The organism is uncultured Eudoraea sp., from assembly GCF_947260015.1.
Classification (GTDB): Bacteria; Bacteroidota; Bacteroidia; order Flavobacteriales; family Flavobacteriaceae; genus Eudoraea.
In genome coordinates this window covers 36,626-79,375 of sequence record NZ_CAMYOM010000020.1, presented here as the reverse complement: position 1 = coordinate 79,375, position 42,750 = coordinate 36,626, and the positions used below count along the sequence as shown (strand labels likewise).

37 protein-coding genes are annotated in these 42,750 nt (G+C 37.4%); 18 read left to right on the top strand and 19 right to left on the bottom strand.

Annotated elements, in window-relative coordinates; translation table 11 throughout:
* The 4 genes from Q0X66_RS10030 to Q0X66_RS10015 form a co-directional block, all read left to right on the top strand.
* Window positions 1-579 (top strand): hypothetical protein (locus Q0X66_RS10030; protein WP_297705907.1); only part of this gene is annotated, 579 nt, incomplete at its 5' end.
* 16 nt (window positions 580-595) lie between these two features.
* On the top strand, window positions 596-1,228 hold the full coding sequence (locus Q0X66_RS10025; RefSeq protein ID WP_297705905.1) for a hypothetical protein: 633 nt from the start codon (window positions 596-598) through the stop codon (window positions 1,226-1,228).
* Window positions 1,229-1,597: 369 nt separating this feature from the next.
* A complete protein-coding gene (locus Q0X66_RS10020) occupies window positions 1,598-2,584 on the top strand; it encodes a ribonucleotide-diphosphate reductase subunit beta (protein WP_297705903.1) in 987 nt (328 codons plus the stop codon).
* A gap of 118 nt (window positions 2,585-2,702) precedes the next feature.
* Window positions 2,703-5,180, top strand: a complete 2,478-nt coding sequence (locus Q0X66_RS10015) for a ribonucleoside-diphosphate reductase subunit alpha (RefSeq protein ID WP_297705901.1) — start codon at window positions 2,703-2,705, stop codon at window positions 5,178-5,180.
* Between the two features lie 598 nt (window positions 5,181-5,778).
* Here the strand turns inward: Q0X66_RS10015 and Q0X66_RS10010 are convergent.
* From Q0X66_RS10010 to Q0X66_RS10000, 3 genes are read right to left on the bottom strand one after another with little or no spacing between them, the layout of a single operon-like run.
* Complete coding sequence (locus Q0X66_RS10010) at window positions 5,779-6,651, bottom strand: TIM barrel protein (protein ID WP_297705916.1); 873 nt, start codon at window positions 6,649-6,651, stop codon at window positions 5,779-5,781.
* 57 nt (window positions 6,652-6,708) lie between these two features.
* A complete protein-coding gene (locus Q0X66_RS10005; protein WP_297705899.1) occupies window positions 6,709-7,356 on the bottom strand; it encodes a gluconate 2-dehydrogenase subunit 3 family protein in 648 nt (215 codons plus the stop codon).
* Window positions 7,356-9,074 carry a GMC family oxidoreductase gene (locus Q0X66_RS10000; RefSeq protein WP_297705897.1) on the bottom strand — a complete coding sequence of 573 codons (1,719 nt, stop codon included), beginning with the start codon at window positions 9,072-9,074 and terminating at the stop codon, window positions 7,356-7,358. Before Q0X66_RS10000 ends, Q0X66_RS10005 begins: the two co-directional genes overlap by 1 nt.
* Before the next feature lie 225 nt (window positions 9,075-9,299).
* Here Q0X66_RS10000 and Q0X66_RS09995 point away from each other — a divergent pair, with 225 nt between their 5' ends.
* From Q0X66_RS09995 to Q0X66_RS09980, 4 genes are all read left to right on the top strand, one after another.
* A complete protein-coding gene (locus Q0X66_RS09995; RefSeq protein ID WP_297705895.1) occupies window positions 9,300-10,304 on the top strand; it encodes a TIM barrel protein in 1,005 nt (334 codons plus the stop codon).
* A 16-nt stretch (window positions 10,305-10,320) separates the two neighbouring features.
* The gene (locus Q0X66_RS09990) at window positions 10,321-10,764 is read left to right on the top strand and encodes a DinB family protein (RefSeq protein ID WP_297705892.1); all 444 of its coding nucleotides are present in this window, start codon (window positions 10,321-10,323) and stop codon (window positions 10,762-10,764) included.
* 11 nt (window positions 10,765-10,775) lie between these two features.
* The gene (locus tag Q0X66_RS09985; protein ID WP_297705890.1) at window positions 10,776-12,005 is read left to right on the top strand and encodes a nucleoside permease; all 1,230 of its coding nucleotides are present in this window, start codon (window positions 10,776-10,778) and stop codon (window positions 12,003-12,005) included.
* 123 nt (window positions 12,006-12,128) lie between these two features.
* Window positions 12,129-13,265, top strand: a complete 1,137-nt coding sequence (locus Q0X66_RS09980; RefSeq protein ID WP_297705888.1) for a Gfo/Idh/MocA family oxidoreductase — start codon at window positions 12,129-12,131, stop codon at window positions 13,263-13,265.
* Between the two features lie 58 nt (window positions 13,266-13,323).
* Here Q0X66_RS09980 and Q0X66_RS09975 read toward each other — a convergent pair whose 3' ends face one another.
* Together Q0X66_RS09975 and Q0X66_RS09970 are read right to left on the bottom strand one after the other, a co-directional pair.
* Window positions 13,324-13,788, bottom strand: a complete 465-nt coding sequence (locus Q0X66_RS09975) for an ASCH domain-containing protein (RefSeq protein ID WP_297705886.1) — start codon at window positions 13,786-13,788, stop codon at window positions 13,324-13,326.
* Between the two features lie 18 nt (window positions 13,789-13,806).
* Complete coding sequence (locus Q0X66_RS09970) at window positions 13,807-15,510, bottom strand: GMC family oxidoreductase (RefSeq protein WP_297705884.1); 1,704 nt, start codon at window positions 15,508-15,510, stop codon at window positions 13,807-13,809.
* Between the two features lie 150 nt (window positions 15,511-15,660).
* Here Q0X66_RS09970 and Q0X66_RS09965 point away from each other — a divergent pair, with 150 nt between their 5' ends.
* The 6 genes from Q0X66_RS09965 (at window position 15,661) to nadD (ending at window position 21,081) form a co-directional block, all read left to right on the top strand.
* On the top strand, window positions 15,661-16,713 hold the full coding sequence (locus Q0X66_RS09965) for a sugar phosphate isomerase/epimerase (RefSeq protein WP_297705882.1): 1,053 nt from the start codon (window positions 15,661-15,663) through the stop codon (window positions 16,711-16,713).
* Between the two features lie 12 nt (window positions 16,714-16,725).
* Window positions 16,726-17,493 carry a DUF1080 domain-containing protein gene (locus Q0X66_RS09960; protein WP_297705880.1) on the top strand — a complete coding sequence of 256 codons (768 nt, stop codon included), beginning with the start codon at window positions 16,726-16,728 and terminating at the stop codon, window positions 17,491-17,493.
* Between the two features lie 70 nt (window positions 17,494-17,563).
* Complete coding sequence (locus tag Q0X66_RS09955; RefSeq protein WP_297705878.1) at window positions 17,564-18,868, top strand: DUF1080 domain-containing protein; 1,305 nt, start codon at window positions 17,564-17,566, stop codon at window positions 18,866-18,868.
* A gap of 106 nt (window positions 18,869-18,974) precedes the next feature.
* Entirely contained in the window at window positions 18,975-19,832 is an 858-nt protein-coding gene (locus tag Q0X66_RS09950) for a YicC/YloC family endoribonuclease (RefSeq protein WP_297705876.1), read from the top strand.
* A complete protein-coding gene (gmk, locus tag Q0X66_RS09945) occupies window positions 19,829-20,413 on the top strand; it encodes a guanylate kinase (protein WP_297705874.1) in 585 nt (194 codons plus the stop codon). Before Q0X66_RS09950 ends, gmk begins: the two co-directional genes overlap by 4 nt.
* Window positions 20,414-20,496: 83 nt before the next feature.
* Complete coding sequence (gene nadD, locus Q0X66_RS09940) at window positions 20,497-21,081, top strand: nicotinate (nicotinamide) nucleotide adenylyltransferase (RefSeq protein WP_297705872.1); 585 nt, start codon at window positions 20,497-20,499, stop codon at window positions 21,079-21,081.
* Between the two features lie 95 nt (window positions 21,082-21,176).
* Here nadD and Q0X66_RS09935 read toward each other — a convergent pair whose 3' ends face one another.
* Both Q0X66_RS09935 and Q0X66_RS09930 read right to left on the bottom strand, forming a co-directional pair.
* Window positions 21,177-21,683 carry a nicotinate-nucleotide adenylyltransferase gene (locus Q0X66_RS09935; protein WP_297705870.1) on the bottom strand — a complete coding sequence of 169 codons (507 nt, stop codon included), beginning with the start codon at window positions 21,681-21,683 and terminating at the stop codon, window positions 21,177-21,179.
* 97 nt (window positions 21,684-21,780) lie between these two features.
* Window positions 21,781-22,755, bottom strand: coding sequence for a CAP domain-containing protein (locus tag Q0X66_RS09930; RefSeq protein ID WP_297705868.1), 975 nt, complete (start codon window positions 22,753-22,755; stop codon window positions 21,781-21,783).
* Between the two features lie 733 nt (window positions 22,756-23,488).
* Here Q0X66_RS09930 and Q0X66_RS09925 point away from each other — a divergent pair.
* Window positions 23,489-25,276 carry a Na/Pi cotransporter family protein gene (locus Q0X66_RS09925; protein WP_297705866.1) on the top strand — a complete coding sequence of 596 codons (1,788 nt, stop codon included), beginning with the start codon at window positions 23,489-23,491 and terminating at the stop codon, window positions 25,274-25,276.
* A gap of 86 nt (window positions 25,277-25,362) precedes the next feature.
* Here the strand turns inward: Q0X66_RS09925 and Q0X66_RS09920 are convergent, their stop codons facing one another.
* Both Q0X66_RS09920 and Q0X66_RS09915 read right to left on the bottom strand, forming a co-directional pair.
* On the bottom strand, window positions 25,363-27,633 hold the full coding sequence (locus Q0X66_RS09920) for an inorganic phosphate transporter (RefSeq protein WP_297705864.1): 2,271 nt from the start codon (window positions 27,631-27,633) through the stop codon (window positions 25,363-25,365).
* Window positions 27,634-27,709: 76 nt separating this feature from the next.
* Window positions 27,710-28,915, bottom strand: a complete 1,206-nt coding sequence (locus tag Q0X66_RS09915; RefSeq protein ID WP_297705862.1) for a porin — start codon at window positions 28,913-28,915, stop codon at window positions 27,710-27,712.
* A gap of 383 nt (window positions 28,916-29,298) precedes the next feature.
* On the opposite strand from Q0X66_RS09915, the gene Q0X66_RS09910 reads away from it, so the two are divergent.
* Complete coding sequence (locus tag Q0X66_RS09910; RefSeq protein ID WP_297705860.1) at window positions 29,299-29,658, top strand: nicotinic acid mononucleotide adenyltransferase; 360 nt, start codon at window positions 29,299-29,301, stop codon at window positions 29,656-29,658.
* Between the two features lie 74 nt (window positions 29,659-29,732).
* On the opposite strand, the gene Q0X66_RS09905 is transcribed toward Q0X66_RS09910, so the two are convergent.
* The 4 genes from Q0X66_RS09905 to Q0X66_RS09890 form a co-directional block, all read right to left on the bottom strand.
* Complete coding sequence (locus Q0X66_RS09905; RefSeq protein WP_297705858.1) at window positions 29,733-30,134, bottom strand: carboxypeptidase-like regulatory domain-containing protein; 402 nt, start codon at window positions 30,132-30,134, stop codon at window positions 29,733-29,735.
* 287 nt (window positions 30,135-30,421) lie between these two features.
* On the bottom strand, window positions 30,422-31,612 hold the full coding sequence (locus Q0X66_RS09900) for a multidrug transporter (protein WP_297705856.1): 1,191 nt from the start codon (window positions 31,610-31,612) through the stop codon (window positions 30,422-30,424).
* A 21-nt stretch (window positions 31,613-31,633) separates the two neighbouring features.
* Window positions 31,634-33,724, bottom strand: coding sequence for a TonB-dependent receptor (locus Q0X66_RS09895; RefSeq protein ID WP_297705854.1), 2,091 nt, complete (start codon window positions 33,722-33,724; stop codon window positions 31,634-31,636).
* Between the two features lie 22 nt (window positions 33,725-33,746).
* Window positions 33,747-34,439: a carboxypeptidase-like regulatory domain-containing protein gene (locus tag Q0X66_RS09890; protein ID WP_297705852.1), complete on the bottom strand. Its 693-nt coding sequence runs from the start codon at window positions 34,437-34,439 to the stop codon at window positions 33,747-33,749.
* Between the two features lie 210 nt (window positions 34,440-34,649).
* On the opposite strand from Q0X66_RS09890, the gene dgt reads away from it, so the two are divergent.
* Window positions 34,650-35,993, top strand: a complete 1,344-nt coding sequence (gene dgt / locus Q0X66_RS09885; protein ID WP_297705850.1) for a dGTP triphosphohydrolase — start codon at window positions 34,650-34,652, stop codon at window positions 35,991-35,993.
* Here dgt and Q0X66_RS09880 read toward each other — a convergent pair.
* Window positions 35,990-37,087, bottom strand: coding sequence for a DUF3078 domain-containing protein (locus tag Q0X66_RS09880; protein WP_297705848.1), 1,098 nt, complete (start codon window positions 37,085-37,087; stop codon window positions 35,990-35,992). The two genes, dgt and Q0X66_RS09880, sit on opposite strands and share 4 nt — an antisense overlap.
* 4 nt (window positions 37,088-37,091) lie before the next feature.
* Window positions 37,092-38,858, bottom strand: coding sequence for a 1-deoxy-D-xylulose-5-phosphate synthase (locus Q0X66_RS09875; RefSeq protein ID WP_297705846.1), 1,767 nt, complete (start codon window positions 38,856-38,858; stop codon window positions 37,092-37,094).
* A gap of 74 nt (window positions 38,859-38,932) precedes the next feature.
* On the opposite strand from Q0X66_RS09875, the gene Q0X66_RS09870 reads away from it, so the two are divergent.
* On the top strand, window positions 38,933-39,382 hold the full coding sequence (locus Q0X66_RS09870) for a nucleoside deaminase (protein WP_297705914.1): 450 nt from the start codon (window positions 38,933-38,935) through the stop codon (window positions 39,380-39,382).
* Window positions 39,383-39,441: 59 nt separating this feature from the next.
* Here Q0X66_RS09870 and Q0X66_RS09865 read toward each other — a convergent pair whose 3' ends face one another.
* The 4 genes from Q0X66_RS09865 to Q0X66_RS09850 all read right to left on the bottom strand — a co-directional run.
* Entirely contained in the window at window positions 39,442-39,636 is a 195-nt protein-coding gene (locus tag Q0X66_RS09865) for a cold-shock protein (protein ID WP_297705843.1), read from the bottom strand.
* A 90-nt stretch (window positions 39,637-39,726) separates the two neighbouring features.
* Window positions 39,727-39,990: a hypothetical protein gene (locus tag Q0X66_RS09860; protein WP_297705841.1), complete on the bottom strand. Its 264-nt coding sequence runs from the start codon at window positions 39,988-39,990 to the stop codon at window positions 39,727-39,729.
* On the bottom strand, window positions 39,980-41,776 hold the full coding sequence (locus Q0X66_RS09855) for a chloride channel protein (RefSeq protein ID WP_297705839.1): 1,797 nt from the start codon (window positions 41,774-41,776) through the stop codon (window positions 39,980-39,982). The genes Q0X66_RS09860 and Q0X66_RS09855 overlap by 11 nt, the downstream gene beginning before the upstream one ends.
* 56 nt (window positions 41,777-41,832) lie before the next feature.
* Window positions 41,833-42,750, bottom strand: a 918-nt coding sequence (locus tag Q0X66_RS09850) for an amino acid--tRNA ligase-related protein (RefSeq protein WP_297705837.1), incomplete at its 5' end; no start/stop codon positions are given.

The following is a 42,750-nucleotide window of genomic DNA, read 5'->3' as shown; positions in this document are numbered from 1 at the left end:
CCTGGGTATAATAAAAAGATCGGTACTGTAAAAGCCGATGGTAGTTTTACATTAGAACTACCTACTAAAGTTGCGGTCTCTGGCACCATAAAAGGAAACAGGTGGCTTAGTTGTGGATATTTTGGCGACAAGGGAAAGATTGACTACAGCAATATTAATAATGGTGTTAAGGTAGGATACATCCATATAGAGACAAATGATCAGCTTATTGGGCGACTTTATATTGCGTCCGCGATTGAGTTAATTGATGGATGGAATCCACTGCAGTATCATTATCATAATATTCCCGGTTATCGACTAGAATGGTTCTATGCAAATGGAGAAATTTCGGCTAAAGGCTCGTGTGTTAAAGAAAACAGGTATGGAGAAGGAAAGGACTTTGATATAACCACGGTATACGATGCACAGTTCAAACGGGGATGGAACTTGGTAAAAAGAGAGTATAATGGTCCCAGAATTAATATTGATTGGGGAGATGGGCAGCACAATAAGCATTCCTATTATAAAGAAGAAAAAATTACTGTGGTTAATGAATTTCCCGGCGATGCCAAATGGGTTTTCTACGATCAGTCTTATTAATTAAAAATACAACAAAATGACACCTCAAAGAATAAAAGCGAGTAACCTTGTATTTTTAGCCATGATGGCAACAGTCATTGTTATGTTTGTTACAGCCTTAGCTTCATGCAAGGGAGAGACAAAATTTAATACGGATAAAGCTTATGATGGTAAAATTGAAACCTATTCAAATGCATTAAATGGTAAAGTGGAAGCTGTTATTGATGATACTAAACTTTTGATTACCGAGTTTAATACCAAAAACAGTACTTCTGTTGTCTTTTTAAAAGATGGGCTGCAGTTTAAGATCCTGGATAATAACAATAGATCGGTATTAGTGAACATGTATGCACCCGGGCTTCTGGACAGGACTCCTTTTACTATTAACAGGATTATTGAATCGCTCTCTGCCGAAGAAGCAAGTAAAAGTAATACCAAAGGGAAATTGGAAATATTGCTGCCCGGAAAAAAAGCTTCAATGGAAGATATAAAAATGCTATATAAAGGGAGTATGACCTTAACAGAAGCTTCGGACCAAAAAATTGTAGTGGCCTTTAAGGGCTCAGGGGTAAATGGGGACACTGAAGTTAGTAAGCGGGATGAAAATCAATTCCCTATGGAAGGTATAATTGAAATCAACAATTTTGAGATTTATGATATGCGAAATTAAATCGTGTAAAAATTATGTAAAGCCATTTTAGGATGATTAAAAACCGATTCTTAACTTGAAATAGCTTACCATCAGGGTTTTAAATCATTAATGATTTAATTTTATATTAAATAAACCAAGAAGTATGTTTTATTATACTTTTTGGTTTAATTTTTCCTGGCCAATAATGACATGTTTTTTTACAAAAACTTACTTTTCTAAAAAGGCAGCAAACATCACTGGCGAAGCTAGATTTCAACATACGGTGTTAAAAACTTTGGGCAGTATTTAATAAAACCTCCTTTACAATTTGATAACATTTTTGAATCTTTGTTTGCCCCAACACTTAGAAAATCCATCCTATCATTAACTCTTAAAAAAATAAAAAACATGACTGCAGCCTTTGAGCCAATTTTACAGGAAAACGACGATCGATTTGTGATATTTCCCATACAACACCATGATTTATGGGAATGGTACAAAAAATGTGAGGCCTGTTTTTGGACTGCTGAGGAGATAGATCTTCATGAAGACTTAACAGATTGGAACAATAAGCTTAGTGATGATGAAAAGTATTTCGTGAAGCATATCCTGGCATTTTTTGCAGCTTCGGACGGAATAGTAAATGAAAACCTTGCGGAGAATTTTGTGAATGAAGTGCAATATTCGGAAGCTAAATTCTTTTATGGATTTCAGATTATGATGGAAAATATCCATTCTGAAACCTATTCCTTATTGATAGATACCTATGTTAAAGATGAAAAGGAAAAGGGAATATTGTTCAGAGCAATTGAAAATTTTCCGGCTATCAAGAAAAAGGCAGACTGGGCTTTAAAATGGATCGATTCTCCAAGCTTTGCAGAGAGATTAATTGCTTTCGCGGCCGTTGAAGGCATCTTTTTTTCCGGGGCTTTTTGTTCTATATTTTGGTTAAAGAAGAGAGGGTTAATGCCGGGTCTTACATTTTCTAATGAACTAATATCGAGAGATGAGGGAATGCATTGTGATTATGCTGTACATCTTCACAATAAACACCTTGTTAATAAAGTTCCAAAAAAACGAATCACAGAAATACTTGTAGATGCTTTGAATATTGAACGGGAGTTTATTACTGAATCACTTCCTGTTAGCCTTATTGGCATGAATGCAAAACTCATGACGCAGTATTTGGAATTTGTCACCGATAGGTTATTGGTTGAATTAGAATGTGATAAGGTTTACAACTCTACTAATCCGTTTGATTTTATGGATATGATTTCTCTGCAGGGGAAAACCAATTTCTTTGAGAAGCGTGTTTCCGAATACCAAAAGGCAGGTGTCCTTAACAAAGATAAAAACGTAGATGCGCAAAAAATCAGTTTCGATTCTGATTTCTAAAGTATAGAACAAAGTATTATACCCTATTTCTATAGGGGGTTTTTATATCATCGTTTAGATTTTTTCGCTTATATCAGCATTCAATAACCAGTATAGCACTTAAAACAACTAGAACCACATGTATGTATTAAAAAGAGACGGAAGAAAAGAGCCGATGATGTTCGATAAGATCACGGCCAGAGTACGCAAGCTTTGTTATGGTCTTAACGACCTGGTAGATCCTGTAAAAGTTGCCATGAGGGTAATTGAAGGTCTATATGATGGTGTAACCACATCCGAACTGGATAATCTGGCAGCGGAAATTGCAGCCACCTTAACTACAGCACACCCTGATTATGCCAAATTGGCTGCACGAATTTCTGTCTCTAACTTACATAAGAACACAAAAAAGTCTTTTTATGAAACAATGAAGGATTTATATGAATATGTAAATCCTAGAACCGGAAAAAAAGCCCCATTATTATCTGATGAGGTCTTTAAGGTTATCTCTGAAAATGCTGATGAGTTAGATTCCACTATAATTTATAACAGGGATTTTGGGTATGATTATTTTGGATTTAAAACCCTGGAACGCTCTTACCTCTTAAAATTAAACGGGAAAATAGCAGAAAGACCACAGCATATGCTAATGCGTGTGGCCGTTGGTATTCATCTTAATGATTTGGAATCGGCAATAGAGACTTATGAGCTCATGTCTAAGAAGTTCTTTACACATGCAACTCCAACATTATTTAATTCAGGTACTCCTAAACCACAAATGTCATCATGTTTCTTACTGGCAATGAAAGACGACAGTATAGATGGTATTTATGATACGCTAAAGCAAACCGCTAGAATTTCTCAATCTGCGGGTGGTATAGGGTTGTCAATACACAATATACGGGCAACAGGATCTTATATTGCCGGAACAAATGGTACATCTAATGGAATTGTACCCATGTTGCAAGTGTTTAACGATACAGCCCGTTATGTTGACCAGGGGGGTGGAAAGCGTAAGGGGAGTTTTGCGATATATGTAGAACCCTGGCACGCGGATATTTTTGATTTTTTAGACCTTAAAAAGAATCACGGAAAAGAAGAAATGAGGGCAAGAGACCTTTTCTATGCTATGTGGATCCCCGATCTTTTTATGAAAAGAGTGGAAGCCGATGCGGAATGGACATTAATGTGTCCGAATGAATGTCCCGGCTTATTCACAAATCACAGTGAGGATTTTGAAACATTATACACTGGTTATGAGGCGGCAGGAAAGGGGAGAAAAACTATCAGGGCACGTGAATTATGGGAGAAAATACTGGAATCGCAGATAGAAACCGGAACCCCGTATATGTTGTATAAAGATGCAGCAAACAGGAAAAGTAATCAGAAGAATCTTGGAACAATCCGTTCTTCAAATTTATGCACAGAAATATTGGAATACACTTCGCCTGATGAAGTAGCGGTATGTAACCTCGCGTCTATTGCATTGCCAATGTTTATAAAAAATGGAGAATTTGACCATAATGAACTCTTTAAAGTTACTAAACGAGTAACCAAAAACCTCAATAGAGTAATTGATCGAAACTATTACCCGGTTGAAGAGGCAAGAAATTCAAATATGCGACACAGGCCCATAGGTTTGGGTGTACAAGGTTTGGCAGACGCTTTTATAATGTTGCGCTTACCTTTTACAAGTGATAAAGCCAAGCAACTGAATCAGGATATTTTTGAAACTCTTTATTATGCAGCCGTTACTGCTTCAATGGAGCAGGCAATAGAGGAGGGAGCGTATTCAACATATAAGGGATCGCCTATTTCCCAGGGTCAATTTCAACACAACCTTTGGGGCATCAAGGACGATGAATTATCCGGCAGATGGGATTGGGGCAAATTGAGGAAGAAAATAGAAAAGCACGGGGTACGTAATTCTCTTTTAGTTGCGCCAATGCCCACAGCTTCTACTTCACAGATCTTGGGTAATAATGAGTGTTTTGAACCCTATACATCTAATATTTATACTCGCAGAGTACTTTCTGGTGAATTTATTGTGGTGAATAAACATCTGTTGGAGGACCTTGTTAAACTGGGATTATGGAATGAGAATCTCAAACAGGAATTGATGCGTGCCAATGGTTCCATCCAACATATTGATAATATTCCTGAGGATATTAAAGAGCTTTATAAAACCGTTTGGGAATTGAGTATGAAAGACATTATTGATATGTCCAGGCAACGAGGCTATTTCATAGACCAAAGCCAATCTTTAAATCTCTTTATGGAGAATGCCAATTATGGAAAACTTACTTCCATGCATTTTTATGCCTGGAAGAGTGGTCTTAAAACAGGAATGTATTACCTGCGCACTAAGGCTGCGGTAGATGCTATTAAGTTTACTCTGGATAATACCAAGAAAAAAGAGATCCCAATTAGCGTAGCTGCGGAGGCGGAAGTTGCCGCTGCAACGCCAGAAGCCGCTGTGGTATTATCGGTTGAAACCACACCTGTTAAGCAACAGGAAACAGATGTAGAACCATTGTCACAAGCCGAAATGAAAGAATTGATCGCGCGTTCCAAGGAAGGACTTGCAGATGACGATTGTCTGATGTGCGGTTCATGAACGTAACCTATACTGAAATGCAATTGGCTGACTATACTATATCGTTTCAGTTATAGTGTAAATAGTTTTTATTGATTAAAAGACACCTCGGGTAGGTCTACCCCATTTCCAGGACCTATCAGCAGGTGTTTTTTTATGGATAGTGCTTTCAGGTTCAACTTTGTTGCTGGGAAAGTAAAACATCCGTTACTTAACGTCCAGAATTAGACTAAAAGAATACCAGATTTAATTGAAATATGAGTTTTAATTTTTGAGGTAAGTCGCCCTTCAAAGCCTATTTAATAATACCTTATTAAGGCTTTTGGTCCTATTTTTTAAAAATAGGTCTCACAACATTGTACGAAATAAGAATCAATGCTGTGTAAATCAATAAAAGGATAAAATAGTTGTCCATTGTCAGGGGAATATTAAAACTTCTAACATTCTTATATACGCATTAAAATGATATTCAGATTACCAAATTGTAAATAAAACACATAAAAAATGTTAAAATCAGCAATTTAATTAGCAAAAAGGCAACCAAGTTCCAAATTCAATTGAATAAAGAGACTTACCCCTGGTGTATAACTTATGGAAATATTAAAAAAAGCAGGAAAGTTTAAATAAAAGCATCCACCGTTTTATAGGCATTTATTACAGCTAATTCGCCTTCTTTACCCGGTAAAGAATTCCCGTGTTCCATCCCCATAACACCATTATAACCTTTTTCATGAATGAACTTAAAAATATTTTTATAATTTATTTCTCCCGTGGTAGGTTCATTTCTGCCTGGGTTATCCCCAATTTGAAAATAGGCAATTTCATCCCAGCAGGCCTCAATATTCGGAATTAGGTTACCTTCCTGGATTTGTTGATGATAAATATCAAAAAGTATTTTGCATGAAGGAGAATTAACCGCCTTACAAATTTCATAAGCCTGAGGAGAACCTGTAAGAAATAAACCGGGATGGTTTCTGAAATTCAATGGCTCCAGAACCATAGTTAAATTATGTGGTTCCAATAAGGCACTGGCTTGTTTTAAAGATTCAATGACATGAGCGGTTTGGAATCCCATTGATAAGTGCAGGTCTACATGTCCCGGAACAACTGTTAACCATTTGGCATTTACGCGCTTGGCTATAATAATGGCTTTCTTTATATAGTCCAGAAACTCTTCCCGTTTCTTTGTATCTCCCGATGCGAGATTTGGTTCCGTCCAATAAATTTTATGTGCTACAAAAACACCCATTTCAATGCCCCGGGCTACCATGGTCTTTGCAATTTCTTCCTGTAAAGCAACAGAACGCTGCATCATTTCATTGTCCTCAAAAGCAGTAAAACCTTGGTCTGCCATGAAATTAAGTTGCGCAATTGGGTCTTCACCGGCACTATGTTTAAACATTCCAAGATGCGGTGCATATTTCAAATGAAAGGCATGCTTTAAAGGTGCTTTAGAAATAGAACCTAAAGCAGAAAACCCTGTCAGGGACAGGGTACTTGCGGCACAAGCTGATTTATTTATAAAACTTCTTCTTTTCAATTAAATAAGTTATAAGGACCAATCTTTGCCCCCTGTTAGTTCATTAAGATCACCACATCCAATATATTCTCCGGGTACCGGTAGATATGCGAGCACTTCCTCTCCAATGTATTCCGAAGTTTTATAACCCCAAATTGTCATATCGCGTAGATTCTTTGAAAAGGAATAGCTGACTACTTCATCAGCCGTGGCCGTATTTTCTCCTTTAGCTATTGCTGAAGTATTTTTAATAGTCAGTTCCGCATTCTTTATTTCATCTTCTTCTTTGACTTGCAAGGCAGCTGCGAAGACGGGTTCCAGGTCTTCAGAAGTTAAATCATCTGCTTTCTTTTTGCCGGAATCCTGTAAGGCCGTCTCAATGAATTTTTCAAAGTATACTTTGATCATTGCCTTTTGTACATCTTCCAAAACCTCATTGTTAAAACGATCTATGAATACATGTACGTTCATTTCAGTAGCCGAAGGCGTATCTGTTTTGGGGAGAATGATATCTACCAGCTTGTAAAGTACGTTGCCCTGTTCTTTGGTATAAAAATCAGGTTTCCAGTCAACTGTATTTACATCATTACACCCTTGAACAAGGCTTAACAATGTAGGGGTGGCTACTGTATATCCCAGGGCAAGTCCCATATTTTTTAATGCTACTCTTCTATCCATTATAATAATCCTTTTTTAAGTTGTTCGGCAGCATGGTCCGCTGCACGAGCTGTGAATGCCATATAGGTCAACGAGGGGTTTACGCAGGCTGCGGAGGTCATAAATGCCCCATCTGTCACATATACATTTTTGACGTCATGTAGCTGATTGTATCCATTAAGTACGGAGGTTTTGGGATCTCTTCCCATCCGTGCAGTCCCCATTTCGTGGATGCCTAACCCAAGGGCCCCTGGCCTGTCATAAGCTTCAACATCTCTAAGTCCGGATTTTGTCAGCATTTCAAATGCCTGTTCTTTCATGTCTTCCCGCATCTTCCATTCATTTTCTTTAAACTCAGCATCAAATGTTACCGTTGGTAATCCCCATCCATCTAATTTGTCATAGTCTAATGTCATCCGGTTATCTTCATAGGGCAATACTTCGCCAAAACCACTCATCCCAAAGGTCCAGCCACCTGGTTTTAAGATAGCCTCTTTAAGATCTTTTCCATGCGATAATTCGGAAACGGCATCTTCCCAATTACCCCTGCTGCCACTTCCCTGATATCCATATCCGCGTATAAATTCTTTCATATTAGTATCCCCGCCAATATTCCGGAAGCGCGGCACATAGATACCATTAGGTTTTCTTCCCTTGTAAAATTTGTCTTTATAACCGTCATATTTTCCTGAGGCCCCTGCTCCCAGATGATGGTCCATAATATTGCGGCCCAATTGATCAGAATCATTCCCCATTCCATTGGGGAACCGATCGGATTTTGATTGCATCAATATTGATGCAGATGCCATGGCGGAGGCACATAGGAAGATCACCTTTGCCTTAAATTCAAAAGTTTCTTTGGTAACCCTGTCTATTACTTTTACCCCGGTTGCTTTTTTGGTATCGGGATCGTACATAACCTCATGGACAATAGAATCGGGTCTGAGTGTCAAATTCCCGGTCGCTTCTGCTGCCGGCAAGGTAGAAGAGTTACTGCTAAAATAAGCACCGAATGGGCATCCACGGATACATCTGTTTCTAAATTGACATCGGGTTCTGCCATCCCCGTCAAATTGTTTAGCACTGTTAATATGGGCCACTCGACCTGCAGTGATCACCCGGCCCCCAAAATTATCGGCCACCTTTTCACGGACATGTTGTTCTATACAGTTCAGTTCCATCATAGGCTCAAACTCACTGTCTGGCAATTGTGGAAGTCCTAAACTTTCCCCTGACACCCCTATATAAGTTTCAACTTTACTATACCAAGGTGCTATATCTTTATATCGGACCGGCCAGTCTACGGCTACCCCATCTTTTTTATTGGCTTCAAAATCCAAATCGCTCAAGCGGTAGCTATGGCGCCCCCAAAGCAACGATCTGCCACCCACGTGGTAGCCACGCATCCAGTCGAATCGTTTTGTTTCATTATACGGGTGCTCTAAGTCATTGACGAACCAAAAATTATGTGCAGCTTTTACAGTATAGCCTGTACGTGCTTGTTTTAACTGCTTGGCTGCTTCTTCCGGGGGTAGTTCACCGTTATTCGGAAAGTCCCAGGTATCCATATTTGCGGTGGGATAATCCTCACGATGCCTTACCATTCGTCCTCGTTCCAGAACCAGAGTCTTTAGTCCTTTCTCACACAATTCTTTTGCTGCCCAACCACCGCTAATACCGGTGCCTACAACAATTGCATCATACGAGTCCTGTTCTTCATTGTAATAAAATTTCCCCATGTAGTACTATTGTTTATTTACTAAAAGTATCAAATATAAAATTAATTTTCTACATTTAAAGGCATATTAACTTATGAAGTCTGCTTTAAAACAATATGTAAACTGAGAATATAATAAAAGCTTGTGCAATAAGGGTTTAGCAACAATTATGACGATTCAAACCATTGAATTTCATATTAAAAATATTAGTATACAAACTATTAACTAACGAAAATAAAAGGACTTATGAAAAGAAGAATATTCATTAGAAATAGCACCCAGGCAGGAATAGGTTTTTCTCTGCTTGGAATTTATTCCTGCAAGGATGAAAAGAAAGCTGTAAAAGAAGAAGATACTGTTGAAAAAGAAGCCCTTATGTCTGCGGCCCCATTTATTAAATTATCTCTGGCACAATGGTCTATTCATAATATGATCAATGATGATGGTGTTGATCCTTATACTTTTGCCGCAAAAGCAAAGAATTGGGGATTTGAAGGACTGGAGTATGTAAGCCAGCTTTATGACAAAGAGTTGGAGCCTGCTAATTTTTCAGAGGAAGCCATGCAATCTTTTGTGGATAAGTCTAATGCAGAAGCAGAAAAGCACGGTTTAAAGAATATCTTGATAATGATCGATGACCAAGGAGACCTGGCAACTTCTGACCCTGAAGAACGAAAAAAAGCTGCTGAAAATCATTACAAATGGGTTGATGCTGCGGCCTCTATGGGTTGCCATTCAATTAGAGTAAATCTTGAAGGGAGTTCGGATCCAATTGAATGGAAAGCCAATTCTATTGACGGGCTTACCCAGCTTTCGACTTATGCAAGCACTAAAAATATAAATATACTCGTTGAAAATCATGGAGGACTTTCATCAAATGCTGCTATGCTCTCTGAAGTGATGGCCCAGGTTAACATGTCAAATTGTGGCACCTTACCTGATTTTGGTAATTTCTGTATAAGAAAAAAAGATCCTGATGATGACGATGCCGGCTGTGAAGAGAATTACGATAGTTATAAAGGTGTAAAGGAGCTAATGGTGCATGCCAAAGCAGTAAGCGCTAAATCACACGATTTTGACGCAAATGGAAATGAGACTGAAATTGATTATGTTCGTATGCTGCAAATTGTTAAAGATGCCGGCTATACGGGTTATGTTGGTGTTGAATACGAGGGTACTGAATTAACCGAAGAAGAGGGGATTATAGCCACAAGAGATTTATTGCTTAAAGCATCTAAAGAAGTTACCTAACCTCTCATTATATCCTATGAAAGTTTTTTTTAATCAACTTTTTGATTACAATTTTTATTGCAATAAAAAGCTTATCGAGGAGTGCATTAAACTCGATAAGGTTCCGGAGAAAAGCATGATGTTATTCAGTCATATCCTTAATGCGCACAATATATGGAACGCAAGAATTCTTGGAAAACCAGCAGATTATAAAGTTTGGCAGAATCACCCTATTAAAAATTGGGGGGATATTCATTATGAAAATCAGCGAAGTTCTTTTGAAATAACCACGAATGCTGCAGATTTTGAAATAAGGATAGACTTTGATAATGAAGAAGGAAGGCTATTCACAAGTACCTTACAGGATATGTTATTTCATATTATAAACCATTCTACACATCACAGGTCCCAGATAGCAATGAATTTTAGGGATAATGAACTGGAACCTCTCTCATTAGACTATATTTTTTATAAACGCTAGCGTAAAACTTCATGAATAAAAAGATTCAGGTTCAACTTTCTGTTATGATGTTCTTGGAGTTTTTTATTTGGGGTAGTTGGTATGTCACTATGGGGATTTATTTACCTAATAGCTTGGAGGCAAGCGACCCTGAAATCGCCATGGCTTATTCTACACAATCCTGGGGGGCAATTATTGCTCCATTTATTATCGGACTCATTGCAGATCGATATTTTAATGCAGAAAAGATTTTGGGAGTACTACATCTTCTTGGGGCAATTTTAATGGTGCAGTTGGCTTATGCTACAAGTTTTAGTGGGTTTTACCCTTATATTTTAGGTTACATGATATTGTATATGCCCACCTTAGCCCTGGTTAATTCTGTTTCCTTTAATCAGATGGATAATCCGGCAAAACAGTTCTCCTTTGTTCGCGTTTTTGGCACCGCAGGCTGGATCGTTGCTGGTTTAACCATTAGTTATATCTTTCATTGGGACTCTTTGGAAGGTTTAACCAAAGGCTATCTTAGAAATACATTCTTAATGACTGCTGTAGCATCGGGCATATTAGGGATTTTTAGTTTTACCCTGCCAAAAACACCTCCTTCAATAATAGGAAAAAGAAAAATTAGAATAGCAGATATTGTTGGATTGGAAGCCTTAAAACTTTTGAAGAACAGAAATTTTTTAGTGTTTTTTCTGGCTTCTGTATTTATATGTATTCCTTTGGCATTTTACTATCAGCATGCAGGTCAATTCCTGGGAGAAATTGGGGTCTCGAACCCGGCTGGTAAAATGACAATAGGTCAAATATCGGAGATTCTGTTTATGCTCCTTTTACCATTCTTTTTTAAGAGGTTTGGCTTTAAAAATACATTGATTGTAGCCATGTTGGCTTGGACGGTACGCTATATCTGTTTTGCGTATGGAAGTACCGGCGAATTTTCATTTCTTCTCCTTCTTGGGATAGCCTTACATGGGATTTGTTATGATTTCTTTTTTGTATCCGGGCAGATATATACTGATAGCAAAGCCGGAACAAAATATAAAAGTGCAGCCCAGGGATTGATTACCCTTGCAACATATGGAGTTGGTATGTTAATCGGATTCTGGATAGCGGGAAGAATAACGGATTATTATACTCTGGAAGATGTCTCACATAATTGGAAAATGATCTGGATGTTTCCTGCGGCATTTGCACTAGGGGTTTCTGTATTGTTTGCGTTATTGTTTAAAAACGAGAGAATTGCATATAAATCTTAGATATTTTATATAAATTGACACGACTCTTTTGGTTCATGCAAGAGATTATGAATCAGGAGAAAATGGAATGTTTTGTAAAGATTTTATAGTAAATATGGATATTGGAAAAATAAATAAAATAAAATGGCAAAAAAAATTAGATTAGGAGTAATAGGTGGAGGAGGAGATTCTCTTATTGGGGTATTGCACAGAGTAGCTTCGCATATAAATGATAATTATCAAATAGTGGGTGGAGTTTTTAATCCCGATTTTGAATTGAACATGGAATTTGCAAAAGAAATTGATGTTCCAACAAATAGGATCTATAACGATTTTGACACCCTTATTGTGGAGGAATTAAAGCTACCTGAAGAAGAAAGAATGCAGGTATGTTCAATTCTTACGCCAAATTTCCTGCATTTCCCAATGGCTAAGAAACTGTTGGAAAATGGGTTTAATGTGATCTGTGAAAAACCAATGACGACTACTTTGGAAGAAGCAAAAATTTTACAGGAGATTCATAAAAAATCAGGGACGATTTTTGCTGTTACACATACATATACGGGCTACCCAATGGTGCGTCAAATGCGTGAGATGATTAAGGAAGGTGCTTTAGGCAAGATTCATAAAGTAGACGCCAGATACTATCAGGGATGGATAAATACAATAATCCACGACAAAGAAAAACGCTCATCTGTCTGGAGGCTGGATCCAAAAAAGGCAGGAATAAGTTCATGTATGGGAGACATAGGGGTACATGCTTTTAATCTTATTGAGTATACTACAGGTCTAAGAGTAAACTCCTTGTTGTCTGATTTCAATTACCTCTATGAAGACAACCAAATGGATGTAGACGGTACCGTATTATTGCACATGGGAGAACATATTAAAGGTGTCATTAGGGGAAGTCAGGTGGCCACTGGTGAAGAAAATGGATTGGCAATTAGAATTTATGGTGAGAAAGCTGCTTTTATATGGGAACAGGAAAGACCTAATTTTCTCTTTAAGTTGAGTGATACAGAACCAACACAAATATATAAACCGGGGCATGGATATAATTCTAAGCTATCACTTGATGGAACTAAATTACCGCCAGGACATCCCGAAGGGATTTTCGATTCTATGGCTAATATTTATTTAGGAGTAGCCCGGGCTATTCGTGGAGAAGATTACAATGATGGAGAATTCCCTACTATGTTAGATGGTGTTCGGGGGCTTAACTTTATTGAAGCTACCGTGGAATCTAATAAAAAGGGCAATGTTTGGGTGAATATGGAATAAAGAAAATGACAATATCTAAAAAAGACTCCGGAATTCGGGGTCTTTTTTAGTTAGTAATTTAACGTTCAAAAACCTTTTCAAAATATTCACAGACAACGATCATGCTTTCCCTTGGGACTCGTCCATATACTTCTAGTTCTCTGGTATATTGATCCCAGTGTTTATTTTTCCAGTATGCTAAAGAAGAATCGCCTTCCCCTTCAATTTTAGAATAAGATTCCCTAATACTAAAGAATGGTTTAAGCCTAACAGCTACCGTTCTTAAAATACATTTGGCATCTCCTTTCCAATCTGTTAGTACAGTGAAATCTCCAATCTTGGGAAGCGATTCCTTTCTATTTTGAAGCCCTAATAAGGAATGAGAAGTAGCTCTTTTTTTCCCTGACAAAATTAAATTAAGAGTTTCCTTTACTTCTTTTTCATTTTCACCAATTTGGGTTACTTTGGGTTCATGTGAAAATGCGTATTCAAGGTGATTATCTAAATAGTCTCCCCATAAATTTCTAGCTGATGCATTTTTCATACAATATACACTTTTGGTTTAGGAAAATTTTCCTGTATTAATCTCTTTTGCCGCATGATGTGATGCCCTGGCCGTAAAAGCCATATAAGTTAGCGACGGATTAACACAACTGGCAGATGTCATAAACGCGCCATCTGTTACATATATATTAGGCACGTCATGAACCTGATTGTATTGGTTCACCACAGAAGTCCTCGGATTCCAACCCATCCGTGCTCCACCCATTTCATGAATGCCAAGACCTGGACCCGTAATTTCGTCAAAGGGTTTAATGTCTTTGAAACCTGCGGCAGCAAACATTTCTGTAATTTGTCTGATAATATCTTCTCGCATTTTATATTCATTTTCTTTAAATTCAACATCAAAGTCTAACTGAGGTAATCCCCATTGGTCTTTTTCTGTTGCACTAAGCATAACTCTATTGTCATGATAGGGTAACATTTCGCCAAATCCTGTAGCACCAATTTGCCAGTTACCTGGTTTTAATACTGCTTCTTTTAAGGCTTTTCCATAATTTAGTTCTGCTACTGAAGCGGTCCAATCCTTTCTACTTGCACTACCCTGATAACCGAAGCCTCTCAGGTAGTCTTTCTTTGAAGTCTTCGCATCTGTATTTACAAATCGTGGAATATAAAACCCGTTCGGGCGCCTCCCTTTATAATATTTGTCCAGATGTCCTTCTACCCTGGCAGAAGCACCTAATTTATAATGATGATCCATAATATTTCTGCCCAATTGGTCATGCTCATTACCAATGCCATTTGGAAAACGTTCTGATTTGGATTGCAGAAGGATTCCCACCGAGGCCATTGCAGAAGCACATAAGAATATCACCTTTGCCTCAAATTCATATTTTTCATGGGTCTCTTTATCAATAACCCGCACCCCTGTTGCTCTTTTGGTATTATCATCATAGATAACTTCATAAACGATAGAATTTGGACGTAATGTCATGTTTCCTGTTCGCTCCGCAGCGGGTAGTGTAGAAGAATTACTACTGAAATATCCTCCGAAAGGACATCCACGCCAACATCTATTTCTAAACTGACAGGCAGTTCTACCTTCTATATTACCTTCCTTATCCGTAATATTTGCCACACGCCCAATGGTGAGCAACCGGTTATCATCGAACTCCTCAGATAATGCATTTTTTAGATCTTTCTCCGGGCACATAAGATCCATTGGTGGAAGAAATTTACCATCCGGGAGTTGACTTAAACCCAATTTTTCTCCACTAACACCTATATATTCTTCTACTTTATCATACCAGGGAGCGATATCCTTATAGCGTACTGGCCAGTCTACCCCAATGTTTTCATTTAGATTGGCTTCGAAGTCAAGATCACTCCAGCGGTAACTCTGACGCCCCCATGTTAATGATCGTCCTCCTACATGGTAACCACGAATCCAGTCGAAACGTTTTGTCTCTACGTAAGGGTGCTCCAAATCATTCACGAAGAAATGTTTTGTATCTGGGTTAGGCGCCCAATTTACCCTTTTTTGCTTGTGATATTTTTTCTTGTCCTCCCTGGAAAGTTTATTTCTGTTAGGAAGATCCCATATGTCCATATTCATTGTGGGATAATCTTCAATATGTTTTACCATACGCCCTCTTTCGAGGACCAGAGTTTTTAGACCGTTTTCACATAATTCCTTGGCAGCCCATCCTCCACTTATACCGGTGCCTACAACTATGGCGTCATATTTCTCCTTCTGATTCATGCTATATTTTTATTTTAATACTGATGTAATTGCTATATTTAACACTTCCCAAGTGAAGAAATAAAAGTATAATTTTTACCCATTAAATATAGGATTTAATTTTTGAAACTTAATAAAATGCAAATTTGATTAACCAATCAGAACCCTACCATGAAAACAATTAAAGGACCCGCAGTTTTTTTAGCCCAATTTGTAGATAGTAAAGCCCCGTTTAATTCGCTCGATGGTATGTGCAAATGGGCATCTGACTTAGGGTATAAAGGGATTCAAATACCCACCTGGGAAAACTTTTTAATTGATTTGGACAAGGCTGCTGAAAGTCAGACCTATTGCGATGAATTAAAGGGGACCATTAATTCGTACGGATTAGAGATTACTGAACTATCTACTCACTTACAAGGGCAGTTGGTGGCTGTAAACCCGGCATATGACCTTATGTTCGATAATTTTGCTCCTGATGCTGTAAGGAACAATCCTAAAGCGCGTACGGAATGGGCAATAGATGTTGTTAAAAAGGCGGCTACAGCAAGCAGAAGATTAGGATTAAGTGTACATGCCACATTTTCCGGAGCGTTATTATGGCACACATGGCATCCATGGCCTCAACGGCCACCCGGATTGGTTGAAATGGGCTTTGAAGAACTGGCAAAAAGATGGTTGCCAATATTGAATCATTATGACGAGGAAGGGGTTGATGTATGTTATGAAATTCACCCTGGAGAAGACCTCCACGACGGGGATACTTTTGAGCGGTTCCTGGAGGCTACAGGAAATCATAAGCGGGTAAATATACTTTATGACCCAAGCCATTTTGTTTTGCAGCAATTAGATTATATTACTTATATAGACCATTATCATGAATTTATTAAATCTTTTCATGTTAAGGATTCGGAGTTTAATCCAACTGGCAAAAAAGGAGCTTTTGGGGGCTATAATGACTGGGGAGAACGAGCCGGTCGTTACCGGTCTTTAGGCGATGGGCAGATCGATTTTAAATCTATTTTCTCCAAATTAACACAATACGGATGTGATGTATGGGCAGTAATGGAGTGGGAGTGTTGCATAAAAAGTCCCGAACAGGGAGCGCGCGAAGGAGCGATCTTTATTCAGGATCATATCATAGAGGCAACTCAGAAAACTTTTGATGATTTTGCCGGAGGTGCCATTGACAAAGAAATGCTCAAGAAAATCTTAGGAATTTAAAAGAATACGAACATGAAGGAATTTATGATTCTTTTAGTCGCAATTATGGTGATTATTGTTAGTTGTAAAGGAAAAGAAGAAAAATTAGACAACGAAACAACTGCGGAAGAATTGGCAAGTGAAGATGGTCAGAATATGGATCAGGATGAATGGACCGTACTGTTCGATGGCACCTCTTTTGATGGCTGGCATGTGTATCCCGGCAGTGAAGTTCCTGCTGCATGGCAAATAGAAGATGGAGCTATGCGGTTTCGACCAGATGACGTCAGAGTTGATGGCAACAGGTTTAATCTGGTGACAGACAAAGAGTACACAGATTTTGTTTTATCTCTGGAATGGATGGTTACAGAGGGGGCAAACAGTGGCATTATGTGGGGGGTTGTTGAAGATCCTAAATACATTGAACCCTTTTATACAGGACCTGAAATACAAGTGTTAGACAATATTAATCACCCCGATGCAAAAAATGGCAGAACGCACCAGGCGGGAGCGTTATACGATATGATTGCACCTTCTGAGGATGTGGTAAAACCTATTGGGGAATGGAATACCTTTGAGATTACAATTAATCATAAAACCAATGAAGGCATTATAGTCCTTAATGGTAGAATGGTCGTAGAATTTCCTGTTATTGGGGAAGGATGGGCAACAATGGTAGCCAATTCAAAATTTGCGGATTGGGAAGCTTTTGGAAAGCACAAAACCGGGAAAATTGCCCTCCAGGATCATGGTGAAAAAATCAGCATAGGATATAGAAATATTAAAATAAAAGAACTTTAGCAGAATGCTCTTAATATAGTCCTATAGCTTAACTAAGTTTTAGAGCAATTCCTGTTAACAATTAATACTTATGAAACATCTATTTTTTACATTACTTCTGATACCAATAGTGTTTAGCTGCAAAGACAATTCTGCAAAAAATATAACAGACAAAAATGCGGACATGACATCTGAAATAAATAAGAAAGGTCTATATGACGTTGTTTTTTTCGATGTGAATGACACCATATTTGAACCGGAGGTCACTGATAAAGTTATAATGGAAAGTAGCTTAATTCCTAATGTAAATCTTATCAATGAAAACCAATTTTGGTCTGAAAAGAGGAATTTTTTTATGCATGGCCTTGGCGTTCTTAACATTTCGGATAGCAACACTTACTATTTCCGATTAACAAGTAATGGCAAAGTGAAGTTACAATTAAATAATATAGACCTAATAGTTCATTCAAAATCGCATTCCAATGCTTTTAAAGAGGGCGAAAGATATTTGCCGGAAGGACCGGCGGTTTTTGATTATGAATATTTCCCAGGAAATCAGGATCCTCATCTGGTTCTGGAATGGTCAAAGGATGGGAAAACTTTTGAAGTGATCCCGGATAGCGTTTATTCCGGAATAGAAGTGTCTAAAGTAAAACCTATGGAAGGGTTTGATGAGGAATCCAACGCCAATGAATTAAGAAATTCGTTAAGTGAGGAAGAAAAGAAAGATGGTTGGAAGTTACTGTTTGATGGTAAAACTACAAATGGATGGCATACGTATGGCAAACCAGGAAGTATCGGAAGTAAATGGCAGGTTGAAAATGGATTACTGGTTTTTCAGGGAAGAAGACGATATGAATATTTCATTAATGATCGAAAATTTGAAAGAGGACCAACCGATAAATATGGAGATGGAGGGGGAGAAATTATAACAGATGAAGTATTTGAAAATTTCGAATTTACGCTTGAATGGAAATTAACTGAAGGAGGGAACAGCGGTATATTTTACACAGTGCAAAATGAAAATGAAGAGGAAGCTTATTATACTAGTCCTGAGATGCAAATCCTTGACAATCAAGGCCACAAAGATGGACTCATTGATAAACATAGGGCCGGAGATCTTTATGATTTGATACCTTCCAATAGAATTATGGCTAAGATTCAGGGCACTTGGAATAAAGTGCGAATTATAAAGAAGAATGGTAAAGTAGAGCACTGGTTTAATGGGACACAAGTATTAAGCTATGATCTTAATTCCAATGAGTATGCTGAATTAGTGGCAAGAAGTAAATTTGCCAGCTATGAAAACTTCATAAATTCAGGGCCAGGCAGAATTTCCTTGCAAGACCATGATAATAGAGCGTATTTTAAAAATATAAAAATAAAGCCATTATAAAAAAACAGCACTCCTTAAATCATCTTAAAGTGAGGTTGCTATCTTGGAAATTCTGATTTCCCAACCCTTACTTTTTTGTACATTTGTCGAAACTTAATTATAGTTAATGATCCAATCCATGACAGGATTTGGGAAGCATGTTATACAGCTTCCTTCAAAGAAAATAACGGTAGAGTTAAAGTCGCTGAACAGTAAATCCTTAGACCTTAATGCCAGAATGCCGTCAACCTACCGCGAAAAAGAATTGGAAATGCGCAAAACCATTGCCAATTCGTTAGTTAGGGGCAAGATAGACTTTAACCTTTATGTAGAAATTACCGGCGACGAAACAACCTCCAAGGTTAACGAAGGAGCAGTGCGGCAATACATGAAGCAGCTACGGACTATCGCTGACGGAGATGATGTGCATTTACTTGAAATGGCATTGCGCTTACCCGATACATTAAAGACGGAGCGTGATGACCTGGATCCTGAAGAATATAAGACCATTCGGCAGGCGTTAACAGCTGCTTTAACTGAAATAAATTCCTTCCGGTCAGAGGAGGGTAATGTTTTGGAAAGAGACTTTCTGGCTCGTTTACAAAACCTTAGTACGCTCTTGGAACAGGTAGTTCAGATGGATCCGGAACGTATTTCTGGAATTCGTGAACGATTAGAAAAGGCAGTAGCCGACCTTAAGACAGAGGTTGATGCGAACCGCTTTGAACAAGAACTTATATACTATTTGGAGAAATTCGATATTACGGAAGAAAAAGTTAGATTGGCGAATCACCTGGAGTATTTTAAAAGCACGCTACAATCAGAAGACTCCAATGGCAAAAAATTGGGATTTATAAGTCAGGAAATAGGAAGAGAAATAAATACAATAGGATCTAAGGCTAATTATGCACCAATGCAGCAATTAGTGGTTCAAATGAAAGATGAGCTCGAAAAAATAAAGGAACAAATGCTCAACGTACTGTGAAACAAGGAGGCAAACTTATTATTTTCTCAGCTCCCTCGGGAAGCGGCAAAACAACAATAGTAAAACATTTATTAGAACAGGAGGAGTTAAATCTGGCATTTTCCGTTTCCGCCACTTCCAGGCCAAAAAGAGGAAAAGAAAAACACGGAGTAAACTACTATTTTATATCAGTAAATGAATTTAAAAGTCATATAAAAAATGATGATTTCCTGGAATGGGAAGAAGTATATAGAGATAATTTTTATGGGACATTAAAAAGTGAAGTGGAGCGTTTATGGGCGGAAGGTAAGAATGTAATATTTGACATTGATGTTGCAGGTGGTTTGCGGATTAAAAAAAAATTTCCCAATAAGACGCTGGCGGTATTTGTAAAACCACCAAGTGTGGACGAACTAAAAATAAGACTTAAAAATCGTAGTACAGAGAGCGACGATAAAATTAATATGCGTATTGCAAAAGCTTCTGTGGAATTGGCTACAGCTCCACAGTTTGACAAAGTAATAAAAAACTACGATTTGGATGTTGCACTTAACGAGGCACATAAGTTAGTTGCAAATTTTATTGGGATAGAGCGGAAGTAACTCCGTTGAGAATAAGCCTTGTAAGTTGTATAAAACAAATTCTCCTGGTATATAAAAAAACGAATAGAATATAGCCATTCTTTATGAAAAAAATTGGTCTTTATTTTGGGACATTCAACCCAATACATGTTGGACATTTGATAATTGCCAATTATTTAGTTGAGTTTTCTGATCTTGATGAAGTATGGTTTGTGATTACACCACAAAGTCCATTTAAAGTAAAAAAGAGCTTACTGGATAATAACCATCGCTACCAAATGGTGTTTGAAGCTGTAAAAGACTATCCCAGACTTAAGGCAAGCAGAATTGAATTTGATTTGCCTCAACCAAATTATACTATAAATACCTTAGTTCATTTGGGAGAGAAGTTTGGTAGTGACAACCAATTTTGCCTGATAATGGGGGAGGATAATTTAAAGGGATTCCATAAGTGGAAAAATTTTGATGCAATATTGGAAAATCATGATATTTATGTTTATCCCCGAATTTCTGATGATTCTTCAGATCACAAATTTACGGGGCATCCAAAAGTAAGGTGGGTAAATGCGCCCATAATGGAAATCTCTTCCACATTTATTCGCAAACAACATAAGTTGGGAAAAAATATTAGGGCAATGCTACCAGATGCGGTCTGGACTTATTTGGATGAGATGAATTTTTATAGATAGCATCATAATTTAAAAAAGGCCCGGTGCAATGAACACCTGGCCTTTTCAAAGTTGCTATTTATGGGGTCAACTTTAACTGTTGTAACGGATAAGAATTATAGGAATTCTCCGTCTTCATTCATCTTAACTTTCATTGTTTTATCCCCATTTTGCAATTTAAGTTTATAATGCTTTTTGGCACCCTTTTTATCTGAATAAGTAACCCGATAAACATCGCTTGTTATTTCCCAGTTAGGAAAACGCTCTAGCAATGCTTTAGATACAGCGGCCGGTAATTTAATATCGTTGAATTTTTCAATAGTTCTCATAATCTTGCCATCAGCATCATATGCGGCAACGATCTTTCCATCGGGAATGTAAAACTCTACGGTATAGTAATCATAATCATCCTGATAATAGTCTTTTGTTGTTACATCATATGCGGCAACTTTACGTTGTAGCATTTGAACAGGTACTGCAGCCACTTTGTTATCAGTTTGATTTAAATACTTGTAATTCACAGCAGTAACGACTACTTCAGATAATTCCTCTACTTTAGTGACTTGTGAATATGCCAGGCTAGTTAGGCCAATTACTAATAAACTAAGAATAAATTTTTTCATAATTCCAGATTTAGATGTTGATAAATTTTACGCTTTGTAGCGTAACTCTGGTTAAAAGTATAAAAGCTAATATTCTTATGAAATGATCTTGGTCAGTTCAATTATTAGGGTCAAACAAGGTAACCTGGTAGGAATAGTCCATTAACACCCCGTTAATCTCCACATCTTTAAGGGTAATTATATACGATGAGTCCGCAGTTACATTGGTATTGATGTTTTCAGGTATCCAGACAACGGTAGGGTCTCCATAGGAGTTGCTTAATGCCTCAATTTGAAGATTTATATTATTGTTATTTGAGTCCAGCATTGAAACCGTGGTGGAAGAAAAATTTGCCCCGGCAATTGAGAATGACCATCTTGGGAAAACAAGCCTATCCGGAATATAACCCTTAGGTGGCCAGGAGATAAATTCGGGGGCGTCGGACGGCGGAGTACCAGAATTTCCCAACACCCATATGGCATTAGACCTATTTGTGTTGCCTATACCTATTTCTTGTAACCGAGGCCATAATAACCACCTCCTATGGCCCACAGGGCCATTATCCGCTCCCTGGTCTCTAATATATGAATCAATAGCTTCCGCATTTTTTGTCATGGTCAAAAGAGAATTACCAGCACCTTCTTTACCTTCAGTAGTGTAACATTTCCATGATGAAGGTGGGTCGTGGTCTAGCTGATCATTGGCATTCATAATTAAAGCGGCCATCTGGGCTTTATCACTTTTCGACATGTTCTCCGAAATTATATTATTTAAACCTACCACCTTTCTGTAGTAATCCAGTCGTTGTAATATTTTAGCTTTGGTGAGTTCCGGAGCGATTCCGGGGACACAGGAAGGCTCGTCGCCAGTCCATGAGATGTCTGATCCGGAAGTCTGAGTAGCCAGATAATAATCTAAATAAAGATTCTTTGCTTCTAGCCGGGCAACATTGTCAGTTGGTATTTCTTGCTCGGTTTCTATCTCTTGGATGTCATCTTGCTCTAATGCGTCCTCACTGCATGAAGTAAGCAGAAAGAGCAAGCTTAAACAAAATTGGAAATAGCAGGCCGATAAAGAAGATGGAAATTTCATAGTAATGACTTGTTGCTTTCCAAATAACGCAGTCACAACCAAAATGGTATTTATTTTTCGACGAACGGATCGGGCATGCTACTTAGTCCGTTAATACAAATGTTTTGGTAAGTGTATCCGTTCCCGAATTTTTATCATTTGTATTTTAGTGCTACGCCCTTTTTTTGGGATTTTAATCCCGTTAATTTTTTCCTGGCCGGTTAGAATAGTATTCGTCATCATTTTATTCTTTATTGTAGTAAAACTGATAAACCTGGAGGGCTAAGGTTTAAAGATCATAATAAGAGTACCAGCTATCTTTTCCCTCAGACTCTTTATAGGCAGCCAATATAAATAGATATAATAGTTTTTCATGGTTTGGGCGAGTTCACAACCTAATCTGTGTTCTATAGTGTGGTCCACAGATATGATTTTAGAACCATTAATCAACGGTTTGCAATTACCTTGTCCATTAATTGCTCTGTAATTATGTTGTCTTTTTTAGCAACTTACTTAATATATTGTTGAGGTAGTTCAACTGTTATCTCTTTTAACTTATTGCTTTGTTCAGCTGTTGAGGAGCAGTAAGGTCCTGCCTGAAAATGATACTCGTACTTAAAGTGAAAAATAAAAGTAAGAAAGCTTTTTAATGATTTGTTTATTATCGGTATTATAAAGAAATACAAAATCTTAAATTTACTTAGAATTAACAATTTGTTTACTTAAATTTAAATATTATACTTGTGACAGATAGATGAATTACGGATTTACCGATATTTTAGAATTGATTGGCTCCCTGGGGTTATTTCTCTTTGGGATGAAAGTAATGAGTGATGCCTTGCTAAGGCTGGCTGGAAATAAAATGCGGTCTATTCTTGCAACCATGACTTCTAACAGGTTTTTAGGTATAATAACCGGTTTTCTCATTACGTCTGTAATACAATCTTCCTCCGCCACTACGCTTATGGTAGTAAGTTTTTCAAATGCTTCTTTGCTAACTTTGCCGGAGGCCATAAGTGTAATCATGGGGGCCAATATAGGTACTACCATTACGGCATGGTTAATTACACTCCTGGGTTTTAAGGTAAGCATGAGTTCTATAGCACTCCCTTTAGTAGGCTTTGGGTTTTTGTTTACGTTTTCAAAGAAGGACAATACAAAAAACTGGGGTGAGTTTATCATAGGATTTGCAATTCTGTTTATAGGGTTACAATTTTTAAAGGATGCAATGCCTGATATTAATGAGAACCCCCAAATCCTGGAATTTCTTTCAAGGTACACGAATGCAGGATTTTGGTCGGTACTTCTTTTTTTGATTATTGGTACCATACTTACCCTGATCATCCAATCTTCCAGTGCTACCATGGCTTTAACACTGATAATGACAGCCCAGGGCTGGATCCCATTTGAATTGGCCGCCGCCATGGTTTTAGGTGAGAATATTGGCACGACCATAACGGCAAATATTGCGGCAATTGTTGGCAATTTCCAGGCAAAAAGAACGGCAAGGGCCCATTTTATTTTTAATGTTTTGGGTGTAATCTGGATGCTGGTTGTGTTCTATCCATTTTTACAGATGATAAATTGGGCGGTACAGAAATTAGGGTCAGCGTCTCCTTTTGTGAGTGCCGCAGCTATACCTGTTGCTATTTCCTTATTCCACACGGTATTCAATGTTCTGAATACATTTTTATTGGTTTGGTTTATTAAACCCATTGCCCGATTGGTAGAAAAAATGGTTCCTGAGAAACTTGATCCGAAAAAAGCCATTGAAGAACCAAAATATTTAGACAAGAAAATGTTGAAATATCCTGAGACCGCAATTGCCTCCCTTAAAAAGGAAACTAAATATTTATATAAAAATGCAATTTTTGAAATTGTGGCACATGCTTTAAATATTCACCGGGAAGATATAATATCAGATATTAAACCAAAAACTGTTGTCAAAAAATCTACGAAAGATTTTAAAACGGACGTACGGGAATTGTATTTGAGAAAAGTAAAAACTATTTATGGAGAAATAATAAAGTTTGCTGTACAAGCCCAAAGTAACCTGAAATTAACTGATGCACAAAACAATCAAATTATGGAACTTAAAGTGGCTAATAGGAAAATGGTTGAAATAATTCGCGATGTGCTTGAATTGGGAAATAGTGTTTCGAGATATTTAGCTTCGGAAAATAAACATATTAAAAAGGTTTATAATACGTTTCGTCAAAAAGTTGTTAAAGTATTGCGGGTTATCTATTTATTCAGAACTGAAAAAGAAAAAGAGAAATATCATCAAAAGCTGCTGGAGCTAAGGCAACAAGCGAAAGAAAATATACATAAGAGCAATCTGGAAATTGACAGGTTAATCAGAAAAGACTTAATAACCACAGATATGGCTTCTTCTCTTGTGAATGATACTGATAACCTGAACAATCTAATAAAAGAACTTATCAAAGTCGCTGAAATACTCTATGGACAATCTGATACTTCTTATGCTGAAATAGCAGATAAAGAGAAAAAAGAGGACGATACTATGGTCCTGTCAAAATAAAAGCACCTAAATAAGATTCCATGGGAATACTTTTTTAGGTGCGAACTTTATTTATATTAAAACGTATAATAATCTATTCTTATAAGCTAAATACTGCGATCGTGCATGTCATAATATAATTCGAGCAGATTAATAGTCGCCGTCATCAAATCCTTAGTTTCTAACAGAAGAGAAAAATATAAGGTCGTGTTTTTTGGACTGGATTCTTCCGAACGGGTTCTCTGAACTTGTTTTTCAACTTTAAGAGAAACAAGTTTATATAATTCTTCCTTCTGTTGTATTATCTCTCCTATTTCTTCAAAAGAACGATTATCAAATGCCTTTTTGGAACGGGTAAGAAGCGATTCCAGTTCTTGATTTATTTCGCTGAGTTCTTTAACCTGATTGTACTTTAATTTTTTGTGGTTATTGTTTACGTGCTTATGGGTGATTTTTGTAATGTATTCAAGAGATTGTACAATATCTGTTAAATAGCCCAAAATATTTATATAAAAATTACTTGCCTCAATACTACTATCATCAAGATTTTTAATAAAGTAAAATAAATTGTCTCGTAGATCATCTATTTCATCCGATAATTTAACAACATTATTCTTATTCTTTTTAAGTGTATCCAGGTTTTGCCTCGCCAAACCATCTATACTATTTCTATAGAGCTTACTACTCCTTTTAAGCACCTTAGAAATATTATGAACACTTTCTTCTATTACACCCAGTACGGAACTACTTTCCGATCTTATCAACATATCCTCGACGCGTATTGCCGTGGCTTTTCTTTTATAGGAAATGTAATTTCTTGCCAGCAATAATATGGCAACAAACAGTAATACTGCAATAGCTGCACCTTTACCGAAACTTATAATCGCTAGAATTGTACCTGCAGCTATAAACGCAATAATTGCTGTTGCAAACCAACCTCCAATCACATTTAATACACCTGCCACTCTATACACTGCACTCTCGCTTCCCCATGCACGATCTGCAAGTGAAGTTCCCATGGCTACCATAAACGTGACATAGGTTGTTGATAAAGGCAATTTATAAGAGGTTGCAATTGAGATCAGTATACCGGCCACCGTAAGATTTACAGCAGCTCTAACCATATCAAAAGCCGCATATTCATGTACTTTTCCTTTTGAAAGGGCAAGAGTACGTTTTTTAAATTGCCTGTTAATTCTTTCAAGCAGGGAATTTGGTAATACGGTTTCGGTATATTTGGATGCCAAAATGGAAAACCTGACTAAACCTCTCGATAAGTTATTTGGCCTAAACCGTTCTTTTGCTTCTCCCTCTCTTGCCAGATTAATCTCCGTATCCGCCACATAGCGCGCTTTTTTTGAAAACCATAATGTAACTACCATTATCAATCCTGAAATGAACAGTAATACTGTAGGTGTAGGAACTTTTGAGGCTAATACTTCCATACTAAATTCTGTAGCTGCTACTCCTGAAACTGTCCATGCTTCATAAGACTGATATGCTGCAATTGGCACGCCTATAAAGTTAACAAGATCATTACCTGCAAAGGCCAGTGCCAATGCGAATGTCCCAACACCAATAATTAATTTATAAATATTGGTTTTGGTAAGATTTATCAATATATATGAAAATAAAGACCAGAATACAAAACTCAACAGAATAATAGGTAACACCTGATCTTCCAGGAAGGCACTAATTTTTACGCCTCCAATTAAATCATAACTCTCACCGGCATAAGGTGTTCCTTTAATGCCTTTCATGAATATAAAATAAGTGATTGCGGATAATGCTACACCACCAAAAATTGCGCCTACCCACTTGGATTTTTTTTCAAAATCAAATGATAATAAAATTCGGGAAATCCATTGAACAATAGCTCCTATGGAAAAAGCTACCACCACAGACAGTAATATCCCCATAATTATCTGAAAGGCTTTAGACGTATTAATGTAATTTACGATTTCAGAAAAACTTCCGCCGTCTGCAGCGATTTTTATTAGCGACATGGCTACCGCAGCACCTAACAATTCAAATACAATAGAAACCGTAGTTGAGGTAGGCATCCCCAGGGTATTAAAGAAATCCAATAACAGGATATCGGTTATCATTACGGCCATAAAAATGAACATAATCTCATTGAAGTAGAACTCTCCAGGATTAAATATTCCCTTTCTTGCTACTTCCATCATCCCACTTGAAAATATTGCCCCACAGGCAATGCCCAAACTTGCCACAATCATTATTGTCCTGAATGATATTGCCTTAGACCCGATTGCGGAATTTAAAAAATTTACCGCATCATTGCTTACCCCAACTACTAAATCCGCAACTGCCAAAGCGGCCAGAGCAATGATCATTATTAAGTAAATATTATCCATAATTTTCTTGAAGGATTAATTCGTAAATATCTAAAGTATGCATTTTTTGTGTGTTATCTTAAGGTTATTATTTGTACTAAAAATGCAGATCCACTTGCAATCTGTATAGTAAAACGTCTGTTTCACCCAGAACATCTAAAAAACTGATATCCGTTTGTACTTTTAATTTATGGCCTACAATAAATTTAGAAACACCAAAGGTATATTGATCTGATTTGTTGTTACCCGTAATTTCCAGATCGGGGTTTATATCAGAAAACCTAAAGGCCAATGCCCAATTACTCTTAAATACATATCCAGTTGCAAGGTTTAAGCCATTGCCTACATTAACAACATCTCCTGTCTCGGTGCCATCAGAATTTTTAGCTATTGGGTCTTTAGCAGTCCTATTTGCATATTCCCCCATAAAGGAAAAACCTCTGTATTTGAACATGGCATCTATAAAAAGTGTATTTATAGTTGTTTCATAAAGATCTACATCATTGTACATAAAATTACCCAGGTTACTTCGGGTTCTTACCGCATTGGAATTAATATCATAAGTGGCTGACAGCATTAATTTGGGCTTTTCTTCCCTTTCGAGATCACTGCCGGAGTAATCACCTTTATTTTTAAATTTCCCAAAAGGTAATAATTCCAATCGCCCGGTATATTGATGGCCTCCCAGGTTTCCAAGAACCACGTTTCTGCCCTCGCCTTGTGAAAATGCAAACTTCTCTCTTACCAGGAATTTATCTGAAAGATTAAAATGATGTCTTAATTGTAAGCCGATATCGCGATCTATATTATAGGCGGCATTCAATAATGATCGATCAACCAATTGCAAATTTCCTGATGAGATGACCCGCTCAATATTGCCAGGTAATTTTGTCTGTCCTGCCCACAATACAAAATTTCCAGCAAAATTCCATTTTATTACGGCATCCAATATCATTCGCGGCGCATTTCTGGTAAACTCTGATTGTCCGGCCATATCCCTGTTAGACAAGCCCAATTCAATTTTATATTTCAACTTTGGAGAAAAAGCAAAACCATCAAATTTTAATCGTGCTCTTCGAATCAACATATTAGATGCAGGATTTATCCAACCACCTTCCGGTCCTTTTTCCCAATCAGCTGATCCTAGAAATTGCATACGTGCGCCAAATTTCATACTCCAGGTGCTATCCTTACCGACAAAATTCAATATACCCTTACCAAAGATGGGTGCTTTAACTTCTTGTGAAACAGCTGTAAAAAATAGGAATACAATAAATGTAAGGGAAAGTAATTTTGATCTCATTGCGTATTAGTTTTTGTCGGGTACAAATAACCAAAATAGTTGTTAACATAACGTTAACGCAATATTAAGTTATAAAACAAAAAAACTGCCTTGGCCAAAGGCAGTCATTACAATTCATAAATGATAGTCGACAAAAACTAATATTCAATATGAAATTGCTAATTATAGTGTTTAAACACTAAAGCAAATCTCAAAAAAAGTTATGATGTATATGTAACGTGAAGATTAAATTATCATTAATATCCTCCATAGAGGACACGGCGTAAAATACTATAAATCAATAATTAACGTTTTTAATGTAAAATTAACGTTATGCAAAAGTTGATTTAAGGTTAAAAATATTTATCTTTATGCTAATTAAGAATTACAAAAAAAATGTAAAAATGAAGAAAGCAGTTTTATTTATGGTGATGGCCTTTGTTACAGTATTGGTCTATGGACAGGATAAGAAAGTGCAGAAATTTAATGATGAAACTAACCTAATAGAAGTTACAGACTATCATGATAATGGTATAATAAGCCAGGAAGGGACTTTTAATTTAAAAGGCGAATTGCATGGTGAGTGGATTAGTTATGATGCTTTAGGGAATAAAATGTCTCAGGGTAGTTATGAAAATGGCGATAAGTCCGGCAAGTGGCTTTTTTGGTCCAATAATACCATGAAAGAAGTGGAATACAGTAAAAATCAAATTGCCAGTATTAACGGAATAAAAAATACAACTCGTTTAGCAGACAAAAACTAATAGTTTATCTACATAAATAGCTAATCACATCCCGCATAAAGCGGGATGTTTTATTTTAATATCAAAAATATTTGTTACTTACGCGAACTTTGTTCAGAATTCGCAGTAATGTATGCGGGTTCTTCTGATACTCTTTGCAAACGAGCAATATCCTGAAGATTTATTTTTTTAGTTTCGAGACCATTAATTATCTGAGTAGTTTTATTTTCCTCAATAATGATGGGTACTTCTATAGTCTCATATCCCAAATAACTCACTACCAAAGTGTAGTTCCCAGGATTAATATCATGAATTTCAAAATTTCCGTGAAAATTAGTCTGAACGGTAGTTGGCGTATTTTTGATATTTATGTTAGCGAATAATAAGGGTTCATTATTCAGTTCTTTGTCCAAAATAGTTCCAGCAACAGTTCCCTGTTGTTGAGAAAACATCAGTGTTGTAATGAATAGCGAAAATATTAAAGCTAAATTTTTCATCGATGGCCTTGTTTGTAACGCAAAGGAATGAAGTCGATGTAAATCTAAGGTTACCCTTATATTAAAGTTAGGTAACAAAAAGGTTATCAAAAAGCGGAGCAAAATATGGTCATTGGGAAAAAAGGATCAATGGTGGAATATCTTACTTGAAAAGAATGGCCCTGACCTATTCCCTTTTCCTAAAAAAGTATTGTAAGCACAAGCCCCAATTTAAAGATACAAAGTGTGGGTGCTACAAAAAAAGCCCGGTAATACCGGGCTTTATATAAAAGTGTTTATTTTTTTGATTAGTTAACACCAATAGTCCAACCTGTACCCCAGGCAGAAACATCTGTACCTGTTCCATTACCATCACCTGAAATAAAATCGGCCTCTGTGAACGTATATCCGGTATCATTCTTTAGTTTGGTAGTTACATTGTTAAAAGTAACATCGATAACACCGAGATTTCCATCCAGTACACCCTGACCGGTAGGATTATCTCCAGTATCTCCGTCACAATCAAAGCCTTCGTCAAAATCATTAAGAACTACATTGGTGAATATTCCCTGAGTACCAGCCCTAAGTCGTATTGCCTCACTGGCATCATTAGCACCAACAACAGTTAAATTAGTCACATTTGGAGCAGAGTAATACCCTGCTTCGTTACTAAAATCGGTATTGTATCCATCACATTCAAAAGCTTTATCATGTGATACCCCGTGCTGCACATACACGTCTGTTAGTGTTCCTGTATAGCCTTCAGTCCAATCCATAGAATCATCCTCTGCATTTACAATTACAATATGACTTGCATTTACGGTTCCACCAAAAAATTCTATACCATCATCAGATCCTTCAAAAACCTCAACATAATCAATTGTTGTACCACTGCCAACAGCATATAAAGACAAACCGTTTAATTCAGCATTTCCATCAACGGCTCCACCGGCATATTCAATTCTTACATATTGAATGTTACCCGAATTGTCTGCCGGCGTATTTCCACCGTAAGATAATCCTCCAACTTCTGAAGTTGCGGTATCTTCCGAACCATCAGGGGTTGAATTTATGGGTGCCTTCCCGCAAATGACCAGACCACCCCAATCTCCGGAAGAAGGGCTATTTGCATTTGAGGTCATTATAATTGGATTACTGGCTGTCCCTAAAGCATTTATTTGAGCCCCTTGTTGTATAGCTATATAAGCATTTACGCCAACTGGCTGGGCCTTAATAGTCAGACCGGCGGGGATGGTCAAAGTAGTTCCATCGGCCATTAAAACCGGTCCGGTTATGACATAGTCAATTTCGGAATCCAATACAAGATCTTCTGTATAGACACCGCTCAAATTAACTGTGGTTTCTGCGGGTGGTTCGCCACCTCCTTCTGTGATGTTAGTGACACTGTTATCATTTATAACAATATCCGGGGTATTGTCCTTCTCACATGCAAATAACAGTGCTATGGCCATACCTAAAGATAAAAACTTGTTTTTCATTGTTTTAAGAATTAAATAGAATTAAAATTTATATTTGAGGGTTAGCCCAAAGTTAACCCCGAGCTTATATTCTCTTATAGTAACATCTCCTACCCCTGTATTTTCCCTTACAAAGGAAATATCCGGGTTCAGAATGTTCATAACAGATGCATTGGCTTCAAAGTGCTCACCTATTTCATTTCTCCAAATGAAGTTTAGCGTTGGAACTGCTTTTTCTACTATATTACCCAAACTTCCTGCACCCAGGGAAAATATCCGATCCGAAAAATATGAAAATGATACAGTGGCTTTAGGTTTGTAATTGCCAAACACCGGGCTGTAATTAAGATCGGTATTGACTATAATAGGAGATGCTCCTTCTAAATTATCCGAATCCCTGTCAAAAGAGGTTCCAAAGGTATTATCCTCACCCGCAGGGATGTCTTTTAAATCTTGCTTTGTATTCGTATAAGCGGCATTAAGACCTACAGACAGGACAGGGATATCATCGGAATTAGTTAAAAGGTTCTTCCGTACTTCAAGTTCTACACCGTATATGTCTGCCTGATCTCCCGTTCTGAAATAACGTTGCGTGCCTGTAGCATCTGCTGCCACAACGCGGTTAACCGGATTTTTAATGGTTTTTGAAAAAGCAGCTAAGGATATTATTTCACCCCGCTCCAAAAACCATTCGTATTTTAAATCTAAATTGTATACATCAGAATAAGTAGCTCCTGTACCATTTAAGCCACCTAAAAGGTCGGGATTTCCACCATATCTTATAGTAACGGCTTCATATACAAAGGGAGCAACTTCTTTAAATTCCGGAAATGAGGCTGTTTTACTAAAAGCAAATCGCAAATTAGAATCATCATTTACTGCATAGCGGACATTCAGACTGGGTAAATAGATATTTTCGTAAACTTCACGAAAACCCGGATCATCTGGCCTTATGTTTATTACATCATATTCTACCTTTTGAGTAAAAGATTCTACTCTAAAACCGGGAACCAAAGACCATTTCTCTCCAAGGCTTAATTCTGCCGAGGCGTATACTCCGTGAATATCAAGATTACCGGTATAGGTATTTTCCGGTAACCCTGGTCTGTTCTTATTTCCTATTTCATCTGAAATTGGATTAAGGACAATAAGGTCATACAATCCACTTCCTTCCGGAATATTGATATTTGAAACATCAAAAATAGCGTTGAAATTGTTGACATCAGTAACAGGGGTATTGTCCCGATCAAGTATCTCATATCCATATCTGATGCTACTGAACCTTCGTTCTTTTGTTCTGCCGTTATACCCAAAATTTAATTTTACCTTATCAGATAACTCATAACCTAAATTTATATAACTATTCAGTTCATCGTCTTCAATACTTTGGAAGAACCTCTGATTATCAAAAGGTATATTTGTATAAAAAACGGGATTCGTATTTGTATCACCATCTAAAGCAAATTGATAATTTTCGAGTGTAATTCGTTTTCTATCGGGTTCATCAGAAAACACCGTATTATATCCTATTCCCCAACCCAGCGAAATTTTATCATCAAAATTGTGAATCCCGGTAAGTTGATTTACAAAAATCATGTCCTGGTTAAACTGTACGTTCATTACATAAAACCCCTCATCTGTATTTAATATGGCGTCCCTGTTTGTTCCAAGACCGTTAATTCCAAAATAACCCACTGCATCAGTCGAATTATTTATAAATAATGAGCTGAATTTCACCAAATTATTAGTATTAATTCGATAGCCTATGTTGGCTAAAGCAGTTGTTGTTGTACTATAGGCATATTCACGGACGTTAGGGAAGTCCGTTTTAAGAACATTGGTATAATCACGCGCAGGACCTTCCAATAGTTCATAGCCATTGTTAAAGGATGCTGCCCCAAAAAAGCTTAGGCGGGATTCTTTTCCAAAAGAAAAAGAATAACCACCTTCAATTGCTCCGGAAATGTTTACCGGGCTCCAGGCATCTTGCGGATCTACACCAAACGCCAAAACTCTGTTAAATGGATCTTTACTATACCGATTGTAGAATCCGAAATTGCTCGGGCCCTCACTTCGAACCCAATTTTCACCGGCTGCGTTTGAATTTAATCCACTACCGAGCGAAACCTCCAAATACCCATTTCCTGTGTAATCCTTAGAATCGATATTGACGTTCCCGGCGGCAAAATCCCCATAAAATGTAGAAGTTTTCTATAATACCGGAGGCGAAAATATCAAGGTCAATATTCTTTTTATTAACGTCATTAGAAGGCAATGAAAGTCCGTTCATAGTGGTGTTTTGGTATCTGTCGCCCAAACCTCTTACGTAAACATTGCTTGAACCCTGTTGCTTTGAGATTCCCGAAATTTGAGCAACCGCAGCGGCAGCATTGTCAATTCCCTTAAGCTTAAGGGCTTCCGCACTAATAGCCTCCTGAATAACAAGTGCCTTTTTTTGTTCAAGCAACAATGCTATTTCTGAATCCTTACTCGTTGAAACAGTTATTACGACTTCTTCCAGTGAAACGCTTCCGGCTCCAAGTGCTGTATTAATTTGAGTAACTTTACCGCTCTCGACCACCACATTAGGAATTTCAAGCGTTTCATAACCTAAAAAACTAAATACTAAAGTATACTCCCCAGGCGTAACCCCGGTAATTTCATACAAGCCATCGAAGTCAGAAGTGGTTCCTATAGTTGTATTTTTTATAAGAACATTGGCAAACGCAAGAGGCTCATTATTTACTTCTTTATCTGTAAGCTTACCTACTATACTCCCGGCTTCCTGTGTATGACCTATGAATTGGCAAAGTAAAAGAGTAAGCAGAGCAATAAAAAATTGTTTCATCGAGTTGATTTACATTCTCAGCAGCAAAGAACGCCAAGGGTTGTAAAAGTCGTGTTAGTTCTAGGTTAAACCTTTATTTTGTTTAGGTTACTATAAGGTTAGCAGATTAAGGAAATGTTAAGACATAAATTCCATGTTCAATAATTAGTTCAAAAAGGCTTATTTATTCACCTTTAAAAAACTGTATCTTTCCAATGAAATTTAAGACATATGAACTGGGAACAACTCCTCTCTTTAAAGCGTTTTGGAGATACACATAAAAGACTACGCAATGAGCAAAATGAGACTCGTCTGGGATTTGAAGTGGATTATGACAGAGTAATCTTTTCTGCTGCTTTCAGGAGCCTGCAAGACAAGACACAGGTAATACCACTTTCAAAAACAGATTTTGTTCATACCCGTTTAACCCATAGCCTGGAAGTTTCTGTTGTTGGGCGAAGCCTGGGAAGAATTACGGGTGAAAAGCTATTAAAAAAACATCCATTTTTGTTGGAAACCCACGGGTATAAATTTGGAGATTTTGGAGCCATTGTAGCGGCTGCAGCGCTGGCGCATGATATTGGCAATCCACCATTTGGTCATAGTGGTGAAAAGGCCATTGGGGAATTCTTTAAACATGGGGAAGGTAAAAAATACAAATCACTTTTATCCCAAAAGGAGTATCAGGATATCATTGATTTTGAAGGCAATGCCAATGGATTTAAATTACTCACGGAATCACGTGAAGGGGTATCAGGAGGACTCCGATTAAGCTATGCCACGTTGGGTGCCTTTATGAAATATCCTAAGGAGTCTCTTCCAAATAAGCCAACAACTCATATAGCAGCTAAAAAATTTGGTTTTTTTCAATCACAAAAGGAATTTTTTAAAGAAGTTGCTGAGGAATTAGGACTTCTCCTTACAAGCGAAGGAGCAAACATTGCATATTCCAGGCATCCTTTGACGTATTTGGTTGAAGCTGCTGATGATATCTGCTATACCATAATTGATTTTGAAGATGGAATAAACCTGGGGTTAATCTCAGAAGAATACGCTTTGGAGTATTTGATTAAACTGGTTAAAAACACTATAAATACTAAAAAGTACAATTCATTAACCATTATGGCCGATAGGCTGAGCTATTTAAGGGCTTTGGCAATTAATACGCTAATAGAGGATGCGGTTACGGTTTTTCTGGAAAACGAAGAGGCTATCCTGGCTGGTGAGTTTTCGATCTCGCTTCTGGATCGCAGTCATTACAAGGCGCAGATTGAGGACATTATTCAATTGAGCGTTGACAAAATATATCGTTCACCCGGAGTTATAGAAAAAGAAATCGCCGGCTACAAAATCATTTCTGATATTCTGGAGGTCTATACAGGAGCCCTGGTCAGACAAAAAGAAGGGAAACCTACAAACTATGATAAACTGTTAATAGAAACCCTGCCAGATGCTTACAGAATGACGGAAGGCTCAATTTATACAGTTTTGTTAAATTCCTGTTGTTTTGTAGCTAGTCTATCAGACAGTGCAGCTGTTCATATACATAACAAAATAAGCGGGAAGCAACTTTAAAAATTATACGCTAAGCCAATTGCCAAAACCTGTCTGAATTGGATTTTAGGAACTCCGGGGTCAATTACATTTCCATTGTCAGCGATTACCTGGTCAAAACGGATATCATCATCATAAATAACCTGGGTACCTAAATTGGCCTCAAATAGGTTGTTCACCTTAAATGTAAAATTCAATTCCCAGTCTACATCTATATTCCCAAAACGCCTAATATAATCTGTAAAAAGACTTAGACGATGATTCATAATTATGTTAGTTGCAATTTCTTTCTCCCAGGTATTTGTTACTAATATCCCGAATTCAACAAATTTTGTTGACCCTTTAGTCACCAGATTTCCATCCTCATCAAATATGGCTCTCCTTACCCCAAAAGCGCCTTGGTTTGCAAGCCTTTGATCAAGAACAAAAGTTGCTTTTACAGTAGTAGGAGATAGGTAGAGGCTGAAATTATTGCCGTCAGCCACAAAGGAAGGACCCCCACCAAAAAATAAATATCCCGGAGCCATAAATCTGGAGATAGGGTTGTCTGTGTTCGGATAGTTAAAACCATCTGTAAATTGCGTATTAAATTTGGTATTAATAGAATAATACCATTTATTTAATGTATCCTGGCGATAACCAAAAGAAGAGGTTAGTCTAATTACGTCCTCTGTTTTTCTTGCCTCCCTTCCTTCCTGTACATTAATGCCGTATCTAAGGATTAGCTCGTTATTCCATTTAATGTATCTAAATTTATAATTTCTCATAAATTTCGAGTTTCCTATGGCAGAAATCGCATTTTCACCCCCTGCATTCCAATTAACAAAGGCTACCTCACTTATATTTAATCCCACTTTATTTTCCTTTACCCAAAAAGAAGGAATTTTAAATGGTTTGTATGGTTTGGTAAGTACCCCAGTATCTTCGAATGAAACAACCGGATTAATAAAACGCACTCCTCTGGGTACCGCTTTAATTTTGTATTGGGTAGCCCGGATGACAATGGTATCAATTTTCGTAGTATCTATTGCTATGCCTGAAGGAATAGTATCCTGCAGGTAGGCATAAGAGCAGTATAATAATAACAATCCGAATAAAAATAACCTTCTTGTCATACTATTATTTCAATAACTCCAGGATAAGTTTTTTAATGGATTGGTCATCAAGATGTGCCATTTCATGTAATTGTTCTACTGTTCCATGTTCAATGAAAACATCATCTATTCCGCATATTGAAATAGGGATAGGGTTATTTAGAGAATTTGCAAATTCCAGGATCGCGCTTCCAAAGCCTCCAATTTTACAACCATCTTCTACGGTAATTATCTGCTCATAGGTTTCAAAAATAAAGTGTAACATTTTCTCATCCAAAGGCTTGGCAAAACGCATATTGTAATGACCTAATTTTCCTGGCATATTCAGGTCCATAATGAGCCGGGAAACAGTGTTCCCGATGTGACCTAAAGATAGTACAGCAATTTTATTGCCTTGGGTCAATTCTTCGGCGACTCCAATTTCCATTTTTTGGAAAGGTTCTTTCCAATTAGCGGTGGTAGCACGTCCTCTGGGGTAGCGAATAGCAATTGGCCCTGAAAGGCCATCTTGAATTGTATACATGATATTGCGGAGTTCTGCCTCGTTTAAGGGTGAAAAGATAATGAGATTTGGGATACACCGTAAATAGGCTAAATCATAAACTCCGTGATGTGTAGCACCATCTTGCCCGACTAATCCCGCTCTGTCCAGAAAGAATGCTACCGGAAGATTCTGTAAAGCAACATCATGAATTACCTGGTCGTACGCTCTTTGTAAAAAGGTAGAATAAATGGCACAAAATGGCAATAATCCTTCAGCAGCCATTCCTGCCGCCATAGTAACAGCATGTTGCTCCGCGATACCAACGTCAAAAGCCCTTTCCGGAATCTGCTCCATCATAAACTTTAAAGAACTTCCGGTAGGCATGGCGGGTGTAATGCCAATAATTTTATCATTTTTTAATGCCAGTTCTACAAGCGTTTGGCCAAATACGTCCTGATATTTAGGGGGCTTAACTTCAGCTTGTGTGGATATTAGATCACCGGTTTGAATATTGAATTTACCCGGAGCATGATAGGTAACCTGATTTTCCTCTGCTTTTTTTAAACCTTTCCCCTTAGTGGTAATAATGTGGAGTAATTTAGGTCCTTTTACAGTTTTCAATCTTTTTAATTCTTTTATTAAAAGAAGAACATCGTGACCGTCAACCGGGCCCGTATAGTCAAAATTTAGGCATTCAAAGATATTTTCATCTTTTGCCGTACCCTTTTTGACATTAGTCAGGTATTTTTTAAGAGCCCCCACACTCGGATCAATGCCAATCGCATTATCATTGAGAATTATAAGAACATTCGTATTTGTAACACCGGTATGGTTCAATCCTTCAAAAGCCATCCCACTGGCAATAGAGGCATCACCAATAACTGCTATATGTTGTCTTTTATTATCTCCTTTTAATTTTGATGCAAGAGCCATCCCCAGGATCGCAGAAATTGAAGAGGAACTGTGACCAGTTCCAAAGGGATCATACTTGCTTTCATCTCTTTTTGGAAAACCACTTATTCCACCCAGTTGCCTGTTCGTGTGAAAGACATCTTTACGTCCTGTGATAATTTTATGGCCGTAAGCCTGGTGACCAACATCCCAGATTAATCTGTCAAAAGGCGTATTGAATACGTAATGTATTGCCAAAGTTAATTCCACCACACCCAGGCTTGCACCTAAATGTCCTTCTTTTACGGCTACGATATCAATTATAAAATTCCTTAATTCCTTGGCAAGAAGAGGTAATTCATTCGCTTTTATTTTGCGAAGATCAGAAGGATAATTAATAGTATTCAGTAGTTTCATAGGAAGTAACAAATGTACATTAATTCATTTTTTGTTATAACCACATCTATTCCTAATATTGCAGTATTATGTCTATTGATTTTAAATTTGACGATACTTATTTTATGAAAAGAGCATTGCAGGAGGCCGCAACTGCTTTTGAGAAAGGTGAAGTTCCTATTGGAGCAATAATTGTTGTTCAGGATCGAATAATTGCCAGGGCACACAATTTAACCGAGCAGCTTAACGATGTAACGGCTCATGCAGAAATGCAGGCGATTACAGCTGCTGCTAACTTTTTGGGGGGAAAATATTTACATAATTGTACCTTGTATGTAACTCTGGAACCTTGTCAAATGTGTGCTGGCGCACTTTTTTGGAGCCAAATTCCAAAGATTGTGTTTGGAGCTTATGATCCTCAAAGGGGTTTTTCTGCTTTAGGAGGGCAATTGCATCCAAAAGCTATTATCTCAGGAGGTATATTAGAAGAGGAGTGTTCAGAAATATTAAAACAGTTTTTTATACAGAAACGCGGTTTAAATTAGGATCAAAAAAAATCCCTGATATGACATCAGGGATTGTAAAAATTCAAAATAAAATATCGTTATCCGATTACTTGTACTTGTCCCGCAACCATGCCCTTTCTTCCTTCTTCTTCTTCGTATTCTACTTTGTCGCCTTCGTTTAGTTCCACTCCGTTCAATGCTGTGGCATGAACAAAGATGTCCTTTCCGGTGTCGTCGTTGGTAATGAACCCGTATCCCTTGGATTCATTGAAAAATTTTACAGTTCCTGTCATTAAAATAAGTATTAAAATAAAAAAATTACGATACTAAAGTATGATTTTTTAGGCAGACCCCTTTAAAGAAAAGATAAAATTCGACCAAAATTATTGATTTTCAGATTTTTTAGGATCTTTACCTTGCATTTTCCGAATATTTTCTTCATTAAGCATATAATCCTTTACTTTTCTATTTTTACTCTCCTTTATAAGAAATAGGGGCATAGCTATTAAAAACAGCCCTACAGTACCAAATCCAATGCATTTATTGGCTACCTGAGAATGTTCTTCTTCCAGTGAAAAGCCATAAATTATTGACCCCAGTGACGCTAGAACAATTAATAATACGATGTGTTTGAGTTTAACCGGCATCTTCCTGTGTAAAGTTAATCAACTTCCTTCTATAGGCAGTTAGCAACTTGGATTTAGAGATGAAACCCCAATATTTGTCATCTTTTATTACCGGAAGGTTCCAGGCACTGCTATCCTGAAATTTTTGCATTACTTTCTTCATTGAATCTGTTTCATAAAATATAAGTTCAGGGGCATTGTGCATAAAGGATTCAACCTTTATTTTGTCATAGATAGTTGTGTCAAACATAAATTCCCGGATGTCATCTAATAATACTATACCAACAAGAGCATCATTGGCATCAATAACCGGAAATATATTTCGTGTAGATTTTGCAACAGTCTTATAAACCAATTCTCCAAGAGTCATTTCCTGCCTAATGGTCTTAAAATCCTGTTCTATAATTTCATCAAGATGCATTAAAGTAAGTACGGCTTGATCTTTATTGTGTGTGATAAGGGCTCCTTGTTTGGCCAATTCACGTGTATAAATGGTATAATCAATTGCATTTTTTGTTAGAAGAAAGGAAATTGCGGAAGTAATCATAAGTGGTACAAAAAGTTCGTAGCCACCAGTTATTTCGGCAATTAAGAAGATAGCAGTTAAAGGTGCGTGTAGTACCCCGGCTATAAGCCCCGCCATACCAATTAGGGTAAAGTTACTTTCATTCACATAAAGCCCAAACCCCAAATTATTGATGACTTTAGCCATAACATTTCCTAAAGCGCTTCCCATGACCATAGTGGGAATAAAAATACCCCCGGAACCCCCGGCAGCAAAAGTTGTGGTCATAGCAACAGCTTTAAAAATTGTAATTCCAAAAAGAAGGGCTATTACTACCCAGATATTATTGATGTAGCTGTCAAAAGGTGTTTTGCCCAACGCAACAATATGTTCTCCATGCAAAAGATTATTAATAAAACCAAAGCCTTCACCATAAAGCGGAGGAATAAAATAGAGCATAATACCAATGGCTAACCCCCCAACCAAAAGTTTATATTTTGGACTCTTGAATCTTTCAAAAAAGGTAAGTATCCCAAAATACATCTTTGTAAAATAAATAGATGCAATAGCCGTACCTACACCCAAAAGGATATAGAAGAAGGTGTCTTTTATTTCAAATTTTTCTGTTATAGAAAAACTAAACAAAGATTCATCGCCAAGAAAGAAATAGGAAGTAAGAACCCCTGAAATGGAAGCTAACAATAAGGGAAGCATGGAGATCATGGTTAGATCAAGACTAAAAACCTCCACCGCAAAAATAATGGCTGCTATTGGGGATTGGAAAATAGAGGCAATAGCTCCGGCCGAGGCACAGGCAATAAGAAGAGATCGCGTTTTGGCATTAATATGTAATATTCTGGCTACATTAGAACTTATTGCCGCTCCTGAAGCTACGGCAGGGCCTAAAAGTCCAACAGATCCTCCAAAACCCACCGTTAAAGGGGCAGTTATCAAAGGCAGAAGTATTTTCTTAGCACTTATTATTCCTTTCTTTTTTGACAAAGCAAAAAGAACGGAGGAAATAGCATGCTCCAATTTTGCCTTATGAACAAATTTTACATAAAGATAAACCAGTGTAAGGCCTATAATTGGGGTTACAAAATATAGTTGATAATTGGAAATGACTATTCCCTTTTCTAAAAGAGACTCTATAAAGTAAGTTGTGTTTTTAAGTGTAACTGCGGCAAGCCCGGCTAAAAACCCAACCACCACGCTCATTAACTGGGTAAAGGTCTTATTAGAGATGTTTTTGTACCTCCATTTAAGAAACCTGGTAAATAAGGTTGTTATTCGGCTGGGCATTACTTGACTATACGTTTAAAGGTATTAAAAAATGCCGCCTTTAGACGGGATTGATGTTAAGTTTGAATATCCAATTTTAAATTAAGTTCCTTTAATTGTGCATCATCAATAAAGGCAGGCGCATCAATCATGACATCCCTTCCACTATTATTTTTTGGAAATGCAATAAAATCTCTTATAGTTTCCTGTCCTCCAAGAATGGCCACAAGCCTGTCAAGACCAAATGCAATTCCCCCATGTGGAGGAGCGCCATATTGAAAAGCATCCATTAAAAAACCAAACTGTGCCTTTGCCTCTTCCTCTGTAAACCCAAGATGCCTGAACATGGTTGCCTGGATTTCTTTGTCGTGTATTCTGATTGATCCACCTCCAATTTCATTTCCATTTAATACCAAATCATATGCATTGGCTCTTACCGCAGCTGGATCTGATTCTAACAATTCTAGCTGTCCGGGTTTAGGAGAAGTAAATGGGTGATGCATAGCATGGTAGTTACCTGTTTCATCATCTAATTCCAATAATGGAAAATCGATAACCCACAATGGAGCAAATTCTTTTGGATTTCTAAGCCCCAGACGTTCTGCCATTTCCATTCGCAAAATACTTAACTGAGTTCTGGCTTCTGTCTTGTTTCCTGAAAGAATACATATAAGATCCCCTGCTTTTGCCCCTGTGATTTGGGCCCATTTGGATAGGTCTTCCTGCCCATAGAACTTGTCAACAGACGATTTATAACTACCATCCTCATTACATTTTACATATACCATTCCTTTAGCGCCTACCTGTGGCCTGCGCATCCAATCTATGAGTTTGTCTATTTCTTTTCTCGTATAGGATGCGGCACCGGGTACGGCAATTCCAACAACCAACTCAGAGGAATTAAACACATTAAAATCTTTGTGCTTGGCTACGTCGTTTAATTCGCCAAATTCCATTCCAAAACGAATGTCTGGTTTGTCATTGCCAAATCTTTT

What these genes read in the sequence shown, in the direction of transcription:
- Q0X66_RS10025 (WP_297705905.1), top strand. Translation starts at nt 596, where the DNA reads ATGACACCTCAAAGAATAAAAGCGAGTAACCTTGTATTTTTAGCCATG.
- Q0X66_RS10020 (WP_297705903.1), top strand. Translation starts at nt 1,598, where the DNA reads ATGACTGCAGCCTTTGAGCCAATTTTACAGGAAAACGACGATCGATTT.
- Q0X66_RS10015 (WP_297705901.1), top strand. Translation starts at nt 2,703, where the DNA reads ATGTATGTATTAAAAAGAGACGGAAGAAAAGAGCCGATGATGTTCGAT.
- Q0X66_RS10005 (WP_297705899.1), bottom strand. Translation starts at nt 7,356, where the DNA reads ATGGATAGAAGAGTAGCATTAAAAAATATGGGACTTGCCCTGGGATAT.
- Q0X66_RS10000 (WP_297705897.1), bottom strand. Translation starts at nt 9,074, where the DNA reads ATGGGGAAATTTTATTACAATGAAGAACAGGACTCGTATGATGCAATT.
- Q0X66_RS09995 (WP_297705895.1), top strand. Translation starts at nt 9,300, where the DNA reads ATGAAAAGAAGAATATTCATTAGAAATAGCACCCAGGCAGGAATAGGT.
- Q0X66_RS09990 (WP_297705892.1), top strand. Translation starts at nt 10,321, where the DNA reads ATGAAAGTTTTTTTTAATCAACTTTTTGATTACAATTTTTATTGCAAT.
- Q0X66_RS09985 (WP_297705890.1), top strand. Translation starts at nt 10,776, where the DNA reads ATGAATAAAAAGATTCAGGTTCAACTTTCTGTTATGATGTTCTTGGAG.
- Q0X66_RS09980 (WP_297705888.1), top strand. Translation starts at nt 12,129, where the DNA reads ATGGCAAAAAAAATTAGATTAGGAGTAATAGGTGGAGGAGGAGATTCT.
- Q0X66_RS09975 (WP_297705886.1), bottom strand. Translation starts at nt 13,788, where the DNA reads ATGAAAAATGCATCAGCTAGAAATTTATGGGGAGACTATTTAGATAAT.
- Q0X66_RS09970 (WP_297705884.1), bottom strand. Translation starts at nt 15,510, where the DNA reads ATGAATCAGAAGGAGAAATATGACGCCATAGTTGTAGGCACCGGTATA.
- Q0X66_RS09965 (WP_297705882.1), top strand. Translation starts at nt 15,661, where the DNA reads ATGAAAACAATTAAAGGACCCGCAGTTTTTTTAGCCCAATTTGTAGAT.
- Q0X66_RS09960 (WP_297705880.1), top strand. Translation starts at nt 16,726, where the DNA reads ATGAAGGAATTTATGATTCTTTTAGTCGCAATTATGGTGATTATTGTT.
- Q0X66_RS09955 (WP_297705878.1), top strand. Translation starts at nt 17,564, where the DNA reads ATGAAACATCTATTTTTTACATTACTTCTGATACCAATAGTGTTTAGC.
- Q0X66_RS09950 (WP_297705876.1), top strand. Translation starts at nt 18,975, where the DNA reads ATGATCCAATCCATGACAGGATTTGGGAAGCATGTTATACAGCTTCCT.
- nadD (WP_297705872.1), top strand. Translation starts at nt 20,497, where the DNA reads ATGAAAAAAATTGGTCTTTATTTTGGGACATTCAACCCAATACATGTT.
- Q0X66_RS09935 (WP_297705870.1), bottom strand. Translation starts at nt 21,683, where the DNA reads ATGAAAAAATTTATTCTTAGTTTATTAGTAATTGGCCTAACTAGCCTG.
- Q0X66_RS09930 (WP_297705868.1), bottom strand. Translation starts at nt 22,755, where the DNA reads ATGAAATTTCCATCTTCTTTATCGGCCTGCTATTTCCAATTTTGTTTA.
- Q0X66_RS09925 (WP_297705866.1), top strand. Translation starts at nt 23,489, where the DNA reads ATGAATTACGGATTTACCGATATTTTAGAATTGATTGGCTCCCTGGGG.
- Q0X66_RS09920 (WP_297705864.1), bottom strand. Translation starts at nt 27,633, where the DNA reads ATGGATAATATTTACTTAATAATGATCATTGCTCTGGCCGCTTTGGCA.
- Q0X66_RS09915 (WP_297705862.1), bottom strand. Translation starts at nt 28,915, where the DNA reads ATGAGATCAAAATTACTTTCCCTTACATTTATTGTATTCCTATTTTTT.
- Q0X66_RS09910 (WP_297705860.1), top strand. Translation starts at nt 29,299, where the DNA reads ATGAAGAAAGCAGTTTTATTTATGGTGATGGCCTTTGTTACAGTATTG.
- Q0X66_RS09905 (WP_297705858.1), bottom strand. Translation starts at nt 30,134, where the DNA reads ATGAAAAATTTAGCTTTAATATTTTCGCTATTCATTACAACACTGATG.
- Q0X66_RS09900 (WP_297705856.1), bottom strand. Translation starts at nt 31,612, where the DNA reads ATGAAAAACAAGTTTTTATCTTTAGGTATGGCCATAGCACTGTTATTT.
- Q0X66_RS09890 (WP_297705852.1), bottom strand. Translation starts at nt 34,439, where the DNA reads ATGAAACAATTTTTTATTGCTCTGCTTACTCTTTTACTTTGCCAATTC.
- dgt (WP_297705850.1), top strand. Translation starts at nt 34,650, where the DNA reads ATGAACTGGGAACAACTCCTCTCTTTAAAGCGTTTTGGAGATACACAT.
- Q0X66_RS09880 (WP_297705848.1), bottom strand. Translation starts at nt 37,087, where the DNA reads ATGACAAGAAGGTTATTTTTATTCGGATTGTTATTATTATACTGCTCT.
- Q0X66_RS09875 (WP_297705846.1), bottom strand. Translation starts at nt 38,858, where the DNA reads ATGAAACTACTGAATACTATTAATTATCCTTCTGATCTTCGCAAAATA.
- Q0X66_RS09865 (WP_297705843.1), bottom strand. Translation starts at nt 39,636, where the DNA reads ATGACAGGAACTGTAAAATTTTTCAATGAATCCAAGGGATACGGGTTC.
- Q0X66_RS09860 (WP_297705841.1), bottom strand. Translation starts at nt 39,990, where the DNA reads ATGCCGGTTAAACTCAAACACATCGTATTATTAATTGTTCTAGCGTCA.
- Q0X66_RS09855 (WP_297705839.1), bottom strand. Translation starts at nt 41,776, where the DNA reads ATGCCCAGCCGAATAACAACCTTATTTACCAGGTTTCTTAAATGGAGG.